The organism is Streptomyces sp. NPDC091272 (assembly GCF_044757485.1).
In the GTDB taxonomy this organism is placed as follows: Bacteria; Actinomycetota; Actinomycetes; order Streptomycetales; family Streptomycetaceae; genus Streptomyces.
Genome location: NZ_JBIVVC010000004.1, coordinates 100,102 through 156,011 on the forward strand (window position 1 = coordinate 100,102; position 55,910 = coordinate 156,011).

Annotated in this window: 50 protein-coding genes, 2 tRNA genes and 1 riboswitch (1 of these 53 running past the window's edge); of the genes, 30 read left to right on the forward strand and 22 right to left on the reverse strand. The window is 71.7% G+C overall.

What is annotated here, in order from left to right:
- Positions 1-145: 145 nt before the first annotated feature.
- Positions 146-853 carry a DUF461 domain-containing protein gene (locus tag ACIQM4_RS13570; protein ID WP_401590444.1) on the reverse strand — a complete coding sequence of 236 codons (708 nt, stop codon included), beginning with the start codon at positions 851-853 and terminating at the stop codon, positions 146-148.
- Between the two features lie 689 nt (positions 854-1,542).
- Here ACIQM4_RS13570 and ACIQM4_RS13575 point away from each other — a divergent pair.
- The 11 genes from ACIQM4_RS13575 (at position 1,543) to ACIQM4_RS13625 (ending at position 13,966) form a co-directional block, all read left to right on the forward strand.
- Positions 1,543-2,025, forward strand: coding sequence for a CarD family transcriptional regulator (locus tag ACIQM4_RS13575; RefSeq protein WP_003953493.1), 483 nt, complete (start codon positions 1,543-1,545; stop codon positions 2,023-2,025).
- Between the two features lie 277 nt (positions 2,026-2,302).
- Positions 2,303-3,073, forward strand: coding sequence for a 2-C-methyl-D-erythritol 4-phosphate cytidylyltransferase (gene ispD / locus ACIQM4_RS13580; RefSeq protein WP_401590446.1), 771 nt, complete (start codon positions 2,303-2,305; stop codon positions 3,071-3,073).
- Positions 3,063-3,566 carry a 2-C-methyl-D-erythritol 2,4-cyclodiphosphate synthase gene (ispF, locus tag ACIQM4_RS13585; protein ID WP_401590449.1) on the forward strand — a complete coding sequence of 168 codons (504 nt, stop codon included), beginning with the start codon at positions 3,063-3,065 and terminating at the stop codon, positions 3,564-3,566. The genes ispD and ispF overlap by 11 nt, the downstream gene beginning before the upstream one ends.
- Positions 3,567-3,754: 188 nt before the next feature.
- On the forward strand, positions 3,755-4,360 hold the full coding sequence (locus tag ACIQM4_RS13590) for a GNAT family N-acetyltransferase (RefSeq protein WP_401590452.1): 606 nt from the start codon (positions 3,755-3,757) through the stop codon (positions 4,358-4,360).
- A 26-nt stretch (positions 4,361-4,386) separates the two neighbouring features.
- Positions 4,387-5,937 (forward strand): ABC transporter substrate-binding protein, encoded by a 1,551-nt coding sequence (locus tag ACIQM4_RS13595; protein ID WP_401590454.1) that lies wholly within the window; start codon positions 4,387-4,389, stop codon positions 5,935-5,937.
- 2 nt (positions 5,938-5,939) lie between these two features.
- The gene (locus ACIQM4_RS13600) at positions 5,940-7,754 is read left to right on the forward strand and encodes an ABC transporter permease subunit (RefSeq protein WP_401591394.1); all 1,815 of its coding nucleotides are present in this window, start codon (positions 5,940-5,942) and stop codon (positions 7,752-7,754) included.
- Positions 7,751-9,082 (forward strand): MDR family MFS transporter, encoded by a 1,332-nt coding sequence (locus ACIQM4_RS13605; protein ID WP_401590457.1) that lies wholly within the window; start codon positions 7,751-7,753, stop codon positions 9,080-9,082. The genes ACIQM4_RS13600 and ACIQM4_RS13605 overlap by 4 nt, the downstream gene beginning before the upstream one ends.
- A gap of 45 nt (positions 9,083-9,127) precedes the next feature.
- Complete coding sequence (locus ACIQM4_RS13610) at positions 9,128-9,532, forward strand: PPOX class F420-dependent oxidoreductase (RefSeq protein WP_401590460.1); 405 nt, start codon at positions 9,128-9,130, stop codon at positions 9,530-9,532.
- 78 nt (positions 9,533-9,610) lie between these two features.
- A complete protein-coding gene (gene cysS, locus ACIQM4_RS13615) occupies positions 9,611-11,011 on the forward strand; it encodes a cysteine--tRNA ligase (protein ID WP_401590463.1) in 1,401 nt (466 codons plus the stop codon).
- 134 nt (positions 11,012-11,145) lie between these two features.
- A complete protein-coding gene (gene rlmB / locus ACIQM4_RS13620) occupies positions 11,146-12,102 on the forward strand; it encodes a 23S rRNA (guanosine(2251)-2'-O)-methyltransferase RlmB (protein WP_401590466.1) in 957 nt (318 codons plus the stop codon).
- Between the two features lie 178 nt (positions 12,103-12,280).
- On the forward strand, positions 12,281-13,966 hold the full coding sequence (locus ACIQM4_RS13625; protein WP_401590469.1) for a DoxX family membrane protein: 1,686 nt from the start codon (positions 12,281-12,283) through the stop codon (positions 13,964-13,966).
- 118 nt (positions 13,967-14,084) lie between these two features.
- On the opposite strand, the gene ACIQM4_RS13630 is transcribed toward ACIQM4_RS13625, so the two are convergent.
- From ACIQM4_RS13630 to ACIQM4_RS13640, 3 genes are all read right to left on the reverse strand, one after another.
- Positions 14,085-14,813 carry an NDP-sugar synthase gene (locus tag ACIQM4_RS13630; protein WP_401590472.1) on the reverse strand — a complete coding sequence of 243 codons (729 nt, stop codon included), beginning with the start codon at positions 14,811-14,813 and terminating at the stop codon, positions 14,085-14,087.
- A 101-nt stretch (positions 14,814-14,914) separates the two neighbouring features.
- Positions 14,915-15,331, reverse strand: a complete 417-nt coding sequence (locus ACIQM4_RS13635; protein ID WP_401590475.1) for a hypothetical protein — start codon at positions 15,329-15,331, stop codon at positions 14,915-14,917.
- A gap of 276 nt (positions 15,332-15,607) precedes the next feature.
- Complete coding sequence (locus ACIQM4_RS13640; RefSeq protein ID WP_401590478.1) at positions 15,608-16,747, reverse strand: ABC transporter ATP-binding protein; 1,140 nt, start codon at positions 16,745-16,747, stop codon at positions 15,608-15,610.
- A gap of 183 nt (positions 16,748-16,930) precedes the next feature.
- Here ACIQM4_RS13640 and ACIQM4_RS13645 point away from each other — a divergent pair.
- Positions 16,931-17,004, forward strand: a tRNA-Thr gene (locus ACIQM4_RS13645).
- 134 nt (positions 17,005-17,138) lie between these two features.
- The gene (locus ACIQM4_RS13650; RefSeq protein ID WP_401590481.1) at positions 17,139-18,836 is read left to right on the forward strand and encodes an FG-GAP repeat domain-containing protein; all 1,698 of its coding nucleotides are present in this window, start codon (positions 17,139-17,141) and stop codon (positions 18,834-18,836) included.
- Positions 18,837-18,972: 136 nt separating this feature from the next.
- Here ACIQM4_RS13650 and ACIQM4_RS13655 read toward each other — a convergent pair whose 3' ends face one another.
- The gene (locus ACIQM4_RS13655) at positions 18,973-20,379 is read right to left on the reverse strand and encodes an NAD(P)/FAD-dependent oxidoreductase (protein ID WP_401590484.1); all 1,407 of its coding nucleotides are present in this window, start codon (positions 20,377-20,379) and stop codon (positions 18,973-18,975) included.
- A gap of 336 nt (positions 20,380-20,715) precedes the next feature.
- Positions 20,716-21,987, reverse strand: coding sequence for an NAD(P)-binding protein (locus ACIQM4_RS13660; protein ID WP_401590487.1), 1,272 nt, complete (start codon positions 21,985-21,987; stop codon positions 20,716-20,718).
- Between the two features lie 144 nt (positions 21,988-22,131).
- Between ACIQM4_RS13660 and ACIQM4_RS13665 the strand changes: the two genes are divergently transcribed.
- Complete coding sequence (locus ACIQM4_RS13665) at positions 22,132-22,809, forward strand: pentapeptide repeat-containing protein (RefSeq protein ID WP_401590490.1); 678 nt, start codon at positions 22,132-22,134, stop codon at positions 22,807-22,809.
- 204 nt (positions 22,810-23,013) lie between these two features.
- On the opposite strand, the gene ACIQM4_RS13670 is transcribed toward ACIQM4_RS13665, so the two are convergent.
- Positions 23,014-23,517 (reverse strand): hypothetical protein, encoded by a 504-nt coding sequence (locus tag ACIQM4_RS13670; RefSeq protein WP_401590492.1) that lies wholly within the window; start codon positions 23,515-23,517, stop codon positions 23,014-23,016.
- A 238-nt stretch (positions 23,518-23,755) separates the two neighbouring features.
- On the opposite strand from ACIQM4_RS13670, the gene ACIQM4_RS13675 reads away from it, so the two are divergent.
- Positions 23,756-24,316, forward strand: coding sequence for a Uma2 family endonuclease (locus ACIQM4_RS13675; protein ID WP_401591396.1), 561 nt, complete (start codon positions 23,756-23,758; stop codon positions 24,314-24,316).
- A gap of 169 nt (positions 24,317-24,485) precedes the next feature.
- Here ACIQM4_RS13675 and ACIQM4_RS13680 read toward each other — a convergent pair whose 3' ends face one another.
- Complete coding sequence (locus ACIQM4_RS13680) at positions 24,486-25,124, reverse strand: response regulator (RefSeq protein ID WP_401590495.1); 639 nt, start codon at positions 25,122-25,124, stop codon at positions 24,486-24,488.
- Positions 25,121-26,464: a histidine kinase gene (locus ACIQM4_RS13685; protein ID WP_401590496.1), complete on the reverse strand. Its 1,344-nt coding sequence runs from the start codon at positions 26,462-26,464 to the stop codon at positions 25,121-25,123. The genes ACIQM4_RS13680 and ACIQM4_RS13685 overlap by 4 nt, the downstream gene beginning before the upstream one ends.
- A gap of 828 nt (positions 26,465-27,292) precedes the next feature.
- On the opposite strand from ACIQM4_RS13685, the gene ACIQM4_RS13690 reads away from it, so the two are divergent.
- The 4 genes from ACIQM4_RS13690 (at position 27,293) to ACIQM4_RS13705 (ending at position 31,482) form a co-directional block, all read left to right on the forward strand.
- Positions 27,293-27,850: a heme-binding protein gene (locus ACIQM4_RS13690; RefSeq protein WP_401591398.1), complete on the forward strand. Its 558-nt coding sequence runs from the start codon at positions 27,293-27,295 to the stop codon at positions 27,848-27,850.
- Between the two features lie 229 nt (positions 27,851-28,079).
- Positions 28,080-28,700 carry an ankyrin repeat domain-containing protein gene (locus ACIQM4_RS13695; RefSeq protein ID WP_401590497.1) on the forward strand — a complete coding sequence of 207 codons (621 nt, stop codon included), beginning with the start codon at positions 28,080-28,082 and terminating at the stop codon, positions 28,698-28,700.
- Entirely contained in the window at positions 28,697-29,851 is a 1,155-nt protein-coding gene (locus ACIQM4_RS13700; protein WP_401590500.1) for a YncE family protein, read from the forward strand. Before ACIQM4_RS13695 ends, ACIQM4_RS13700 begins: the two co-directional genes overlap by 4 nt.
- A gap of 125 nt (positions 29,852-29,976) precedes the next feature.
- On the forward strand, positions 29,977-31,482 hold the full coding sequence (locus ACIQM4_RS13705) for a M1 family metallopeptidase (protein WP_401590502.1): 1,506 nt from the start codon (positions 29,977-29,979) through the stop codon (positions 31,480-31,482).
- A 100-nt stretch (positions 31,483-31,582) separates the two neighbouring features.
- On the opposite strand, the gene ACIQM4_RS13710 is transcribed toward ACIQM4_RS13705, so the two are convergent.
- Together ACIQM4_RS13710 and ACIQM4_RS13715 are read right to left on the reverse strand one after the other, a co-directional pair.
- A complete protein-coding gene (locus ACIQM4_RS13710; RefSeq protein WP_401590504.1) occupies positions 31,583-33,181 on the reverse strand; it encodes a M4 family metallopeptidase in 1,599 nt (532 codons plus the stop codon).
- A gap of 347 nt (positions 33,182-33,528) precedes the next feature.
- Entirely contained in the window at positions 33,529-34,104 is a 576-nt protein-coding gene (locus ACIQM4_RS13715) for a TerD family protein (RefSeq protein WP_401590507.1), read from the reverse strand.
- A gap of 210 nt (positions 34,105-34,314) precedes the next feature.
- Between ACIQM4_RS13715 and arfB the strand changes: the two genes are divergently transcribed.
- Positions 34,315-34,743: an alternative ribosome rescue aminoacyl-tRNA hydrolase ArfB gene (gene arfB, locus ACIQM4_RS13720; protein WP_401590510.1), complete on the forward strand. Its 429-nt coding sequence runs from the start codon at positions 34,315-34,317 to the stop codon at positions 34,741-34,743.
- Positions 34,744-34,993: 250 nt separating this feature from the next.
- Here the strand turns inward: arfB and ACIQM4_RS13725 are convergent, their stop codons facing one another.
- Positions 34,994-35,596, reverse strand: a complete 603-nt coding sequence (locus tag ACIQM4_RS13725) for a flavin reductase family protein (RefSeq protein ID WP_401590513.1) — start codon at positions 35,594-35,596, stop codon at positions 34,994-34,996.
- A 335-nt stretch (positions 35,597-35,931) separates the two neighbouring features.
- On the opposite strand from ACIQM4_RS13725, the gene cdgB reads away from it, so the two are divergent.
- Positions 35,932-37,590, forward strand: a complete 1,659-nt coding sequence (gene cdgB / locus ACIQM4_RS13730) for a diguanylate cyclase CdgB (protein WP_401590515.1) — start codon at positions 35,932-35,934, stop codon at positions 37,588-37,590.
- A gap of 107 nt (positions 37,591-37,697) precedes the next feature.
- Positions 37,698-38,720: a carbohydrate-binding protein gene (locus ACIQM4_RS13735; RefSeq protein ID WP_401590517.1), complete on the forward strand. Its 1,023-nt coding sequence runs from the start codon at positions 37,698-37,700 to the stop codon at positions 38,718-38,720.
- An 88-nt stretch (positions 38,721-38,808) separates the two neighbouring features.
- Here ACIQM4_RS13735 and ACIQM4_RS13740 read toward each other — a convergent pair whose 3' ends face one another.
- The 5 genes from ACIQM4_RS13740 to ACIQM4_RS13760 form a co-directional block, all read right to left on the reverse strand.
- On the reverse strand, positions 38,809-39,657 hold the full coding sequence (locus ACIQM4_RS13740) for a ketose-bisphosphate aldolase (protein WP_401590520.1): 849 nt from the start codon (positions 39,655-39,657) through the stop codon (positions 38,809-38,811).
- Positions 39,658-39,784: 127 nt separating this feature from the next.
- A complete protein-coding gene (locus ACIQM4_RS13745) occupies positions 39,785-40,726 on the reverse strand; it encodes a 1-phosphofructokinase family hexose kinase (protein WP_401590523.1) in 942 nt (313 codons plus the stop codon).
- 143 nt (positions 40,727-40,869) lie between these two features.
- Positions 40,870-42,030 carry an N-acetylglucosamine-6-phosphate deacetylase gene (gene nagA / locus ACIQM4_RS13750; RefSeq protein WP_401590525.1) on the reverse strand — a complete coding sequence of 387 codons (1,161 nt, stop codon included), beginning with the start codon at positions 42,028-42,030 and terminating at the stop codon, positions 40,870-40,872.
- On the reverse strand, positions 42,030-43,061 hold the full coding sequence (locus ACIQM4_RS13755) for an ROK family protein (RefSeq protein ID WP_401590527.1): 1,032 nt from the start codon (positions 43,059-43,061) through the stop codon (positions 42,030-42,032). Before ACIQM4_RS13755 ends, nagA begins: the two co-directional genes overlap by 1 nt.
- A gap of 268 nt (positions 43,062-43,329) precedes the next feature.
- Positions 43,330-44,235, reverse strand: a complete 906-nt coding sequence (locus tag ACIQM4_RS13760; RefSeq protein ID WP_401590530.1) for an SIS domain-containing protein — start codon at positions 44,233-44,235, stop codon at positions 43,330-43,332.
- 258 nt (positions 44,236-44,493) lie between these two features.
- On the opposite strand from ACIQM4_RS13760, the gene ACIQM4_RS13765 reads away from it, so the two are divergent.
- The 4 genes from ACIQM4_RS13765 (at position 44,494) to ACIQM4_RS13780 (ending at position 47,678) form a co-directional block, all read left to right on the forward strand.
- The gene (locus tag ACIQM4_RS13765; RefSeq protein WP_401590533.1) at positions 44,494-45,780 is read left to right on the forward strand and encodes an ABC transporter substrate-binding protein; all 1,287 of its coding nucleotides are present in this window, start codon (positions 44,494-44,496) and stop codon (positions 45,778-45,780) included.
- A 35-nt stretch (positions 45,781-45,815) separates the two neighbouring features.
- Positions 45,816-46,100 carry a DUF3263 domain-containing protein gene (locus ACIQM4_RS13770; protein WP_401591400.1) on the forward strand — a complete coding sequence of 95 codons (285 nt, stop codon included), beginning with the start codon at positions 45,816-45,818 and terminating at the stop codon, positions 46,098-46,100.
- A 589-nt stretch (positions 46,101-46,689) separates the two neighbouring features.
- A complete protein-coding gene (gene otsB, locus ACIQM4_RS13775) occupies positions 46,690-47,520 on the forward strand; it encodes a trehalose-phosphatase (protein WP_401590535.1) in 831 nt (276 codons plus the stop codon).
- Positions 47,521-47,604: 84 nt separating this feature from the next.
- Positions 47,605-47,678, forward strand: a tRNA-Met gene (locus tag ACIQM4_RS13780).
- Positions 47,679-47,756: 78 nt separating this feature from the next.
- On the opposite strand, the gene ACIQM4_RS13785 is transcribed toward ACIQM4_RS13780, so the two are convergent.
- The 4 genes from ACIQM4_RS13785 to ACIQM4_RS13800 form a co-directional block, all read right to left on the reverse strand.
- A complete protein-coding gene (locus ACIQM4_RS13785; protein WP_401590538.1) occupies positions 47,757-48,146 on the reverse strand; it encodes a hypothetical protein in 390 nt (129 codons plus the stop codon).
- A gap of 106 nt (positions 48,147-48,252) precedes the next feature.
- Entirely contained in the window at positions 48,253-49,635 is a 1,383-nt protein-coding gene (locus ACIQM4_RS13790) for a trehalose-6-phosphate synthase (RefSeq protein ID WP_401590541.1), read from the reverse strand.
- Positions 49,636-49,700: 65 nt separating this feature from the next.
- On the reverse strand, positions 49,701-49,895 hold the full coding sequence (locus ACIQM4_RS13795; RefSeq protein WP_401590543.1) for a hypothetical protein: 195 nt from the start codon (positions 49,893-49,895) through the stop codon (positions 49,701-49,703).
- Positions 49,892-50,881 carry a glucosyl-3-phosphoglycerate synthase gene (locus ACIQM4_RS13800; protein WP_401590546.1) on the reverse strand — a complete coding sequence of 330 codons (990 nt, stop codon included), beginning with the start codon at positions 50,879-50,881 and terminating at the stop codon, positions 49,892-49,894. Before ACIQM4_RS13800 ends, ACIQM4_RS13795 begins: the two co-directional genes overlap by 4 nt.
- A 159-nt stretch (positions 50,882-51,040) precedes the next feature.
- Positions 51,041-51,168, forward strand: a riboswitch (SAM riboswitch).
- A gap of 14 nt (positions 51,169-51,182) precedes the next feature.
- Between ACIQM4_RS13800 and thrC the strand changes: the two genes are divergently transcribed.
- The 4 genes from thrC to groL all read left to right on the forward strand — a co-directional run bounded on the left by thrC (position 51,183) and on the right by groL (position 55,411).
- Positions 51,183-52,472, forward strand: coding sequence for a threonine synthase (gene thrC / locus ACIQM4_RS13805; RefSeq protein ID WP_401590548.1), 1,290 nt, complete (start codon positions 51,183-51,185; stop codon positions 52,470-52,472).
- A gap of 32 nt (positions 52,473-52,504) precedes the next feature.
- Positions 52,505-52,780, forward strand: a complete 276-nt coding sequence (locus tag ACIQM4_RS13810) for a MoaD/ThiS family protein (RefSeq protein ID WP_401590551.1) — start codon at positions 52,505-52,507, stop codon at positions 52,778-52,780.
- 413 nt (positions 52,781-53,193) lie between these two features.
- Entirely contained in the window at positions 53,194-53,397 is a 204-nt protein-coding gene (locus tag ACIQM4_RS13815) for a cold-shock protein (protein ID WP_005315736.1), read from the forward strand.
- A gap of 391 nt (positions 53,398-53,788) precedes the next feature.
- Positions 53,789-55,411, forward strand: a complete 1,623-nt coding sequence (gene groL, locus ACIQM4_RS13820) for a chaperonin GroEL (protein ID WP_401590554.1) — start codon at positions 53,789-53,791, stop codon at positions 55,409-55,411.
- Between the two features lie 174 nt (positions 55,412-55,585).
- Here groL and ACIQM4_RS13825 read toward each other — a convergent pair whose 3' ends face one another.
- Positions 55,586-55,910: the 3' portion of a nuclear transport factor 2 family protein gene (locus tag ACIQM4_RS13825; protein ID WP_401590556.1), read on the reverse strand. The gene runs 50 nt beyond the window's last position; only the last 325 of its 375 coding nucleotides appear in the window; its start codon lies beyond the right edge, outside the window; its stop codon occupies positions 55,586-55,588.

Below are 55,910 nucleotides of genomic sequence, written 5' to 3' on the forward strand. Positions count from 1 at the left end.
CAGCGCGCCCCGCCCCGGGGCCCCCCCCGCTCCGGGGCCGGGGGGCGGGCCGGGGGCCACATGTGCCCCCCTAACCCCCCCCCCCCCCCCCCCGGGGGGGCCCCCCGCGGTTTGCGGGGGGGGCCCCACTCGTGCGTCCGGTGTCTCAGTGGCCCGTCTGCGCGGTCGTGCCCGGCGACGCGCCGCCGAGCGGGGTACCGGGGGTGCCCGAGGGGGCCGGGCCGGTGGGGGTGCCCGTCGGCGTGCCGGTCGGGCTGCCCGTCGCGGAGGCGGACGGCGCGCCCGACGGGGTGGTCGGGACCTTCTCCGGGCCGAAGCCCTCGAAGTGCCCGGTGGCCGGGACGACGAACGCGCGCAGCGTCACGTTGCCGGTCTGGCTGAAGCTGAAGGTGACCGGCTGGGCGTTGCCGTTCTGCGCCGCCTCGCGGCCGTTCTCGACGACCGCGGACGCGTTGTCCTTGCCGCCGATGACGACGGAGCCGCCGGCCGGCACGGTGATCTTGCCCGCCGCGCCGCCGGTCGCACCCTTGGCCGGGGTGAGCTTCACCTGGGCGCTGCTGCCGCCCAGCTTGATGGCGTCGATGGTCTGCGGCTTGCCACCGTTGTTGAAGACCGTCGCGGCGACGACCGCGGGACCGGTGCCCACCGCGTTGCCCTTGGCCTTCTCCCGCGGCTGGGTGATCACCGTCGCGTTCTGGATCTTGATCTCGCCGTTGTCGACGGAGATCGCAGCGTTGTCGGGCTTGACTTCCAGCGTCTGGGCGTCGTTGCCTGCACCACAGGCGGCGAGCGAGACGATCGAGAACGCGAGGGCGGAAGCGGCGAGAGCGCCGCGTCGAAGGCTGCGGCTCACGGCGGCGGCAACTCCTAGGACGTTACGGACGGGCGGACTGCACGGCGTGCACGTTCTGCATGCTTAATGCGCGCTTAGGTTACCGAGCCGCCGACCGGCGTCCGCACCCGACCCGCCCCCGCTCACGCCCCGCTCGTGGACGGCGAGGGCGTGGGGCGCGTACGAAGGCGTGATTTCGTACAGCGTTCAATGGCGCGAAACGTTCGGCCCGGCGCGGCCCGTGGATATCGCCCGGGGAATGCGGGGCGCACCGCGGAATTGATCAAGCGGCCCCGGTCGCCGTCCCCGGTGGGTGAAGTCGCCGCCCCCGCCGTGGGTGAAGTCGCCCCCCCGCCGTGGGTGAAGTCGGCGCCCCCCGTCGGGTGAACCGGTGATCAATTCGGGGATTGCCGCGATTGCCGCCGTACGGGTGAGCGATCGCCGAACGGAGTAGACGAAGTTCACCTCATGGAACCCGACAAATCGGTACTTCTCGCCCTCGCGAGGGGCTCTTTGGTGCGTGTACCGTACGCGTTTCTCTTCGCCCGCAGAGCCGCTCCCACCTGCGAATACCGCCTTCCGCAAGGCTGCCGCAGCACGTTCCTGTTGTAGTTGTCAAGCCCCGAGATATGCCCTGACCTGCGGAAACGCCATTCAGAACAAGCAGTTTCCGTGTTACTCTGGATAGCCACGGAAGGGGTACCTGTCACATGACGTTCAAGGTTGGCGACACCGTGGTCTATCCCCATCACGGGGCCGCGCTGATCGAGGCCATTGAGACTCGCCAGATCAAAGGCGTGGACAAGACCTACTTGGTGCTCAAGGTCGCCCAGGGCGACTTGACGGTTCGTGTCCCGGCGGACAATGCGGAGTTCGTCGGCGTACGCGATGTGGTCGGGCAGGACGGTCTGGACCGGGTCTTCGAGGTGCTGCGGGCACCGTATGCAGAAGAGCCGACGAACTGGTCCCGTCGCTACAAGGCAAATCTGGAGAAGCTCGCCTCTGGCGATGTCATCAAGGTCGCTGAAGTTGTGCGTGACCTGTGGCGTCGTGAGCGCGAGCGCGGTCTCTCCGCCGGCGAGAAGCGCATGCTCGCGAAGGCGCGCCAGATTCTGGTGAGCGAGCTGGCTCTCGCGGAGAACACCAACGAGGACAAGGCCGAGGCCCTGCTGGACGAGGTACTCGCGTCGTAACTCCACATGCCGGTCACCCGGCGTGTGCGCTGATTTGTTTTTCTGGATGCCGCGGTGTCCGTCGGCTGACTGTGTCCGCAGTCGGCCGGCGGAGACCGCGGCATCTTTTTAACTTCGAAGATCATCCCCGCGTGCGGTGGGCCTTGCCGCTGCCCTGCCCCCGGTACCGATGCGCCACCCCGGCCGACTGTCACGGAAGGGTCCGGTCAGGGCGTCGCGTCCGGCTAGCTGAGGCCATACCCATGTCGGGCGAGTCGACAAACCTCCGGAGAGGCCGATGGCAGCCGAAGAGATCCACGCACCCCACGGAGCCGCCGGCCGTACCGCCGCGGTGATCCCCGCCGCGGGCCGCGGCATACGGCTCGGGCCGGGCGCCCCCAAGGCGCTGCGGTCCCTCAACGGGACCCCGATGCTGATCCACGCCGTCCTCGCGATGGCCGCCTCACGAGCCGTCTCGCTGGTGGTCGTGGTGGCCCCGGCGGACGGCGCGGGCGAGGTCAAGGCGTTGCTCGACGAGTACGAGCACGCACTGCCCGAGCGCACCGCCTGCCTGGTCGTGCCCGGCGGCGAGACCCGTCAGGAGTCCGTGAGGCTCGGGCTCGAAGCGCTGCCGGACGACATCACGGTCGTACTGGTGCACGACGCGGCACGTCCGCTCGTCCCGGTGGACACCGTGGACGCGGTGGTCGAAGCGGTACGGGCCGGAGCGCCCGCCGTGGTGCCCGCGCTGCCGCTCGCCGACACCGTCAAGCAGGTCACGCCGCAGCCGGGCGGACGGCCGGAGCCGGTCGTGGCGACGCCCGAGCGCGCACTGCTGCGGGCCGTGCAGACCCCGCAGGGCTTCGACCGGGCCACCCTGGTGCGCGCGCACCGCGCCGCACCCGCTGCGGGCGAGGGGGCCACGGACTGCGCCGGCATGGTCGAGCGGCTGGGCGAGCCGGTCGTGGTCGTGCCGGGGCACGAGGAGGCGTTCAAGGTGACCCGGCCGCTGGACCTGGTCCTGGCCGAGGCGGTACTCGCACGCAGGAGGGCCAACGATGGCTTCTGAGGACAACAGCGGCAGGCCGCTCGTTCCGCTGGTCGGGATCGGGACGGACATCCACGCCTTCGAGCGCGGGCGGGAACTGTGGTGCGCCGGGCTGCACTGGGAGAACGAGGAGTTCGGGCTCGCCGGGCACTCCGACGCGGACGTGGTGGCCCATGCGGCGTGCGACGCGCTGTTCTCGGCGGCCGGGGTCGGCGACCTGGGCGCGCACTTCGGCACCGGACGTCCCGAGTGGGCCGGGGCCTCGGGGGTGACGCTGCTGACCGAGGCGGCCCGGATCGTACGGGCCGCGGGGTTCGAGATCGGGAACGTGGCGGTGCAGGTGGTCGGTGTACGCCCCAAGGTCGGCAAGCGGCGCGAGGAGGCGCAGAAGGTGCTCGGCGCGGCCGTCGGGGCGCCGGTCTCGGTGTCCGGGACGACCAGTGACGGACTCGGTCTCACCGGCAGGGCCGAGGGACTGGCGGCGATCGCGACGGCGCTGGTCTACCGGGTCTGAAGCAGCCCCGAGCCGTGGGGCCGGTGTTCCGGGGGCCTAAACCCTCGTTCCGTGAAGCTGGTCTTCGAGGGCTTCAGCCCCCGTGGCGCGGGCCCGCCTGGGCGGAAGCACCCGTTCCGTTGTTGCGCACCGGTCGCACGTACGCTTGAGTCGCACGGATGTGGCGCAAGTGGAGGTAAGCGGTGACGGTGACCACTGAGGTTCGTACTCCTGGTCGGCAGTCCGGCCGCCTCCTCGGCCCGGGTTACGTACTGCGGGCCGCGACCGCCGAGGACGTCGGCGGGGCGCGGGCCGTCATGCTGGACACCGTCTACCGCGACCTGAGGTCCGGTTACGTGCCCCGCTGGCACGCGGACATCATCGACCTCGACGGAACGTATCTGCGCCCGGAGCGGCGCAGCCTCCTCGTCGTCGAGAAGGACGGCGAGATCGTCGCCACCGGCGCCGTCCGTGACCAGGGCCCGCAGTCGCCGCCCAACCCCGGGTGGATCGCCGAGCGGTTCCCCTCCGGGAGCACCGCCCAGCTCTGCCGGATCTATGTGCGCCCGGAGCACCGGCGGCACGGACTTGCCCGCGCGCTGGTGCGCGAACTGTGCGACTTTGTCGTCACGGCCGGCGGGTACGAGTCGGTCTACCTCCACACCGATCCGTCCGTGCCGGGTGCCGAGCCGTTCTGGCGGTCACTCGCGACCGAGGTCTGCGACGAGCGGGAGCTGCCCGGCGGGGGCCAGGGCATCGTCCACTTCGAGCTGCCGGTGGGCGCGGGGCCCGCCGCCGGCCCGGTCGCTAGGTGACAATCGTTTTCAGGTAGGGTCGATCCATGTCCTCCAGCCGTCCCATGTCCGCCGGTCGAGCCGGCTCCTCCCGGCGGCGTCGCGCGCTGCCCCTCGCCGCAACGGCCGCCGCGCTGGCCCTGACCGCGACCGCCTGCGCGGGCGGCGGTTCCGGCAGCGCGTCGGGCGCGGGCGAGGGCGGCCGGCTGCGGGTCGCACTCGCCTTCCCGCCCGCGCAGGCCATGTCCCCGTACGGCGACGACGCGGTGACCCTCAGCCGGCTCGCGGTCGTCGAGGGCCTGACCTCCCTCGGCAAGAACGGCGAGGCCCTTCCCTCGCTCGCCACCGAGTGGAAGCCCGACGGCGAGAAGAACTGGACCTTCACCCTCCGCAAGGCCGTCTTCCAGGACGGCAAGCCCGTCGATGCCGCGTCCGTCGTCCGCGCGCTGAGCGCCGCTGAGAAGGCGTCGCCCAAGCCGCGCGTCCTCAGCGACACCGACATCGAGGCCACGGCGACCGGCGCGCAGACCGTACGGATCACCACGAAGACGGCCGACCCACTGCTGCCCCAGCGGCTCGCGAACCCCTCGCTCGCCATCCTCTCGGCGGGCGCCTACACGGGCGGCAAGGTGAACCCCGCCGGGCACGCCACCGGCCCGTACACCCTCTCCAAGCTCACCGGCGCGGTCAGCGCCACCCTCAGCAGAAACGATTCCTACTGGGGTACGAAGGCCAAGGCGCCCGGCGTCGACGTCAAGTTCGTCGCCGACGGCAAGGCGCGGGCGAACGCGCTGCGCGCCGGACAGACCGACATCGCCGAGTACGTACCGGTCTCCCAGGCCTCCCTCCTCGCCAAGGACCAGGTCCGTGAGGTGCCCACCGCGCGGACCAACAGCCTGTACCTGAACACCAGGAAGGGCGCCTTCGCGGACGCATCGACGCGTGCCGCCGCACGGGCGGCCATCGACAGCAAGGCGCTGGTCGAGGGTGTCTACGAGGGCCGCGCCGACCCCGCGCAGGGCCTCTTCGGGCCCGGGGTCGCCTGGGCCGCCGGACAGCGGGTGCCGGTCGAGGGCAGGGCGGCCGCCGCGCCCAGGGACAAGGTCGCGCGGGCCGGGGAGATCGTCCTGGCCACCTACACCAACCGGCCCGAGCTGCCCGAGGTCGCCACCGCGGTCCAGCAGCAGCTGGAGAAGGCCGGGTTCAAGGTCCGTCAGGTCGTACGGGACTACGCGCAGATGGAGGCGGACGCGCTGGGCGGCAGGTTCGACGCGTTCATCCTGCCGCGCAACACCCTGCTCGACACCGGGGACCCCTCCTCCTACCTGGCCAGCGACTTCACCTGCTCGGGTTCCTTCAACATCTCGCAGCTCTGCGACAAGAAGGTCGACGCGGCGGTCGCCAAGAGCGTCGCCGCCGTCGACACCGCCACCCGGCAGGCGGCCGAGATGAAGGCCGAGGCGGCCGTGCTGGGCACGGACGCGGTGGTTCCACTGGTGCACGAGCGGTTCGTGCAGGGGGTCGGCAAGGGCGTCGAAGGCGTCTCGCTCGACCCGATGGAGCGGACGCTGGTCACCGCCGACACCCGTATCGGATGAGGCTGCGAGGGTTCGCCGGGAGGGCCGCGGCGCTGCTCGCCGTGGTCCTGGTCGTCGGGCTGCTGCCCTGGCTGACCAGGAACGACCCGGCCCTGACGATCCTCCACGCGCGGTACGCCGACCGGCCGCCGACGCCCGCGACGCTCGCCGCGATCCGCGCCGAGACCGGTCTCGACGGCGGGCCCCTGCACGTACTGGGCGGCTGGCTCGCCGGGCTGCCCCGCGGCGACCTCGGCACGTCGTGGGTGTCGGGTGCGCCCGTCGCCGACGTGAGCGCCGCACTCGGCGTCTCGCTGACCCTGATGGGCTGCTCGCTGCTGGTGGCCGTGGTGCTGGCGGCACTGCTCTGCCTGCGGACCCTGCGGCTCGGGGCGCGGCGGAGCATCGTACGGACGCGCGCGGGCGTGCCGGGTGCCGCGCTCGCCGCACTGCCCGAATTCCTGGTCGCGGCGATGCTCGCCACGGTGTTCGCCGTCCAGCTGAGATGGTTCCCGGCCGTCGGGTGGGGGACCTTCCCGGCCGTCGTGCTGCCCGCCGTGGCGATGGGGGTGCCGGCCGGGGCGCTGCTCGGGCGGCTGGTCGACGACGCGCTCCCCGCGGCCTTCGCCGAACCCTGGGCCAAGGCCGCCGTCGCGGGCGGGATACCGGGGCGCCGGGTGGCGCTGCACGCCCTGCGGCGGACCCTGCCCGCGGTGCTCCCGCAGTTCGGCTTCGTGGTGGTCGGGCTGACCGGTGGCGCGGTCGCGGTCGAGACCCTGTTCGCCGTCCCGGGCCTCGGCGGCACCGCCCTGGCCGCCGCCCTCGCCCAGGACCTGCCGGTGCTGCAGGCCTCGACGCTGGTGCTGCTGGTGCTGGGCATGCTGGCGGGGCTCGCGGTGCGGGGGGCCGGGCGGTTGCTGACGGGCCCGGCGCTGCGCGACGGCGCACTGCCCGCGCTGGTCAGGCCGCGTCTGGGCGCCGGGCGGGCGGTGCGGTGGACGGCCGTGCTGCTGACGGTGGTCTTCGTCGCGGTGGTGGTGGCGGGTCTGCTGCGGGACCCGTACGCGATCGACGTCACGGCCAGACTGGCGGGCCCCTCGGGCACGCATCCGCTGGGCACCGACTCGCTGGGCCGCGACACGCTGGCCAGACTCGGGCACGGCGCGGGCCGGACGGTACTGACGGCGCTCGCGGTGACGGCGGTGACGCTGGTGGTGGGCGTGCTGGCGGGACTGGTCTCGGGCCGGGCCGGCACGCGCGGCGGCGGCTTCACCGAGATGGTCAACGCGCTGCCGGCGATCGTCGCGGGACTGCTCGTCGCGGGGGTCGCGGGTCCCGGCGCGGGAGCCGCGGCGCTGGCCGTCGCGATGGTCGCCTGGGCCCCGCTCGCCGCGCACACCCAGGCGCTGTACGTCCAGGAGCGCGCGGCCCCGCACGTCGCGGCGGCCGAGTCGCTGGGCGCGGGAGGCCGCTGGATCCTGCGCAGACACGTGGCCCCCGGCGTGCTCCCGCCGGTACTGCGGCACGCGGTGCTGCGCATCCCCGCCGTCGCACTCGCCCTGGCCTCCCTCGGCTTCCTCGGCCTGGGCGCGGCCCCGCCGGCCCCCGAGTGGGGCCGGATGCTCGCGGAGAACATGCCGTACGCGGAACGGGCCCCCTGGTCGGTACTGGCACCCGCGGGAGCCCTGGTGGTACTGGGCGTGCTGGCCGTGCTGTGGGGAACGGTCGCGGGCGCACGAACCCCGGGCCGTCGGCGGAGCGACGGGACATCCACACCTGTGGACCGACCGGCGCCCATCCCGGCACCGCACGAGGAGCCGGCAGAGGTACGGGCATGAGTGGCGCACCACAACCCGGCACGCCTCCCTCCCGCCAGGACCGTCCCGAGGTGGACCCGACGGTTCCTCAGTGCCGCCCCCACAAGGCGGATGTCGGTACCTCCCGCCTCCGTGCCGTCGCCGAGATCCGGGGTCTGCCGTCGTACCTCCGGCTGCTCATCGGCACCCAGCTCGCCTTCAACGTCGGCTTCTTCGCCGTGCTGCCGTATCTGGCGCAGCACCTCGGCGGTGCTCTCGGGATGGCCGGCTGGGTGGTCGGGCTGGTGCTGGGGTTGCGGACGTTCAGCCAGCAGGGGCTGTTCGTGGTGGGTGGTGCGCTCACCGACCGGTTCGGGCCCAGGCCCGTGGTGCTGGCGGGCTGTGTGCTGCGGATCGGGGGGTTCGGGTGGCTGGCGTTCGCGGAGTCCGCGGGCGCCGTCGTCGGCGCCGTGCTGCTGATCGGGTTCGCCGCCGCGCTCTTCTCGCCCGCCGTCGAGTCGGAGACCGCGCGCGAGGCCGTGCGGTTCGAGGCGGCGAGCGGGACGCCCCGGGCGCAGGTGCTCGCGGTGTTCTCGGCGGCCGGGCAGGCGGGGGCGTTCGTCGGACCGCTCCTCGGGTCGCTGCTGCTGTTCAGCGGGTTCAGGGCCGCCTGCCTCGCGGGGGCGGTGGTGTTCGTGGCGGTACTGGCCGGGCACTGGCGGCTGATGCCCGCCCGCGCGGCCCCGCACAGCCGTGAGCACCGGCGCGGCGGGGTGCGGGCGCTGCTGCGCAGCCCGGGGTTCGTGGTGGTGTGTCTGGCGTACAGCTGCTACCTCGTCTCGTACAACCAGCTGTACCTCTCGCTGCCCGCCGAGGTGGAGCGGGCCACCGGCTCGCAGGCCGCGCTCGGCTGGCTGTTCGCGCTGTCCTCGCTGCTCGTGGTGTGCGTGCAGCTGCCCGTCACCCGGTGGGCCGGCCGTCGGCTGGGGCTGCGGACCGCGCTCGTCGCGGGGTTGCTGGTGGTGGCGCTGGGCTTCGTGGGGGTCGCGGTGTCGGTGCCGGTGCGGCCGGAGGGGATCGCCGGGCTGCTGCCGGGGGCGTTCCTCGTCGTCGCGATCACCCTCGGGCAGATGCTGCTGGTGCCCGCCGCCCGCGCCCTGGTGCCCGACCTCGTCGACGACCGGCACCTGGGCCTCGCGATGGGCGCGCTGTCGTCCGTCTCGGGGCTGGTGGTGCTCGTCGGAAGCTCCGCGACCGGCACGCTGCTCGCCTCCGGGGGCGTACTCCTGTGGGGTGTTCTGGCGGCCGTTCCGCTCGCCGGCGCACTTCTCGCGCGTTGCCTGCGCCTTGGCGGGCGGGAGGCGGGGTAGACGTAGTAACCACCATCCGCTCGTACCCCCGGAAGGACCGGCCCCGTGACCGCCGCACTCAGCGACCAGCTCAAGGCACTCCTCGACACCCCCGTCTTCATCAACGTGGCCACGATCCAGCCCGACGGCAGCCCCCAGGTGTCCCCGGTCTGGGTCAAGCACGACGGCGACGACGTGCTGTTCTCCACGACGGTCGGCAGGCGCAAGGAGAAGAACCTGCGCCGTGACCCCCGCGTCACCGTCCTCGTGCAGCCCTTCGACGACCCCTACTCGTACGCCGAGATCCGCGGCACCGCCGAGCTGACGCAGGAGGGCGGCCAGGAGCTCATCGACGAGCTGGCCGTCAAGTACACCGGCAAGAAGTACGCCGAGTTCAACCCGTCCTCCGTGAACGACGGACCCCGCGTTGTCGTCCGGGTCAGGGCCCGGAAGGTCGTCGGCAGCATCTGAGCGCGACCCGCACCGGGACGCCCCGTCCCGGTGCGGGGTACGGCCCGTACCACAGGAATTACTCGATACCCTTGAGAGGTGACTATTCGCCTGTACGACACCAGCGCCCGGCAGACGCGTGACTTCACCCCGCTCGTCCCGGGCTGTGTCTCGATCTACCTGTGTGGCGCTACCGTCCAGGCGGCCCCGCACATCGGGCACATCAGGTCGGGCCTCAACTTCGACATCATGCAGCGGTGGTTCACCCACCGCGGCTACGACGTGACCTTCATCCGCAACGTCACCGACATCGACGACAAGATCATCGTGAAGTCCGCCGAACAGGGCCGCCCGTGGTGGGCCATCGGGTACGAGAACGAGCGGATCTTCAACGACGGCTACACCGCCCTCGGTTGCCTGCCGCCCACCTACGAGCCCCGCGCCACCGGCCACATCACCGAGATGGTCGAGATGATGCAGGGCCTCATCGAGCGCGGTCACGCGTACGAGGCCGACGGCAGCGTCTACTTCGACGTGCGCTCCTACGACGGCTACCTCCAGCTCTCCAACCAGGAGCTGGACGGCCTGCGCCAGCCCGCCGAGGAAGGCATCACCGGCAAGCGCGACCCCCGCGACTTCGCCATGTGGAAGGCCGTCAAGCCCGGCGAGCCCAGCTGGGAGTCGCCGTGGGGCCGCGGCCGGCCCGGCTGGCACCTGGAGTGCTCGGCGATGGCGCACAAGTACCTCGGCGAGGCCTTCGACATCCACGGCGGCGGGATCGACCTGATCTTCCCGCACCACGAGAACGAGATCGCGCAGGCCAAGGCCTTCGGTGACGACTTCGCCAGCTTCTGGGTGCACAACCACTGGGTGACGATGGCCGGCGAGAAGATGGCCAAGTCCCTCGGGAACTCGGTCCTGGTCAGCGAGATGCTCAAGACCTGGCGCCCGATCGTGCTGCGCTACTACCTCGGCACCCCGCACTACCGCTCCGCCATCGAGTACAGCGAGGAGGCCCTGCGCGAGGCGGAGTCCGCCTTCGCGCGCATCGAGGGCTTCGTCCAGCGGGTGGTCGAGAAGGCCGGGGGCGTCGTCGAGCCCGCCGCCGAGGTGCCGCCCGCGTTCGCCGACGCCATGGACGACGACCTCGGGGTGCCGCAGGCCCTCGCGATCATCCACACCACGGTGCGGCAGGGGAACTCGGCGCTCGCCGCCGACGACAAGGAAGCCGCGATTGCCCGCCTCGCCGAGGTCCGTGCGATGCTCGGGGTACTGGGTCTCGACCCGCTGGACCCGCACTGGGCCGGTGAGTCCGACCGCGGTGAGGACCTGCACGGGGTCGTCGACACGCTCGTACGGCTCGTACTCGACCAGCGTCAGTCCGCGCGCGAGCGCAAGGACTGGGCGGCGGCCGACGCCATCCGTGACCAGCTCCAGCAGTCCGGTCTCGTCATCGAGGACAGCCCGTCCGGACCGAGGTGGACGCTCGGGCCCCGGTAGGGGCTTGCCGGACCGGGCCGAGGCAGGCCTCCCGATGTGCCGCCCGGAGCCCCGGGCGGCACACTTCATTTACGTCACGACAGTCGATCTGCATCACCATGTGGATCGCCGGATCCACAAGGAAACAGGTAGTCATGGCCGGCAACAGCCAACGCAGGAACCGACGCACGTCCAACAAGAAGGGCATGCAGGTCGGCAGCGGCGGCCAGCGGCGCAAGGGTCTGGAGGGCAGGGGCCCGACCCCGCCCGCCGCCGAGCGCAAGAAGCACAAGGCGAACCGCCTCGCCACCGCCAAGGCCAAGCACGCCCAGACGCGCCGCCCCGCGCCGCGCCGCGGCGGCGTCAAGGGCACCTCCGAGATGGTCGTCGGCCGCAACCCGGTCTACGAGGCCCTGCGCGACGGCGTCCCCGCCATCACCCTCTACGTGCAGCAGTTCATCGACAACGACGAGAGGGTCCGCGAGATCCTCCAGCTCGCCGGTGAGCGCGGCAAGATCAACCTGATGGAGGCCCCGCGCCCCGAGCTGGACCGGCTGACCGGCGGCCTGAACCACCAGGGCGTCGTCCTCCAGGTCCCGCCGTACGAGTACGCGCACCCGGAGGACCTGCTCAGCGCCGCGTACGACAACCACGAGACGCCGATGATCGTCGCGCTCGACGGTGTGACCGACCCGCGCAACCTGGGCGCCATCATCCGCTCGGTGAACGCGTTCGGCGGCCACGGCGTGGTCGTGCCCGAGCGGCGCGCGGCCGGCATGACCGCCGGTGCGTGGAAGTCCTCGGCGGGTACGGCGGCCCGCACGCCTGTCTCGCGCGTCACCAACCTGACGCGCGCGCTGGAGGAGTACAAGAAGGCCGGTGTCACGGTCGTCGGTCTGGCCGCCGACGGCGAGCACAAGGTCGAGGACCTGGAGCAGCTCGGCGGGCCCGTCGTCATCGTCATCGGCGGCGAGGGCAAGGGTCTGGGCCGCCTGGTCGGCGAGACCTGCGACTACCGGGTCCGTATCTCGATGCCCGGTGGCGCGGAGTCGCTGAACGCGGGCGTCGCCGCCGGAATCGTCCTCTACGAGACGGCGCGTCGTCGGAAGTAGTGACGTTTCTGCGCGACGGGCCCCGGATTCCTCCGGGGCCCGTTCGCGTCCACCTGCGTTGACCTGCGACGTCCGGTGCGACGACCGCCGCCCCGGCCCCCGGTACGTCCGGATTTGACGGGTCTCGGACAGATCGGCACCGTCAAGGCAGTGTCCTAAACACACATCACTCGGTTAGATGAGTGTGGACACCAGAACACCCGGGTTCGACGATCAGCCCGCACTGAGCATGGTCAAGGTGCCCTGCGACCCGGCGCAGGTCATCGTCAACCACGCCAGCTTCCGCGTGCAGCTCGCCCCGAGTAAGAGCGCGCGCCCCGCCGCGGTGCGGGGTGCCCTGGACCGGACGGCGATGATTCCGGCTCTGAGCGGGGCGGGGGCGGTGGCAGGAGCGGCGGCCGGAGCCGCCGCCGGACGCCGCAGGGCGCCCGTCGTGTGGTCGGGGAAGTCCGCGCCGGGCGATCCCGGTGCCGGCGGACTCCTGCAGGCCGTACGCAACTCGACCGCCACCGCACCCCGCCTCGACGGAATCGACGCGGGGGCGACGCAGCTCATCCCGCGGGTCGGGAGCACGGGGCCCGCCCCCGACGACACCGTGCAGAACCCGGTGGTCGGCGACGGGCAGGACGGCGGACCGCACACCCGGATGCTGCCCAGGATGCGGCAGGCCGAGGGCGCGTACGACACGTACGAGACGGATGAACAGCATTACGACGACGAGGAACTGACGGAGGAGCAGGAGACCGGGCGGGGGAGGGCCGACGGTCGTGGCCGGCAGACCTTCTACCCCGACCGGCGGATGAACCTCGGAGTGGTGCTGCTGCCGCTCCGGGTGTTCCTCGGCTTCATCTCCATCTACGCGGGCATGGGCAAGCTCTGCGACCCCGTCTTCTTCGACGGCGGCGAACGCGGCTCCATGGTCAAGTGGCTCAACTCGCTGCACCCGTGGGGGCTGGCCGAGCCGCTGCGGGACTTCGGGCTCGCGCACCCGGTCGGTGCCGGGCTCAGTGTGGCCTTCCTCCAGGTCATCGTCGGTGTGCTGACGGTCCTGGGGCTGTGGCAGCGGGTCGCGGGCGTCCTCGGGACGCTGCTGTCGGCGGCGCTGCTGCTGACCGTCAGCTGGAAGAGCGTGCCCGCGTACGACGCGCCGGACATCATCTATCTGGCCGCCTGGTCACCGCTGATCATCGCGGGCGCCCCTGTCTACTCGATGGACTCCCGGCTGGCCGGCGAGGCCTGGCGCACGCTGGGTCCGCGCAGCGAGGTGTGGGAACTGCGGCGGCGGGTGCTGCGGCGCGGTTTCCTGATGGTCACCCTGGTCGTCGGGTTGACGCTGCTGGTCGGTTCGGTGCTCGGCGGGGCGGTGCGCTCGGCCGAGGTCGTCGTGCCGGGACCCGACGACGACCCGGTCAACCACCTGCCGGGCCAGCCGCTGCCCAGGGAGACCGGCACCAAGCGGGCCACGCAGGACCCCGAGCGCCGGGCGCCGAGGCCCTCGGCAAGCGGCTCCACGGCTCCTTCGGTGCAGCCCAGGCCCTCCGGCAGCCCACGCTCCACGGCCACCTCCAACGCCACCACGGGCCCCAGCCGGCCCCGGGGCACCACCGGCCGCACCCCCACCAGGGAGACCGGCCCCGCCGAGACCGGGGCGGGCCCGACGGCCACCGCGGGACCGACCTCGACCGGCGGCGCGATCGGCGGCAACGGCACGAGCAGCACCGGCGGTTCGGAACCGGGCCCCGGTCCCGGCCCGGGCTCCGGGTCCGGCGGCTCCAGCTCCGGTTCGGGCGGCGGCGGCGACTCGGGCGGCGCCGCCAGCTCCGGCGGCGGCAGCGAACGGGTCATCGGCGGACTGCTCGGCTAGCACGAGGGAAGCTGCTCGGCCACGGCGAGGGGACCTGCGAGAGGACCCGCGAGAGGACCCGCGAGGGGAACCTGGAGGGCCCGGCACCGTGTCATCGGTGCCGGGCCCTTCCGGCGTCTCAACGCCCCTGTGCGGCGAGTTCCTTGGCGGCCTCGGTGAGGTCCTTGGCGGTGTCGATGGCCCGCCAGTACGCGCCCTGCGGAAGGGGGTAGCCGGCCAGGCTGCGGGAGCGGGCGAGGCGGGGGAAGGTGGTGCGCTCGTGGTCGCCCAGATCGGGCAGCAGCGCCGTGAAGGCGGCGGAGAAGACGTACACGCCCGCGTTGATGAGGTACGGGGACGGCGGGGACTCGATGAAGTCGGTGACGTTGCCGAAGGTGTCCGTCTCGACGGCGCCCCACGGGATGCGGGGGCGGGCCAGCGCGAGGGTGGCGGTCGCGTCGCGTTCGGCGTGGAAGGCGGCCATCTCGCGCAGCGAGAACCGGGTCCAGATGTCGCCGTTGGTGGCGTACCAGGGCTGTTCGGGGTGCGGCAGGTGCTGGGCGGCGAACTTGAGGCCGCCGCCGCGGCCCAGTGGCTCCGTCTCGACCACGGTCGTGACGCGCAGGGGCAGTTCGGTGGCGTGCAGCCAGTCCTGGAGCACCTCGGCGAGGTGGCCGCAGGAGACGACCGCGTCAGTGACGCCCTCGGCGGCCAGCCAGGACAGCTGATGGCCGATGATCGGGGTCCCGGTTCCGGGAATCTCGACCATCGGCTTGGGTCGGTCGTCGGTGTAGGGACGCAGTCGCGAGCCCTGGCCGCCGGCCAGGACGACGGCCTGCGTGGGAGCGGCTGTCGGAGTGGAGGTCATGCGGGGGACGATATGCGGCGCGGGGCGCGCCGCCGGTGAGGGGCAGGGCTGTCAGCGCTGTCTGGCGTTGCTCGGTCGTGTCCGTCGCGCGCTCGGGGCGCTCAGTCGTGGAAGTGCGCGACGCCGGACGCGAACGACGTGTCGCAGACGGGCCGCGAGTACGACTGCGCACGCGTGGGGCCGTAGTGCGTGACGGCCGCGCGGCCGAGCGCCCGCGCGATCTGCATGCAGTGCTTGGCGAGTGACGGACGGCGCTCGACCTCACGCTGGAGGTGGGTGAGGGCCGTTCCGGGGTCCTTTGCCTGAAGTTCGTCCAGCAGCCGGTCGCGCAGAATATCCTGGGGAGCACGGGACTTGGCCTTGGAGGAGACGTCCTCGGCGGACGCGGTCAGGATCTGGGACTCCGGAGTGCCGGCCACCCACGGGACGCGGGTGACGGCGAGGGTCCCGGAGAGCACCAGGACGACGGGCAGTACGAGGGCGAGAGTTCGGCCGATGCGGCGGGCTGTGTGAGTCACGCGAGTGAGCGTAGCGGCCGGTGACGATTTGGCGACATTCAGTCACCCTCATGGGGGACGGTTCGATGCTCCTTTTCGAATGAGGGGTTGACGTACGGGTATCGAAATGCCCAGTGTGCCGGGGTATTTGTCGACAGTCGTACCTAAACATGAAAGGGCCCCGCACCGAAGTGCGGGGCCCTTTCAGCAGGTTGTCAGGCAACCAGCCTTTCAGCGGGTTGTCAGGCAACCACAGCGGCCACGGCAGCCTCAAGGGCCGCGGTAGCCGCGGTGGCCTCAGTCGCTGAGACGCTCGCCCGTCTTCGTGGAGAAGACGTGCATCTCGCCCGGACGCGGGACGACGTGCAGCTCGGTGCCCTTGTCCGGCACGGCGCGGCCGTTGACGCGGACCACCAGGTCCTTGTGCTCGCCGCCGACCTCGGCGCTGCCGTAGACGTAACCGTCGGCGCCGAGCTCCTCGACGACGTTGACGGAGACGGCCAGACCGGCCGGGGCGTCGCTGGTGTCCTTCGACAGGGACCTGGCGGCGTCGCCGCCGCCGAGCTCGACGATGTCGAAGTGCTCGGGGCGGACGCCGACGGTGACGGTGGTGTCGCCCTTGTCGGCGGCGGCGGACAGGGCCTCCCGGCTGACCGGGACGACGCTGTTGCCGAACTTCACGCCGCCGTCGGTGATCGGCACCTCGACCAGGTTCATGGCGGGGGAGCCGATGAAGCCGGCGACGAAGAGGTTGGCGGGGCGGTCGTACATGTTGCGGGGGCTGTCCACCTGCTGGAGCAGACCGTCCTTGAGGACCGCGACCCGGTCGCCCATGGTCATGGCCTCGACCTGGTCGTGGGTGACGTAGACCGTGGTGATGCCCAGGCGGCGCTGGAGCGAGGCGATCTGCGTACGGGTCGACACACGGAGCTTGGCGTCGAGGTTCGACAGCGGCTCGTCCATGAGGAAGACCTGCGGCTCACGCACGATCGCGCGGCCCATCGCGACACGCTGGCGCTGACCGCCGGAGAGCGCCTTGGGCTTGCGGTCCAGGTACTCGGTGAGGTCGAGGATCTTCGCGGCCTCCTCGACCTTCTTGCGGATCTCCGCCTTGTTCACGCCGGCGATCTTCAGGGCGAAGCCCATGTTGTCGGCGACGGACATGTGCGGGTAGAGCGCGTAGTTCTGGAACACCATGGCGATGTCCCGGTCCTTCGGCGGCAGGTGCGTGACGTCGCGGTCACCGATGCGGATCGCGCCGCCGTTGACGTCCTCAAGACCCGCGAGCATGCGCAGGGAGGTCGACTTGCCGCAACCGGAGGGACCGACGAGGACGAGGAACTCGCCGTCCTCTATGCCGATCTCCAGCTGGTCGACGGCGGGCTTGGTGGAGCCCGGGTAGATCCGGGTCGCCTTGTCGAACGTGACTGTAGCCATGGTGATCTTGCCCTTCTACCGGCAGGAACGTGCCGGACGATCCGAGTGGAAGGAAGAATGGTCTGGTCCAGTGGGCGGACTGTTCCGTGACGCTACCCGGGGATCACGGTTCTGTCAGTAGTCCCGCAACGCGAATTGCGCTGGCGGTGGGGGCGGGCGGTCCGGTTAGACTCTTCGACGCACGCCTCCTTAGCTCAGCTGGCCAGAGCAACGCACTTGTAATGCGTAGGTCATCGGTTCGAATCCGATAGGGGGCTCTTCGAGCGAGTGGGCGCAGGGCCCCGGGTGAGCTGCCCGGGGCCCTGTGCTGTACGTTCCGCTCACGCCATGGGGGGACACCTGGCGTTGCCGCGGCAGCACGATGCCGCCCACTCACCACCAGGAACAACGCATGCGAAGACTTGTCGCTGTCGGGGGGACGGTGGCGCTGCTCGCCACCGCGGGGATGTCGCTGGCCGGGCCTGCGGCTGCCGCCGAGGAGTACTCGTTCGACTTCTTCCGGCCGGAGATCAACGTGCAGCCGGGGGACGGCTGGGCGGAGCTCGGGATCGGGTCCAGCCAGGGAATTCCGGACGGGACGTTCGTCTACGCCCTGAGCAGCAAGCCGCTCGACGACCCGGCCTGGGCGGGGGGCGGCCTCCCGGCCGGGCTCACGGCCGAGGTCGACGAGGAGTGCGACGCCTCCGGCACGCTCAAGGGCGTCTACCTCTGTCCGGTCGACGGCGACCACGGCAACCCGTACCCGCGCGTGCACGCCGCGCAGAACGCCGCGCACGACACCAAGCTGCACTACAGCCTGGTGTACGTGCCGCGCGGGGCGAGCGTCGAGGCCGGGATCAAGGACGCCCAGGTCGCGGCGACCAAGCCGGTCGACGGCACGCACGCCGTGCGCACGGTGACGGTGAAGTCGGCGGAGCACGTCGGGCAGAACACCATGAGGTTCACCGCCCCGGACCTGCCGTCCGGCGGCACCGTCACCCAGACCCTCGCCCTGCACGCGGTGGACAGGGCGCCGCTGAGCATCCAGTTCCAGGCCGCGGGCGGGCAGCGGCCCTGGGACTGGGAGGAGCCGGCGCCGGAGATCACCTCCACCGCGGTCACCGCGGGAGCCACCTGTGACCACAGCACCGGTTCGCTGGCCGACGGCGGTGGGATCACCTGCGAGGTCGACAAGCCGGGCGACTACACGCTCACGTACACCCTCAAGGCCCCCGCCGGGCTGGCCGCCTGGAAGATCGAGGCCCTCGCCACGTACGAGGTCTACAACTTCGGCAGGGGGAACCCGGAGACGATCGGGCAGTTCGCCGTGCAGAGCGAGCGCCCCGTCCGGAGCCGCTACAACCTGCTCGCCCGGGAGGCCGACGGCACCATGCGGGTCTACCGGGGCTCGGGCAAGGCGCCGCAGGTGTTCAAGGCCGACCCGTGGCAGGTCGGCGGCTGGCAGGGTTACACCGCGCTCGCCAAGCTGGGCCCGCTCAGCACCGAGGACAAGGGCAACGGCATCGTCGCCCGCGACGCCGCCGGAACCCTGTGGTCGTACGGCACCGAGATCGTCAGGGACGACATCGGCGAGCGGATGAAGGTCGGCGGCGGCTGGAACGAGTACTCCGCGCTCGCCGGCATCGGTGACGGGACCGGGGACGGCAACTACGACCTGGTGGCCCGCACCGCGGCCGGGATGCTCTATTTCTACGAGGGCACGCGCAACCAGGCGGCCCCGTTCAGGCCCCGCGTGCAGATCGGCAAGGGCTGGCAGGAGTACGACGCCCTGACCGGGCTCGGGGACGCCACGGGCGACGGCAAGGGCGACCTGGTGGCGCGGACCGCGGCCGGGATGCTCTATTTCTACGAGGGCACCGGCAAGGCGGGCGCCCCGTTCAAGCCGCGGGTCCAGATCGGCAAGGGCTGGCAGATGTTCTCCGCCCTGTCCGGGACCGGCGACCTGAACGACGACGGCCGGGCGGACCTGGTCGCACGGGACAAGGGCGGGGTGCTCTATTTCTACGAGGGCACCGGGAACCCCGCCGCGCCGTTCAGGCCGATGGTGAAGGTCGGCGCCGGCTGGAACGTGTTCAACGCGCTGCTGTGACGGGGTGACCGCGTGGTGGGCGGGGGTTGTTGGGGGCCGGGGGCCGGGGGCCGGGGCGTGTGACCGGGCCCCGGCCCTCGGCCCCGGCCCCCTCATCTGCTTGCTTGCTTACTCACTTACGTAACTACGTGCGGGCTCAGTGGCGGCCGGAGACTCGGTCGGCCAGGGTGGCGAGGCGGTGGGTGGCCGGGCTGTGGCCGGTGAGTTCGCGGCGGTCGGCCTCGCGGTAGGCGGCGTACATGGCCTGGACGCCGAGCCAGCGGAGCGGCTCCGGCTCCCACTTGCGGACCTTGTGGTTGACCCACGGCAGGGTGGTCAGGTCGCTCGCGCCGCCCTGGCCCGAGTCCTGCAGGAAGAGGTCGCGCAGGGTGCGGGCGGCGAGGTTGGTGGTGGCGACGCCCGAGCCGACGTAGCCGCCGGCCCAGCCGAGGCCGGTCGTACGGTCCAGGGTGACGGTGGCGCACCAGTCGCGGGGCACGCCGAGGACGCCCGACCAGGCGTGGGCGACGCGGGTCCCGGCGAGGGTCGGGAAGAAGCGGACCAGGATCTCGCGCAGGAGGTCCACCGTGGCGGCCTGGGTGCGGCCGTCGTTGTCGGTCCTGGAGCCGAAGCGGTAGGGGACGCCGCGGCCACCGATGGCGATGCGGTCGTCGGCGGTGCGCTGGGCGTACATGTACGCGTGTGCCATGTCGCCGAGGTTCTCGCGCCCCTCCCAGCCGATGGTCTCCCAGAGGGCGGCGGGGATCGGATCCGTCACGATCATGGACGAGTTCATCGGGAGCCAGGTGCGGCGCTGGGAGTCGAGGGAGGCGGTGAAGCCCTCGGTGCAGCGCAGCACGTACGGGGCGCGGACCGTGCCGTACGGGGTGCGGGCGTGCTTGGGCTCGATGGCGGTGACGGGGGTGGACTCGTGGATCGTGACGCCCAGCGCCTCCACGGTCTCCGCGAGCCCCTTGACCAGCTTCGCCGGGTGCAGGCGGGCGCCGTGCGGGGTCCAGCCGGCACCGACGACTCCGGCGACCCGGACGCGGGCCGCGGTGTCGCGGGCACCGAGCAGGACGCGGTCCTTCTCGCCGAAGGAGGCCTCGTGGGCGTGGAAGGCCTTCAGTCGCGCGAACTGGGCGGGTGTGTAGGCGACTTCGAGCACGCCGCCGCGGTGGATGTCGGCGTCGATGTGCTCCGCGGCAGCGATGTCGACGACCTCGGTGACCGTGTCGTTCATGGCGCGCTGGAGGCGGGTGGCGGCCTCCTGGCCGTGCAGCGCGGCGTAGCGGTCGCGGCCCGCGACGCCGTTGTAGAGCCAGCCGCCGTTGCGCCCGGAGGCGCCGTAGCCGCAGAACTTGGCTTCCAGGACGGTGATGTTGAGGAACGGAACCGCCTTCTTGAGGTAGTACGCCGTCCACAGACCGGTGTAACCACCGCCGACGATGCAGACGTCGGCGGTGGAGTCCCCGGGCAGGGGCTCGCGTGGGGTGGGTATGCCTTGCTCGGCGTACCAGAAGGAGATTCCTCCGTTGGCGGTGTCGGTCCTTGCCTTACGCATGATGACCTTCGTCCTGTCTGCACGCTTTGGCTGCTCAGGGGGGTGGTGGTGCGGGGACGCTAGCGGGCGGGGGGAGGGTGGGGCAAGGAGTGGCTTGCGGGGGGGTGTGTGTGCGGGTGTGCGCGTGGCTACGACGCGCGGGCACGGGCCGCACGCTTGCCGGGGGGCCGGGCTGCTCGTACGTGAGGTTCTCGGCGGGACCGAAGGCATGGAGGCGGACGGCGTGCATGGTCAACTCCTGGATGCGTGCGGAGGTATGACATCTGGGGGAGGCGCGCCTCTGGGCGCTGTGCGTGCTTCCCGGTGGTCAGCCTCCGGCCTCAAGCGTGGTCGAGGTCAACCGCGGGTCCGAGTGTCGCGCCGTGACGAGTTCGTGCCGTGGTGCCGTGGGGTGCGCAGGGCCAGGGACACCGCTTCCAGGGCGCTGTTGAAGGACACTTCGGCGAGCAGTCCCGGGGCAGCGACCTGGTCTCCCGCCAGGTAGACACCGTTGCCTCGGTCGATGGCAGGACGCTCTCGCCAGGTGCTGCCGGGCAGGTCGAGGGCGCCGGTGCGGCCGGCGGCGAGAGCCTCGCTGCGGTACGTGACGCGCTCCCGCCAGCCGGGCAGGCCGAGGTCCAGGAGGCGTTCGGCACGGACGATCCCGGCGTGCCTCGACTCGTCCGGCGCGAGCGGGAGTTGGGCCTGGATCAGTTGCTCGCCCGGCGGGGCCAGGGTCGCGTCCTGGGCGGTGAACCGCTCGACCCAGCCGGGTGCGTCCAGGTCGCAGACGATGAACGCGTCACCCCGCCGGGCGCGCAGACCGAGGTCGAGCAGCGCGGTCCGGCCGCTCTGCTGAACGAGGGTGTCGTCGGCGAGGAGACCGCGGGCGGCCGGTAGCGACGTGGCGACGATCACCGGGCCGAGCGCGGCGGCCGCGGAGAGTTCGGCGGTGCTCACGCGCGAGCCGGTGTCGATGCGTACGCCGAGCCGGACCGCGTGGGCGACCAGCCGGTCGACCACCGAACCCCAGCCGCCCACCGGGTACTTAGCCTCCGGCGGCATCGCGAGCACTCGGTGCAGGCGCTCCTGCACGAAGCGGGCGGAGAGGGTGCCGGGGTCGTGGTGGAAGACGGCCACCCCGATGGAGTGCGCGGCGTACCGGGCGTCGCGCTCGCCGATCAAGGAGGCCGCCCAGGTGTGGAAGTCGGCGTCCACGGGGGCTTCGTGCGCCGGGCGGCGGCCGAGGCGGAGCACGGCCATGGGAGGCAGGCGGCGGAGCTCCCCGGCGCGGTGGAAGCGGACGCCGAGCGAGGCGCGCACGGGGACCGCGGCGACGGGCCCGGTCAGGTCGCGCCGGCGGAGCCACGCCCAGAGGGGGCCGCGGGAGTAGAGGGCGTGCGGGCCTTCGTTGGTGCGGTACGGACCGTCGGCGGTACGGGCCCGGCCGCCGGCGGTGTGATGGGCCTCGCGCAGGTGCACCCGGGTGCGGCCGGACCTGACGGCGGCCGACTCGGCGGCGGAGACGGCGGCGACGAGACCGGCGAAACCGCCGCCGACGACGGTGAGGGTGGTGACGGGTGCCCCGGGCCCGGTGGAAATGTTGGCGGGGCGGGCTGCTGCGGACATGACGGGGGCCTCCCGGGCCGGAGCGGGTTCGGTGGTGCCTTCGGGAGTGATGACGGGTGGGGGACGGCGGGGTGTGACATCAACCCCCCACCCTCCTCAGCACCGCAAGCCGCCTTGTCAGTGGCGTGGTGCAGCATGGGGTGCATGGCTCGTGAGGCGAAGAAGAACCAGGTCCCGGCGGTACGACGTGCACAGGTGCGGCTTCCGGAGCTACTGCCCTTCGAGGACGGGGAGCTGGAGTCGGAAGGGGATTACGACGGCCTGGAGTTCCGGGACCTGGACCTTGTGGGGCAGGAGGGCCGCGGCGCCCGGTTCATGGACTGCGGGCTGTACGGGGTGGCGTTGGACGAGACGCGGCTCAGCAGGGTGCGGGTCATGGACTCGGTGCTGGAGGGCGTACGCGGCGTCGGGACGAACCTCGCGGAGGCGTCACTGCGCGACGTGGAGATCGTCGACGCGCGACTGGGCGGGACCCAGCTGCACGGGGCGGTGCTGGAGCGGGTGGTGGTCCGGGGCGGGAAGATCGACTACCTCAACCTGCGCAGGTCGAAGCTGACGGACGTGATTTTCGAGGGGTGCGTGCTGGTCGAGCCGGACTTCGGCGACGCGACGCTGAACCGGGTGGAGTTCCGCGACTGCGCGTTGCGGGGGGTGGATCTGAGCGGGGCCACGCTCAAGGACGTGGACCTGCGGACGGTCGCTTCGCTGGAGATCGCCCGCGGGGCGGAGAGGCTGCGCGGGGCGGTGATCGGGGTCTCGCAGATGCTGGACCTGGCGCCGGTCTTCGCGGGGGTGATGGGGGTGCGGGTGGAGGGGGCGTAGGGGAGGTGGGGGCGCGGGTGGTTCGGGGGTGCGGGTGGAGGGGGCGTAGGGGAGGTGGGGGCGCGGGTGGTTCGGGCGTGAGGGAGGCGGGGGCGTGAGGGAGGCGCGCCTGGTGTGCCCGGTGCCCCGCGTTCGTGCGGGCGCCGCTCCCACTCCCACTCCCGCCCCCGGCACGGCTGCTCGCGAGGTCCCGGGAGGGGCGGGTCAGGCTTCGAGGCGGGGGAACTTGGCCTGGAGCGTCCACAGGGCCGGGTTGTCGGCGAGGCCGTCGTGCATGTCGGTGAGGTCGGCGATCAGGTCGTGGAGGAAGTCGCGGGCCTCACGGCGCAGCAGCCGGTGGCCGAAGGTGAGGGGTGCCTCCTCGACCGGCATCCAATCCGCCTCGACGTCCACCCACCCGAAGCGCCGCTCGAAGAGCATGCGGTCCGAGGACTCGGTGAAGTCGATCTCGGCGTACTGCCGGTGCGCGGACCGGTTGCCGCGCGGGTCCTGGTCGAGCTGCTCGACGATGTCGCACAGCGCCCACGCGAAGTCGAGTACCGGAACCCATCCCCAGGCTGTGGATACTTCCCGGTCCGCCTTGGTGTCCGCGAGGTACACGTCACCGCAGAACAGGTCGTGCCGCAGCGACCGGACGTCCGCACGGCGGTAGTCCGTTTGCGGCGGGTCGGGGAAGCGGCGGGAGAGGGAGTAACCGATGTCGAGCACGTAGCTGATGGTCGCACGGCCGGAGGCGGGGCGAAGAAACGTATCCGCTCACACGTTCGAGTGAAGCGACACGGTTCCGGACGGTCCGGTCGGCCTACCCTGGGAGAGTCGCGCTGCGCGAAGGAGGTCCGCCATGGCACTGCCCGTACCCCAGTGGGACCCGTTCCAGGACGAGTCCGAGGTGTCCGAGGAGTTCGAGGGGAGCGGGGCCGGGCCGGTCGTGTCGGGCGGGCCGGTCATGCCGACCGGTCCGGTCGTACCGGCCGTACCGGTCGAGGAAGCCTTCGACGTGTTCAGCGCCGTCGCCCTGAAGGGCTGGCGCGTGGAATTGATCGAAGGGGAAATCCACGTGACGCCTCCCGCGAATGGCGAGCATGAAGAAATCGTGTCCGAGATCAGTGGGCAGGTGCGCGATCACCACCGGCAGCTCGGGCGTTACACCGGCGTCGGCCTCGACATCCCCGCCGCCTCCGCGACCGGCAAGGTCGTGCCGGACCTCGTCGTCGCGCCCAAGGGCAGTTTCGACGACGCGCTGGAGTTCCACGACCCGTCCCCGGTCCTCCTGGTCGCCGAGGTCACCTCGGCCTCGACCGGCGGCAGGGACCGGGTGCGCAAGCTCCGGGGCTATGCGCGCGCCGGCATCCCCGTCTACCTGCTCATCGACCGCGACGCGGGAAAGGTCATGCTGTGCACGGAACCGACCGGCGAGACGTACGCCAGCAGGGTCGCGTACGACATGCCGGGCAAGGTGCCGCTGCCCGAGCCGCTCGGCTTCGACCTGGACACGGGTGAGTTCTGACCCGTGCGGGCGTCCGACCGCACCGGGCTGTGACCGCACGCCGGCTGTGACCGCGCGACATGCCGTGACTGCACGCCGAGCTGTGACCGCACGCCAGACCGTGACCGCACGCCGGGCCGTGAGCACGCCAGGCCGTGAGCACGCCAGGCTGTGACCGTACGAAGGACCCTCACGGCAGCAGTCGCTGTTCCTTCGCCACCGACACCGCGCCCGCCCTCGTGTCCACCCCGAGCTTGGCGTAGATGCGCCCCAGGTGGGTCTTGACCGTTGCCTCGCTGATGAACAGGGCCCGCGCGATCTCCCGGTTGCCGAGCCCGTGCGCCAGCTGCGCCAGGATGTCCGACTCCCGGTCCGTGAGGGTGGGACGGCCCGTGCCGCGCATCTGCGCCATGACACGGCTCGCGACCGGCGGGGAGAGGGCGGTGCGGCCCTGCGCCGCGGAGTGGATCGCGGCGAAGAGTTCCTCGGGGCGTTCGGCCTTCAGGAGGTAGCCCGTCGCACCTGCCTCGATGGCGCGCGTGATGTCGGCGTCCGTGTCGTACGTGGTGAGGACGAGTACGTGCGGACCGGTCCCGGCGATGCGGCGGGTCGCTTCGACGCCGTCGATGCCGTCGCCCAGCTGGAGGTCCATCAGAACGACGTCGGGCGCGAGCTTGGCCGCCATCGCCACCGCCTCCTCGCCGTTGCCCGCCTCGCCGACGACCTCGATGTCCGGCTCGCTGGACAGGAGCGCGAGCAGACCGGCCCGTACGACCACGTGGTCGTCACAAAGCAGGATGCGTACGGGAGAAACGGTCGCGGGGGTCACGGGGTGGGCTCCAGGGGGATCGCGGCGGAGAGGACCGTGCCCTCGCCGGGGGCGGACTCGACGGCCAGGGTGCCGCCGAGCTGCTGGACCCGGGCGCGGATGGCGGGCAGGCCGTGCCCGCGCACCCCGGCGGCCGGCCGGGTACCGGGAACGAAGCCGCGGCCGTCGTCCGAGATGTCCAGGACCACTTGATCATCAAGGTACGTGAGGGTCAGCGCGACGGTCGACGCCTCGGCGTGTTCCCGAACGTTCGCCAGGGCCCCCTGGGCGATGCGGACCAGGGCCGACTGGACGCGGTCGGGGAGCGGGGCCGCGGGGGCGGCGCCGTCGACGCGGAAGCGGGCGTTCTCGCGGGCGGCGACCGCGCGCAGGGCCTCTTCGAGACCGCCGCCGGCCGCTGCGAGGTCGGCGGGGGCCAGGTCGTGGACGAAGCGCCGGGCCTCGGCGAGGTTGCGTTCCGCGATGGAGGTGGCGGTACGGACGTGGCGGCGCGCGGTCGACGGGTCCGCGTCCCAGGTGCGGTCGGCGGCCTGGAGCAGCATCTGCTGGCTGGAGAGCCCCTGGGCGAGGGAGTCGTGGATCTCCATGGAGAGACGCTGGCGTTCGGCGAGGGTGCCTTCGCGGCGCTCGGTGGCGGCGAGTTCGCGGCGGGTGCGGATCAGGTCGTCGATGAGCGTGCGCTGGCGGGCGGCCTGGCGCTGCATGTAGACGAACGTACCGGCGGCGACGGCTGCCACGGCGGGCGGTGCGAGCACCAGGTTGGGGTCGAACCCGTCGGTCGAGAGCTGGAGTTGGGCGGTGACGACGAAGACCGTGAGGAGGGCGACGAGGGCGAGGGCGATACGGGTGGGGAGGGTGCGCAGACCGGTGTAGAGCAGGGGGACGGCGCACCAGGCGAAGCTGGGGGCAAGGACGACGAGGACGGCCCAGAGGGTGACTTCGGCGGCGAGGGTGGGGTGGGCGGTGCTTTTGGGGTGGCCCGTGCTTTTGGGGTGGCCCGTGCTTTTGGGGTGGCCCGTGCTTTTGGGGTGGCCCGTGCTTTTTGGGTGGCCCGTGCTTTTGGGGTGGCCCGTGCTTTTGGGGTGGCCCGTGCTTTTGGGGTGGCCCGTGCTTTTGGGGTGGCCCGTGCTTTTTGGGTGGCCCGCGCTTCTTGAGTGGCTCGTGCCGGTGGGGTGGCTCGTGGCCCTGGGGCGGTTGCGGCCGGCTACGTGCAGCAGGACGTGCAGCAGCGCGAGCGCGATGCTCAGGCCGATGATCCACGGGGTGCGGGGTTCGCCCGGGTGGCGGAGGAGGAAGCGGGCCAGGGAGGCGCCGAGGAGGAGGAAGAAGGCGGCGTCCATGACGAGGGCGAGGCGGCGGGCGTCGGGGTCGGGTGGGGGGAGGGGGGCTTCGGTGGAGGGGTGAGGGGGGTGAGGGGGGTGGGGGTCCTGGGGGTCTTTGTCGCCGTGGGGCACGTGGCGCTCCGCTTTGGGGTTGTGGGGGGTGTTGTTGTGTGGGGGACTTGGGGTGAACTGGGGACTGGGGCTGGGGCTGGGGCTGGGTGAGTGGGTGCGGGTGTGGGGTCCGCTTCGCGGATTGTGCCCCTCCCCGCCCCTTCACCTGAACCGCTGGCCGCGGGGCTCGGAGGGGGAGCCGGGGCGGGTCACGGTCGGCGTGCGTTGGGCGGGGGTCCCAGGCTGCGCCCGGTGCACGGCTGCGCCGCGCGTCCTCAAACGCCGGACGGGCTGGAGGGTGCTCCCGCCCCGGCCGGTGGGGGCGGGGGTCCCGGGCTGCGCCCGGTGCACGGCTGCGCCGCGCGTCCTCAGACGCCGGACGGGCTGGAGGGTACTCCCGCCCCGGCCGGTGCCGGACCGTCTCCGCCCGGCAGTCCCGTCCCCGCCCCGGCCGCCGCCGGACCATCCCCGCCCGCCCGTCCGGCAGTCCCGTCCCCGCCCCGGACCGTGCTGCTCCCGTGCCGGCAGGGGGTTCGCGCACCCAGCCTGGGCCGGGTGGGGCATTCCCGCATCAGCCGATCGGACGACCCCCGGGTCGGCCGGGTGGGGCGGTGGGAGGAGCCGCTGCGTCGACCGTGGGCGGGCCTCGGTTCGCCCAGGCTGGAGAGCAGACGGAGAACGGCAGCCATGCCGGCTCCGGCCCGTCCCGCCCACCTCTCCTCCCTGGAGCACACCATGCGCAAGCTCTCCCTCCGCACCCGCGTCCTCACCGGTTCCGCCGCCGTCGCCGTTCTCGGGGCCGGTACCTTCGGCGCCGTGAGTGCCGGCGCCGCCACCCCGGCCGCCGAGTCCCGGGGTGTCGTCAAGGCCGACACCACGAACCGGAACCTCCAGCAGTCCACCCACCTCACCGTCTCCGCCGCCACCAAGGCCGCCGAGGCCGTCCTCGACGCCGCGAAGAAGGACAACCAGCGCGTTTCCGTCGCCGTCGTCGACCGCAACGGCAACACCATCGTCACCCTGCGCGGCGACGGCGCCGGCCCGCAGTCGCCCGAGTCGGCCGTGAAGAAGGGCTACACCGCCGTCTCCTGGAACGCCCCCACCTCCGAGCTCGTCAAGCGCCTCGACCAGGCCCCGAACCTGAAGGACATCCCCAACACCCTCTTCCTCGCGGGCGGCGCCCCGGTCCAGGCCAAGGGTGCTCCGATCGCGGGCATCGGTGTCGCGGGCGCGCCCAGCGGCGACCAGGACGAGAAGTTCGCACAGGCCGGCGTGGCCGCGCTGGCGAAGTAACCTCGCCGCCCGCCCACTCGGTACACGTACAGCGGTACGTATGTACGACCGCCCGGTGAACGCCCGCCAACCGTACGACCGTCAATCGTACGACCGTCAGCCGTACGCCCGGCAGGTGTATGCCCGACAGCTACGTAGGGTCCGTACCCTCGTGCGCCCGGTGCGCCCGGTGCGCCCGGTGCGCCCGGTGCGACCCGTACGTACGGACAGTGCACGGAAAGGCCTCCGCATGACCGCACCCGCTCCCGCCCCCTCGCCCGACGCCGACCGGCGTCTGCTCGCCGCCGCCAAGGGCGGGGACGCCGACGGTGTCCGGGACGCCCTCGGTGACGGGGCCCGGGTCACCGCCCGCGACGAGGAGCTGCGTACTCCGCTGCTGCTCGCCTCGCTCGGCAGTCATGTGGAGGCCGCCCGGCTGCTCGTCGGGGCCGGGGCCGATCCGAACGCGCAGGACGTGCGCGAGGACAGTGCCTGGCTGGTCACCGGTGTGACGGGCAGCGTCGCCATGATGCGCGTGCTGCTGCCCGCGCGGCCCGACCTGACCCTGACCAACCGGTTCGGCGGGGTGTCCGTCATCCCGGCGAGCGAGCGCGGCCACGTGGACTACGTACGGGCCGTGCTGGCCGAGACCGAGATGGATGTGAACCACGTCAACAGGCTCGGCTGGACAGCCCTGTTGGAGGCGGTGATCCTCGGTGACGGCGGGCGCCCGCACGAGCAGGTCGTGGAGATCCTGCTCGCCGCCGGGGCCGACCCCGACCTGCCGGACGGGGACGGCACGACCGCGCTGGAGCACGCGGTCCGGCGCGGCTTCGACGGCATCGCCGCCCTGCTCCGGGAGCCGCGATGAGTGCCGCGATGAGTGCCGCGTCGAGAGCCGGGTCCGGCCTGCGGCGGGTCGCGCTCGGAGTCGTGCTGTTCGGTGTGCTCGCCACCGGGTGCGCCGGTGCTGCCGAGAGCGCCCCCGACGGCCCGCGTGCCTCCACCGTCACCCCCACCGCGCCCACGCCCGCCTCCGCCGCCACCCCGGCGGGCACCCTGCTCGTCGCCGACTTCGACGCCGACACCGTCACCTTCGTCGACCCGGCGCGCGGGCCGGTCGGCTCCGTGCGGGTCGGCACCGCCCCGTACGGTCTCGTGGTCGGCAAGGACGGCCGGGCGTGGGTCGCCACCGCCGAGGGCGTCGCCCTCGTCGACACCCGGACCCGCACGAGCCTCGGCCGGATCCCGTACCGGACGAAGGCGGACGGGCCCGCCACCATGGGCGAGTACCGGGCCGGCGGCATGGGTATCGCCCTCGCCCCGGACGGCAGCCGGGTGTACGTCGGGGTCAACGTACCTGGTGGGAGAGGGGTGTTGGAGGTAATCGACGCCCGGGCGCGGAAGGTCGTGGACTCCGTCGCGGTCGGCCGCCGGCCCTTCGACGTGGACGTGTCCGCCGACGGCCGCGAGGTCTACGCGACCGGTCACGACTCCTACGACGTCACCGCCGTGCGTACGGACACCCTCCGCGCCCGGCGCATGGAGGTCGCTCCGTACGGTACGGAGGGCGGGCTCGGTTCCTGGCTCAAGCCGCACTACGCGGCGGTCCGCCCTTCCGACGGCAGGCTTCTGCTGCCCTTCGAGGGTGAACGCCTCGCGGTCCTCGATCCGCGCACCGGGCGGGTCACCGTCGAGCCGATGACCGCCAACACCCACCAGCACGGCACCGCGCTCACCCCCGACGGCACCCTTCTCGTCGTCGGTACGGGTCCGGTCACCGGCGACGACGACGAGGCCTCGCTCACCATTCGCACCCCCTCGGGTGCGGAGCGGGTCGTTCCGCTCGACGGGCCGCACGAGGACGTGACGGTCTCCCGGGACGGCCGCACGGCCTACGTCACCGGGGGCTTCACCCGCGAGGGCGGGTGGGACGGCATCACGGCCGTCGACCTGGACAGCGGCAGCACGCGGAAGCTGCCGGCCGGCGTACGGCCGCTGGGCGTGGCGGTGCTGGGCTGAGCGGGGCGGGTCCGCGGTACGGGCCGAGCAGTCCAGGACTGCGGTACGGGCTGAGCAGGCCGGGTCCGCGGTGCTGGGCTGAGCAGTCCTGGCCGGTGGTGCAAATCGCCGCATAGGATCATCGGATGCCCTCCCGCAGCCCCCGCCCAGCCCGCCCCCGCCCAGCCCGCTCCCGCCCAGCCCGCTCCCGCCCCGTCCGCGTCGCCCTGCCGGCCGCCACCGCCCTCCTCCTCGCCGTCGCCGCTTCCGGCTGTACGTCGGACGGAACCGGCGGCGTCGGGGGCACCCCCGGCGCACACGGCCTGCGGGACCCGCTCTTCCCCAGGGCGGGCAACGGCGGCTACGACGTCTCCCACTACGCCCTCGACCTGGACTACGACCCGGCCGCGCACCACCTCAAGGGCACGGCCGAGATCACCGCCAGGGCGACACAGGACCTGAGCGCGTTCAACCTCGACCTGGCGAAGCTGAGGGTCGAGAGCGCGACGGTCGAGGGGGCTGCGGCGGCCGTGAACCAGGCGGGCACGGAGCTCACGCTGCGGCCCGAGCGGGACCTGCGGAAGGGGGAGACCTTCAAGGCGGTGGTGCGGTACTCCGGGGCGCCGCCGAGGATCACGAGTGCCAACTCCGACAAGGAGGGCTGGCTGCGCTCCGATGACCGGAAGGTCTCGCTCGCCCTGGGCGAGCCCACCGGGTCCATGGCCTGGTTCCCCGGCAACAACCACCCTTCCGACAAGGCGACCTACGACATCAAGGTCACCGTCCCCGAGGGGCAGAAAGCCATCTCCAACGGTGAGTTGCGGACCCCGCCGCGCACGGAGGGCGGCCGTACGACCTTCGACTGGCAGATGCGCGAGCCGATGGCGAGCTATCTGGCGATGCTCGCCGTGGGCGAGTTCGAGGTGTGGGAGGGGCAGGCTCCCGCCGAACTCGGCGACGACGAGGAAGAGGTCGTGCGCACGGTGCCGGTGTACGCGGCGGCCGAGACGTCCGTGGCCGAGGAGAGCGAGCAACTGCGCCGCAGAATCCCCGAGTTGATGGAGTGGTGTGTCCTCAACTTCGGCCCGTACCCCTACTCGTCGGTCGGATCGGTGGTGGCCCGGGAGGGAGACGTCAGTTACGCGCTGGAGAGCCAGACCAAGCCGGTCTACGGGGGGACGGACAGCCTGGAGAGCGATCAGCTGCACGAGCTCGCCCACCAGTGGTTCGGCAACTCCGTCTCGCCGAAGACGTGGCGGGACATGTGGCTGAACGAGAGCTTCGCGACGTACGCGGAGTGGATGTGGGAGGAGGACGAGGGCGGCCCGAGCGCGCAGGAACAGTTCGAGGCGGCGTTCGCCGATGACGACAACTGGGAGTTCCCGCCCGCGACCCCGCCGGACGAGAGCCGGATCTCCGGTGACCCGGTCTACCAACGCGGGGCGATGGTCCTGCACAAGATCCGCCAAGCGGTCGGCAGCGAGAGCGCCTTCCTTGAGGTCGTCCAGGGCTGGGCCGCCACCCACCGGCACACGAACGCGTCGACCGCCGACTTCACCTCGTACGTCGAGAAGAAGACGCACAAGGATCTGTCGGCGGTCTGGGACGTCTGGCTGCACGGCGACGCCAAGCCGTCCGCGCACAGCGGCTGAGGGCTACTTGGCGAAACTCAGCTACTTGGCACAGGTGCTCGCTACTTGAGCCAGGTGCCGGCTACTTGACTTAGGTGCCGGCTACTTGACCAGGTGCCCGCTACTTGACGTTGACCCCGGCCCAGGCGGCGGCCACGGCCTTCGCCTCGGCGCCGTCCGCGCCGTACAGGTCGCCGGCCGCCTTCAGGGTCGCCTCGCGGGCGGCCTGGTAGTCGGTGGTCGACGTCATGTAGGTGGAGAGGGCCTTGTACCAGATCTTGTAGGCCTTCTGCTGGCCGATGCCGGTGACCTTCGAGCCGTCCTTGGTCGGCGAGTCGTACTGCACGCCGTTGATCTCCTTCGCGCCGCTGCCCTCGGCCAGCAGGTAGAAGAAGTGGTTGGCGATGCCGGACGAGTAGTGCACGTCGACGTCCCCGGCGCCGGCCTCCCAGTAGTCGAGCGACTGGCCGTCCTTGCTGGGCTTGTCCATGTAACGCAGCGGCGAGCCGTCGCCGTTGATGTCGATCTCCTCGCCGATGAGGTAGTCGCCGACGTCCTCACCGTTCTTCGCGAAGAACTCGACGGCGGTGCCGAAGATGTCGGAGGTCGCCTCGTTGAGGCCGCCGGACTCGCCCGCGTACTCCAGGTTGGCGGTCGCCGCCGTGAGGCCGTGGCTCATCTCGTGGCCCGCGACGTCGATGGCGGTCAGCGGGTGGGTGTTGCCGATGCCGTCGCCGTACGTCATGCAGAAGCAGCTGTCGTCCCAGAAGGCGTTGACGTACGCCTTGCCGTAGTGGACACGGGAGTAGGCGGCCTTGCCGTCGCCCGCGATGCCGTTGCGGCCCAGCTCGGCCTTGTAGAAGTCCCAGGTCATCGCCGCGCCGTAGGCGGCGTCCACGGCGGCGGTCTGCGGGTCGTCGGCCTTGCCGTTGCCCCACTTGTCGTCGGCGTCGGTGAACAGGGTGCCGGTGCCGCTCTGGCCGCCCTTCAGGTCGTACGTCTTGTGACCGCCGCGCTCGCCGTCGGTCAGGTCGAAGCCCGAGCCGCCCTTGGTGGTGCTCAGCGCGACCTCTCCGCTGTACATGCTGGCGCCGGAGCCGGTCTCGATCTCGTCGTACGTGTAGAGCTGCTTGCCGGTGGTGGCGTCGGTGACCGTGTGCAGACGGCTGGGCGTGCCGTCCTTCTTGGTGCCCGTCCGCACGGACTCGAAGGCGAGGACGGGCTTGCCGCTGACCGCGAAGATCACCTTCCGGGCGCCCGCGGTCGCCGCCTTGAGCTTGGGCGTCGTGGACGCCACGGCTATCTTCGCGTCGGTCGCACGGTCGACGCTGCGCAGTTCGCCGCTCTTGGCGACATGGGTGACGAGGTCGCCGCCGAGGACCGGGAGGCCGGCGTACGTACGCTCGTAACGGGTGTGGACAGTGCCGTCGGCGTCCTTGATGACGTCCCGCGCGACGAGCTTCTCGGCGCTGTCGAGGCCCAGCGTTCTGGCGGCCGAACCGGCGTTCACCTGGGCGGACTTGATGGCTCCGGCGCGCAGGGCGGCGGCCGACGCGGAGGCCGCGGGGGCGGCGGAGGCGGTGGGGGCCTGCGCCTTCTCCGGAGCGGCGGTGGCGGTACCGGCCTGCACTCCGACGACCACCATGGCGGCGGCCGCGGCGAGGGCGGCGGCCCGCTTGGTGTTGCTGGACGCGCGGACAGAGCTCTTGTGGGGGTTCATGCGCTCTCCATCACTCGTTCCGTGGGGGGTAAGAGGTTGAGCGATGTGAGAGTGACACCGAATGAACAGAGTTGACGGTGTGCCAACAATTGCCTCACAAGTATTTGACCTTCTCTTGCCCGGAGAGCGTCCGCTCAGGGTCCACTTGTGACGGAGTCTGCCCGATATTCGGTCAACGGGTGATCAATGAAGGGGAGTTGTGGGGGCGCGGTGGGGGGTGGGGCGGGGGGGCAGGGCGTGGGGTGCGGGTCAGGGGCGTGCGGCTTGGGGCGCGGCGAAGGCCCCGGCCGCCGCGGGGAGCAGGTGCGGTGGCCGGGGCCTTCGAAGGATCAGGCGGGGGGCGTCCGTCAGACGTTGACGCCGAAGTCCTGGGCGATACCGGTCAGACCCGAGGCGTACCCCTGGCCGACGGCGCGGAACTTCCACTCCGCGCCGTTGCGGTACAGCTCGCCGAAGACCATCGCGGTCTCGGTGGCGGCGTCCTCGCTCAGGTCGTAGCGGGCGATCTCGGCGCCGCCGGCCTGGTTCACGATGCGGATGAAGGCGTTGCGGACCTGGCCGAAGTTCTGCGAGCGGTTCTCCGCGTCGTAGATGGAGACCGGGAAGACGATCTTCTCGACGTCGGCGGGCAGGCCGGCCAGGTTGACGTTGATCTGCTCGTCGTCACCCTCGCCCTCACCGCTGCGGTTGTCACCGGTGTGCACGATGGTCTGGTCCGGCGTCGCCTTGTTGTTGAAGAAGACGAAGTGGCCGTCCGAGTAGACCTTGCCCGCGGGGTTCACCGCGATGGCGGACGCGTCGAGGTCGAACTCGGTGCCCGTGGTCGTGCGGACGTCCCAACCGAGGCCGACCGTGACGGCGGTCAGGCCCGGGGCCTCCTTGGAGAGCGAAACATTGCCACCCTTGCTGAGGCTTACTGCCATGGGATGTCCCTTTCCTCGTGGTGTGCGGGCTTCGGTTACGAGTGCCGAAGCTACCGTCACCCATCTAACGCGGCCAGGGCCCCAGGAAGTTCCAGCTTCGCGCGGTTCTCTTTACTTTCTTTGCCGAATAGGCAACCGAAAGGCCCACGGCGAGGCGAACCGTGGCGAAAACGGTGTGACGGGCGGGTGATGACCAGGGACTATGGACTCATGTCCGGGCCCTACATCATCCGTGGCTCCGTCTCCCTCCCGGAGGCCGAGCTCATGTGGCGTTTCTCCAGGTCGTCGGGTCCGGGTGGACAGCACGTCAACACCTCGGACACGCGGGTGGAACTGCGCTTCGACCTCGCGAGGACGGAAGCGCTGCCGGAGGTGTGGAAGGAACGGGCGCTGGAGCGGCTGGCCGGACGGCTGGCCGACGGCGTCGTCTCCGTCCACGCCTCCGAGCACAGGTCGCAGTGGCGCAACCGGGAGACGGCGGCGGTACGGCTCGCGTCGCTGCTCGCGGAGGCGAGCGCACCGCCGCCCAGGCCGCGCCGGGCGACGAAGGTCCCGCGCGGCATCAACGAGCGACGGCTGCGCGAGAAGAAGCAGCGCAGCCGGACGAAGGGCGGCAGGACGGGCCGCGACTGGCACTGACCGCTCGGGCGCGGGGCGGGGTGCGGATGGCGGCGGGCGGGGCGTGCGGGCCGGTGGCGAGTATGGCGGCGTGCGGGGCGTGCGGGCCCGTGGCGCGGATGGCGGCGGGCGGGGCGTGCGGGCCGGTGGCGAGTATGGCGGCGTGCGGGCCGTGGCGGCGTGTGTGTCTCCCCACTCGTGTGTCTCCGCGCTCGGGGCCGGGGTAGGCCCAGGTGACGGTACTCGGCCGTCTCCGCGTTCCGGACCGGGGTCAGCTCAGGTGGCGGTACTGGCCGCGGAAGTAGGTCAGCGGCGCGCCGTCCTGGTGGGGGAGTTCCACCGCGAGGACGCGGCCGATGACCAGGGTGTGGTCGCCCGCCTCCACCCGCTGCTCGGTCCGACACTCCACGGCCGCCAGCGCGCCGCCCACCAGCGGCGCCCCCGACACCTCGCCCCGCTTCCAGTCGATGTCCGCGAACAGCAGCCGGTCGCTGAGCCGGCCCTTCATCGAGAAACGGCCCGCGATCTGCCGCTGGCCCTCGGACAGGAGCGAGACCGCCCACAGCGGCTGCTCCGCCAGGAGGTCGTCCATCCGGGAACCGTTGCGCACGCTGACCATCACCAGCGGCGGCTCCAGCGACACCGACATGAAGGCCGTCGCCGTCATCCCGACGTCCTCGCCGCGCGGGCCGCCGTCCGCGTCGTGGGCCGTCACCAGGGTCACTCCCGCCGTGAGACGGGCCATCGCGGCACGGAACTCGTCATCGCTCACCCCCTCAGGATGGGGGATCACACCGGGGCCGGATGCCGGGAGGGGGCTTTGCGCGGTGGCTTCTGTCGTCTGGAACACATGATCAACGGTAGGCGGGACCATGCCTCCGGCACATCGGGCGCAGGGACCAGACGGGACCTAGGTCCCGGGCCGCCGTGCCCCCTTCGCGATCTTCCCCGAAGGCCCTCGTACACCTTCTGGCCGCCCTCCGTTCGCCGCCCGTTTTCGGCCACACGGGTGCTCCTGCCTGCACGGGAGCGCTCCCACCAGGGGAACATCAACTTCCGTTAGTCTCTTGTGACTTGAGTCACAGAGGGAAGTAATTGTTGACCCTGTGTACCGGGGGAGCAGCGCGCTGTGATTCAGTGGCGGAGGCAATCGGACGATGAGAAGCCTGGAGTTGCTGTCGTTGCTGTCGAGGTCTCGGGGAGCGGGCCATGGAGGCCGAGTCGGAGCCGTACGTCCGTCTTGCGACCCTGCGGCAACTGCACCGGGTGGTCGCTGACCTCAACACGGCACGCAGTCTGTCGGACACCGTGCAGGCCGTCGCCGACGGCATCGTCGCCGGCCTTGGGTACGAACTCGCCTGCGTGAACCTGGTCCGCCCGGACGGCGACCTCGTCGTCGCCGCCTTCGCGGGCAACACCGCGGCCGAGGCCCTCATCGCCGGCCGCGTCGGCTCACGCGCCTCCTGGGAACGCCGGCTGTCCATGGGCGAGCGCTGGGGCGACCTGCACTTCATTCCGCACACCGAGGGCTGGGTGCTGACGGAGGACGACGTCCCGCAGTGGCACACCGAGGGCCCCGAACCCCGCTTCGCCGACGAGTGGCACCCCAGCGACCGGCTGTACGCGCCCATGTACGCGTCCGGCGGCGACGGCGAGCTGATCGGCGTGATCTCGGTGGACCGGCCGCGCGGCGGGCGCCGCCCCGGCGCGTGGGGGCAGGAAGCCCTCACGATGTACGCCTCCCAGGCCTCCATCGCCGTCATCAACGCCCGGCTGCGCTCCAACATGCAGCGCGCCCTGGTCCGACTGGAGCGTGAGCAGCAGGCGCTGCGCGCCAGCGAGGAGTCCTTCCGGCAGGCCTTCGAGTACGCACCGAGCGGCATGGCCATCGCCGAGATGGGCGGCGAGCAGCACGGCCGGCTGCTGCGCACCAACGACGCGCTCTGCCGGCTGCTCGGCCGCCCGGCCTCCGCGATGCGCCGCTACTCCTTCGCCGACCTCGTCCACCACGAGGACGTGGGCACCCTGCTGCGCACCTCAGCGGAGGGCGGCCGGGCCGAGCTGCGCCTCCAGCGCCGCGACGGCAGCTTCGTCTGGGTCAATCTGCGCAACTCCGTCGTCGCCGACACCGCCGACGGCCCCCGTTTCCTGCTCACCCACGTCGAGGACATCGAGGAGCGCAAGCGGCACGAGCTGCACCTCGCGCACCGCGCCTCCCACGACTCCCTCACCGGCCTGCCCAACAGCGCCGAGCTCAGGGCCCGCCTCAGCGCCCGCCTCTGCCGCAGGCCGCACGCGGTCCGGGCGACGGCGGTCGAGGCGCTGGACGCGGCGTACGAGGGGGCGTACGACGACGGGGTGACGTACGACGACGGCTTCTTCGGGGACCCGACGGGCGAGGGCGACCCCGGCGTCTACGACCACCACGTGCACACCGTCGCGCCGCTGGAGGGCGTCGAGGACGACGGCATCAAGGGGCTCGCGGTCCTCTTCTGCGACCTGGACGGTTTCAAGTCCATCAACGACCGCTTCGGACACTCCGCAGGGGACGCGGTGCTGATCGAGGTCGCCCGGCGCCTGACCACGTGCGTCCGGGACGGCGACACCGTCGCGCGGCTCGGCGGTGACGAGTTCGTGGTGCTCGCGGACGGCCTCGGCAGCGCCGACGCGGCGGACCTCGCGGTCCGGCTCCGTAACGCGATCATCCCTCCCATCCGGGTCGACGGCCGCGCGGTCCGGGTGGGCGCCAGCTTCGGCATCGGCTGGGCCGAGTGCGGGATGACCGTGGACGAGGTGCTGCAATCCGCCGACCAGCGCATGTACATCGAGAAGCGCTCCCGCTCGAAGGTGCACCGACGGGCCGGGTAACCGGGCCCGCTTCCGTGCTGTGTTCCATGTCCCAGAAGGGCTCTGCCCGTACGGGGTAGGCTCGCCCGGTCGGCGAAGCTGGCGAACATGGTGAGGAGTGACCAGGGATGACGGCCGGGAACAACGGCACGAGCACGCCCGAGGACGACGATCCGTTCGGCTACCTCTATGAGGACGGCCGGGCGGCGGGCGCTCAGCCGCCGAGCTCGGGCGGCGGCTACGGCTACCCGGGCCCGACCTCGCAGCGCGGGGTCCCCAGGACGTCGTACAACCAGGTGCGTGCGGTCGGTGAGCGGCAGTACGGACAGCAGTCGCAGTACGGGCAGCAGGCGCAGGCGACGCAGCCCTTCCCGCAGCAGCAGGGGCAGGGTTCGCAGCCGGGGCAGGCGTACGGGCAGCCCAACGCGCACTACGCGGCGCCCGAGACGCAGCCCGGCGGCGTGCCGCCCAGGCCCGCCCCGCACCAGGGTGAGCAGGGTCATGGCGGTGGTGGCCGCGGTCGTGGGCCCAACACGCGGGGCCTGCTGATCGGCGCGCTCGCGGTGGTCGCGGCCGTCGTGGTCGGCATCGGTGCCGCGCTGTACTTCGGCGACGACGAGCCCAACGACCAGGCGGCGGGCAAGGACGGCGCGACGGCGGGGCAGGGCCAGGGCCAGTCCCAGCCGCCGAAGCCGACGGAGGAACCGACCAAGGGCGAGCAGCCGCAGGTCGAGCTGCCGAGGTCGGACGCCGGTGTGCTGCAGCTGTCGTCGGGTCTGAGCGCGATGAAGGACGTGCCGGGGGCGAAGTCGGAGAGCGGGACGTACGTGCCGCTGACCACCGCAGGAGCGTCCGCGACATGGACGGCGAAGGTGCCGTCGGCCGGGGAGTACACCCTGGTCGTCGACTACGGCATCCCGGGCAAGGACGCGAAGGCCGACCTCACGGTCAACGGCAAGCCGCACGGTTCGGGCGTCAACATGAAGAACTTCGGCAGCACGCCGGAGGGGGACTGGGAGAAGGGCTGGCAGAGCACCTACTCCTGGCTCCACCTCAAGGAGGGTGACAACACCTTCGTGATCTCGTGTCCGTCGGGCTGCCAGGCGAATCTCGCGCAGGTTTCGCTGGAGAAGGGCCGCAAGGACGGCTGAGCCGTGGCTGCGCGTGACGCGCAGGTGGGCGGAAGGCCTTCGCCGGGTGGTCCCGGCGGGGGCCTTCTCCCGTCTGCCGGGGTCCGCCTCAGCCGATCGTCGCCAGGAAGTGCGCCACCGTCGCCGCCATCGCGTCGCGGCCGGGGGCGAGGTACTTGCGGGGGTCGACGGTCGCGGGGTTGGCCTCCAGGTAGGCCCGTACAGCGCCGGTGAAGGCCGTGTTGAGGGCCGTGCCGACGTTGATCTTGACCATGCCGGCGGTGACGGCGCGGCGGATCTCCTCGTCCGGGACGCCCGACGAGCCGTGCAGGACCAGCGGGACCGGGACCGCTTCCCTGAGCCGGCCGATCAGGGCGTGGTCGAGGGCGGCGGTGCGTTCCGTCATGGCGTGCGAGGAGCCGACCGCGACGGCGAGGGCGTCGACCCCGGTGGCCGCGACGTAGGCGGCGGCCTCCTGGGGATCGGTCCTCACCCCGGGGGCGTGCGCGTCGAGCGGGGCCTCGCCGTCCTTGCCGCCGACCTTGCCGAGTTCGGCCTCGATCCAGATGCCGTGCCGGTGACCCCAGTGGACGGCTTCGGCGGTGGCCTTGACGTTGTCGGCGTAGGCGAGCTTCGAGGCGTCGAACATCACCGAGCTGAAGCCCGCCTCGTGCGCGGCGTGCAGCAGGCCGACGGAGACCACGTGGTCGAGGTGGAGGGAGAGCGGCGCGCTGGAGGCGCGGGCCACGGCGGCGGCTGCCGCGGTGACGGCCAGGACGTTGCCGCCGTGGAACTTCACCGCGTTCTCGGAGATCTGGAGGACGGCGGGGGCGCCCGCCTGCTCCGCGCCCGCCGCCACGGCCTCGGCGTGTTCGAGGGTGATGACGTTGAAGGCGGCGAGGCCACGGCCCGCCGAGGCGGCCGCGGCGACGAGCTCACCGGTGCTGACGAGTGGCATGGGTCTCTCCCTGTCCTGTCCCCGGGCGGGGCGGGGTGGTCGTGTGGTCGTGCGGGGGACGGCGCGGGTCACCCCGTGGCGGTGGTGGGGTGTGGTGGTGCGGGGGCATCCGGTTAGCGGCTCGCGGTCACCCCGTAGCGGTGGTGTCGTCCTGTCGGACGACCTTGACCTGGGGCAGCAGTGCCTCGTACGTCGCCCGGTCGAACTCGCCCGCTGCCGGGGCGGCCACCGTCGCCGCCGACAGGGCGACGGCCCGTGCCAGCCGGTCCGGCCAGGGGAGCCCGGTGACCAGGCCGGAGAGCAGGCCTGCCACCGCGGAGTCTCCCGCGCCCGTGGGGTTTCCCCGTACGAGGGAGGGCGGGGTGGCCTGCCAGCCGCCCTCGTCGGTCGTGGCGAGGATGCCGTCGGGGCCCAGTGAGGCGACGACCGCGTGCGCGCCCTTGCGGCGGGCGTCCTGGGAGGCGGTCGCGGGGTCCCGGGCGCCGGTGAGCTGGAAGAGTTCGTCGGCGTTGGGCTTGACCAGGTCGGGGCGGGCGGCGATGCCCCGGAGCAGGGGCTCGCCGCTGGTGTCCAGGAGGACGGGGACGCCCGCGGTACGGGCGCGCCGGACCAGGTCCGCGTACGCGCCCACGTGGATGCCCGGGGGCAGGCTCCCGCAGAGCGCCACCGCCTGGGCGCCGCCCAGCAGTTCCCCGTACGAGGCGAGGAAGGCCTCCCACTCGGCGGGGGTGACGTGCGGGCCCGGCTCGTTGAGCTGGGTGGTGTCGCCCGTCGACGCGTCGACGACGGCCAGCGTGCGGCGGGTGTTGCCCGCGATGGGGACCAGGGCGTCGAGCGGTGCCTCCGCGGCGAGGAGGGTGCGCAGGACGTCGCCCGTCGCGCCGCCCGCGAAGCCGGTGACGATCGTCTCGTGGCCGAGCGCGGCCAGCACGCGCGCCACGTTGAGCCCCTTGCCTCCCGGCCGCTCCGCGACGTCGGTCACGCGGTGCGAGGCGTGCGGGACGAGCCGTGGGACGTGGTGGGTGAGGTCGAGTGCGGTGTTCAGCGTGACGGTCAGGATCGTGGGCACGGTCCTCGGTCACCCCCGTAACGAGCTTGTGTGCAAGCGCTTTCCGGACAGTCTGCCGACAGTCCTCCGATGGGGATCATGCCAAAGGAAGAGTGGCCGGCCCAGGGGGCCGGGCCATTCGTCTCGGACAAACCGGTGAGAAGTCAGCCCACTTGGGGCGCGATCACCCAATCGCCCTTGCGCATGACGCCCACGACCGCGAAGTCCGCGTCCAGCACGACCAGGTCGGCGTCCTTGCCGGGTTCGAGGGAGCCGACCCGGTCGTCCACGCCCAGGAGGCGGGCCGGGTTGGCCGACAGGGACTGCACCGCGTCGTCGACGGAGAGCCCGTCGACGGTCACCGAGCGGCGGAAGGCCGTGTCGAGCGTGAGGGTCGAGCCGGCGATCGAGCCGCCCTCGACCAGACGGGCGACGCCGTCGCGCACCTCGACGGCGAGCGGGCCCAGCTGGTACTGCCCGTCGCCGAAGCCCGCCGCGTCCATCGCGTCCGTGATCATCGCGACGCGCGCCGCGCCCGCGTGGTGGTAGGCGAGCTGGAAGGCGCCGGGGTGCAGGTGCGTACCGTCGTTGATCAGCTCGATCGTGACCCGCTCGTCCTCCAGCAGGGCGACGATCGGGCCGGGCGTGCGGTGCCCGATGGCGGGCATGGCGTTGTAGAGGTGCGTCGCGACACTCGCACCGGCGTCGATGGCCTCGACGGTCTGCTCGTAGGTGGCGTCGGTGTGGCCGACGGCGGCGATCACGCCGTTCTCGGCCAGCAGGCGTACGGAGTCGATGCCGCCGGGCATCTCGGTGGCCAGCGTGAACATCTTCGCCGTGCCGTGCGCCGCGTCCATCAGCTTGCGTACGTCCGCGGGGTCCGGGTCCCGCAGCAGGGCCTCGCTGTGCGCGCCCTTGCGGCAGGGGGAGATGAACGGTCCCTCGAAGTGGATGCCGGCGAGGTCGCCCTGCTGGACGATCTCCGCGAGGAGGGCAGCGCGGGAGGCCAGTACGTCCATCTCGTCGGTGACGGTGGAGGCGACCATGGTGGTCGTGCCGTGCTCGCGGTGGGTGCGGACGGCCCGCAGCACCTCTTCGGGGGTGCCGGAGGTGAAGGACCCGCCGCCTCCGCCGTGCACATGCATGTCGACGAAGCCGGGGACGATCCAGTGGCCGGTCAGGTCGAGGTGGGGGGTACCGGTCGCGGGGCCGGGGAGCGCTCCCGCGATCCTCGTGCCGTCGACGATGACCCGGCCGCCCTCGACGGTGCCGGTGGGGAGCACCACCTTGGCGCCGGACAGGACCTGGACCTTGTTGCTGGCCATCAGTCGGTTACCTCCGTGGGGGCCATGGCGTCGGTGGACATGGCGTGGGGGGTGGTGGGGGTGGGGCCGGGTGTTTCGGTGCGGTGGGTGTCCTCGCGGCCGGTGTCCTCGTACGCGGCGACCAGGTCCCAGGCGAGGAGGCCGGCGCCCAGGCAGCCGGCCGTGTCGCCGAGGGCGGCCGGCACGATCGTCGGCAGCTTCTGGAAGGTGACGCGTTCGGCGACCGCGGCACGCAGCGGTACGAACAAGGTTTCCCCGGCCTCGGCGAGACCGCCACCCACGATGAAGGTGCGGGGGTCGAGCAGGGTGAGCGCGGTGACCAGGCCGTCCGCCAGGGCGTCGATCGCGGTGTGCCAGACGGCGAGGGCGCGCGGGTCGCCGCTCTCGACGGCCTTGGCGCAGTCGGCGGCGTCGGCGGTGGGGTCGCCGGCCGCCTGCGCCCAGGCGAGGGAGACCGCGGAGGCGGACGCGTACCGCTCCAGGCAGCCGCGCTGGCCGCAGCCGCAGTCGACGCCTCCGGGGCGTACGACGATGTGGCCGATCTCGCCCGCGTAGCCGTGCGCGCCGGCCTCGATGGCGCCGTCGATGCCGATGGCGCCCGCGATGCCGGTGCCCAGGGGGAGGAAGAGGAAGCGGTCGGTGCCGTTGCCCGCGCCGATCCGGCCCTCGGCGAGGCCGCCGGTGCGGACGTCGTGGCCGAGGGCCACCGGGATGCCGCCGAGCCGTTCGCTGAGGAGGGCGCGCATGGGTACGTCACGCCAGCCGAGGTTGGCGGCGTAGCGGGCGATCCCGTTCTCGGCGTCGACGATGCCGGGCACCGCGACGCCGGCGGCGGACGCGCTCTCACCGAGGTGGGCCTCGCCGTGGGCGTGCAGGTCGGCGGCGAAGCCGAGGATCGACTCCACGACCGCTTCGGGGCCGCGGTCCCTGCCGGTGGGGCGGCGGGCCTCGTACAGGAGGGTGCCGTCGGTCCCGACCAGGGCGGCCTTCATTCCGGTGCCGCCCACATCGAGGGCGATGACGTGTTTCACCGGATCAGTGTCGCGCGTCGACCCCGGACAGGTCTAGTCCACTGACCCGTGTTCCGCCGACTGGGCTCGTGAGGGGGGGAGGGCCGCGCTGCTTTTCGGCCGCCGTCGCGGTCGCGGTCGCGTTCTCGGCCGCGGCCGGGCTGATCGTCGCGCGGGCCGGTTACGGCCGGCTCGGTGCGGCCGGGCCCTCGCGAAGGGCGGGCCGGCCGGAGAGTGCCTGGGTCCGCGAAGGCCGGGCGGGCCGGGGTGGCCCGCCCGGACCGGGGGCTCAGCCCAGGATCACGCTGCGCGTCAGGTTGCGCGGGTGGTCCGGGTCGTAGCCCTTCGACTCCGCCAGGACCACCGCGAGGCGCTGGGCGCGGATCAGGTCGGCCATCGGGTCGGCGGTGGCGTGCGCGACCACCGTGCCGCCGACGCGCGCGACGTCCCCCGCCAGGCCCTCCGGCAGCGTGCCGAACATCCAGGCCACCCGGTTGGGGCCGGTGATCGAGATCGGGCCGTGCCGGTACTCCATCGCGGGGTACGACTCCGTCCATGCCCCGGCCGCCTCGCGCATCTTCAGGCCGGCCTCCTGCGCCAGCCCGTACGTCCAGCCCCGGCCGAGGAACGTCCACTGCTCCGCGGACGTGACCGCCTCGGGCAGCGGCTCGGTGATGGCGAGCTCCGCGTCCACCGCGGCGGCGGTGACCGTCCGCACGCCCTCGGGAAGCGGCCCCGTGCGCTCAAGTCCCGCGCGCAGGAAGGCGAGTGCGGTGGTCGCGAAGCGGGTCTGGACGACGGACTCCTCGTCGGCCCAGTCCAGGACGGCGATCGTGTCCGCCGCGTCCATGACCGGAGTCTTCGGGTCGCCGGTGAGGGCCAGCGTGGGCACCTTGCCGCGGACCTCGCCGAGCAGGGCCAGGACCTCGCTCGTCGTGCCGGAGCGCGTGATTGCCACCACACGGTCGTACGAGCGGCCCGCCGGGAACTCGGAGGACGCGAAGGCGTCCGTCTCGCCCTGCCCCGACGCCTCGCGCAGCGCCGCGTACGCCATCGCCATGAACCACGACGTGCCGCAGCCGGTGACCGCAACGCGCTCACCAGGCAGGGGAAGCCCATCGAAGTCGGCCGCGTACGAGGCGGCGCGCCGCCAACAGGCAGGCTGGGTGGCGATCTCAACTGCGGTGCGGGACATGCGCTACGGCTCCTCGAAGAGACGGAAGGGGTGGACGGCCAGGCTGCCGCCCTGCTTAGCAGGCCTTACGTGATTTGCGGAAGGCGTTGCGGAAGAGATACCCAAGTGGTGTAGACCTCGCGATCGGGCATGAGAGAAAATCACAACTCATCGCACTTCTTCGCAACTCATGCGGGGAAGGGTGTTGATGGGACCGGGACAGCCTCACCAAGGCACCGCACGCATCAACGCAAACCATCACCAAAACGGGCAAAAAAGGTGGAACGGGCTGTGCAGCGGCGCTACTTGGGTCTGACCGCGGCGATAGCCGCACTCGGTATGGCGGCTACGGTCGCGGGCTGCGGCACGTTCGGCATCGGCGGCTCCGACGAGGTGACCCTGAAGTTCGTCGCCGCGGACTACAACCTCGACGGCGGCGACGGCACCAAGCAGTACTGGAACAAGCTCGCCCGCGCCTTCGAGGCGAAGAACCCCGGCATCAAGGTCGACGTCACGATCTACTCGTGGGACGACGTGGACCGCAAGGTCGCCGAGATGGTCAAGGGCGGCCAGGACCCCGACGTCGCCCAGATCGGCGCGTACGCCGACTACGCGGCGGACGGCAAGCTCTACCCGGTCGACGACATGGTCTCGATCCCGACCCAGGCCAACTTCCTGGAGTCGCTCGCCCGCGCGGGTGAGGTGAACCGCAGGCAGTACGGCATGCCGTTCGTCGGCAGCACGCGGCTGATGTTCTACAACAAGAGCCTCTTCGAGAAGGCCGGCATCACCTCCGCCCCCAAGACCTGGGACGACCTCGCCGACGACGCGAAGGCGCTCAGGGCGGCCGGTGTGAAGGTCCCCTTCGCCCTGCCGCTCGGGCCCGAGGAGGCCCAGGCCGAGACCATGAACTGGATGCTGTCGGCCGGCTCCGGCTACACCGACGACATCGGTACGTACACGATCAACTCGGCCAACAACATCGGTGCCTTCGAGTTCCTCAAGGAAGACCTGGTCAAGCCCGGTCTGACCGGCCCCGTCGCGCCCGGCAAGCTCAACCGCAAGGCGGCCTTCGAGTCCTTCGCGAAGGGCGAGGTCGGCATGCTCAACGGCCACCCTTCGCTGATGAAGCAGGCGGAGAAGAACGGCGTCGACTACGAGATGGCGCCGTTGCCGTCCGAGAACGGCAAGCCGCAGCCGGCGATGGGTGTCGCCGACTGGATGATGGCCTTCAAGAAGAACGGTCACCGCAAGGAGATCGGCAAGTTCCTCGACTTCGCGTACAGCGACGAGAACGTGATGACCTTCGCCGACGAGTTCGACCTGCTGCCGACGACGGTCACGGCGACCGACAAGATGTCCACGGACGGCAAGCACACCAAGGTCCGCAAGTTCCTGGACGCGATGTCGAACGCGCAGCTCTACCCGGTCGACAAGACGTCGTGGGCGACGGTGAGCGAGAGCGTCAAGAAGGAGATCGGCAAGTCGGTCGAGCCGCCGAACACTCCGGCGGGCGTCCTGGGCGTCCTCTCCCGCGAGGCAGCGGCGACGGACAACGCACGGTAGACGGCCGGGGGCCTACGCTGGACCGCATGGACCGCATGGAGCTGCCGCGCGAGGACGAGCACGGCCCGGTCGGTGACCCGGCCAGTGACCCGGGACCCGGGCTGAGCGAGCGGGAGCTGGCCGTGCTGGCCGTGGAGCGGCAGGGCTGGGCCGCCCCCGGAGCCAAGGAACGGGCCGTCCGCGAGCAGCTGGGAGTCTCGCCGACGCGCTACTACCAGCTGCTGAACGCGCTCCTGGACGACGAGAGGGCGCTGGCGCACGATCCGGTGACGGTCAACCGGCTACGGAGGGTACGGGAGGCACTGCGCACCCGCCGATAAACCTCCCCCTCCCCGGGACGTGCCCTCGACTCGGGCCCCGGGCCCGCTCGCCCTCCTTGGGCGGCGGGGCCGCCCTTTCCCTCCCCACCCTCAGCGGCCTTGGGCGGCGGGGCCGCCCCCTTCCCCCCAGCCCTCTTGGGCAGCGGGGCCGCCCCCTTTCCCCCCCAGCCCTCTTGGGCAGCGGGGCCGCCCCCTTTCCCCACCCCCCAGCCCTCTTGGGCAGCGGGGCCGCCCCCCGGGGGCGGGACGGGTGGGCAAGGGGGCGGCCCCTCGCGCGGAGCGCACCCTTCTCGCGTGCCCCCTCTCGCGACGTTCCTTCGTGCGGGCGCGTCGTGGCTGATCGCGCAGTTCCCCGCGCCCCTGAAGGGGCCGTCTCACTTCGCGCGGGCGCGTTGTGGCTGGTCGCGCAGTTCCCCGCGCCCCTGAAGGGGCCGTCTCACTTCGCGCGCGTGCGTTGTGGCTGGGCGCGCAGTTCCCCGCGCCCCTGACGGGGCGCCCCCTGGGCGTGGGTGCGGGACGTGCGGGTGCGTTGGAGCTGGGGCGCGCAGTTCCCCGCGTCCCGGCCAGGGGCCCCGGTAAGGTCTGTCGTATGGGCACTCTTGTTGAACCGTCCACCCCCGCCGGCCGCGACGCCCTCGACGTGATGACGGCCGCGCCCCAACGTGCCCTCGTCGCACTCGACTTCGACGGCACGCTGGCCGACATCGTCGCGGATCCCGAGCAGGCCCGTGCGCACCGCGGTGCCGTTCCCGCCCTGTCCGCGCTCGCGCCGCACGTCGCCTCTGTGGCCATCGTGACCGGACGGCCGGCCGGGGTCGCCGTGCGGTACGGCGGCTTCGCCGGGGTTCCGGGCCTGGAGCACCTCGTCGTGCTCGGCCATTACGGCGCCGAACGCTGGGAAGCCCGTACCGGCACCGTCCGCGCCCCCGCCCCCCACCCCGGCCTCGCCGCCGTCCGCGCCGAGCTGCCCGGCGTGCTCGACGCGCACGGCGCCTGGCGCGGTACCTGGATCGAGGAGAAGGGGCAGGCCCTCGCCGTTCACACCCGCCGGGCCAGCGACCCCGAAGCCGCCTTCGACGCCCTGCGCACCCCTCTGGCCGAGCTCGCGGCCCGGCACGGCCTGATGCTCGAACCAGGGCGCCTGGTACTGGAGTTGAGGCCGCCGGGCATGGACAAGGGCGTCGCCCTGGCCGAGTACGTGCACGAGGTCGGCGCGACCTCCGTCCTCTACGCGGGGGACGACCTCGGCGATCTCCCGGCCTTCGCCGCCGTCCACAAGCTCCGCTCCGAAGGCATTCCCGGACTGCTGCTGTGCAGCGGTTCCGCGATCCCCGAACTCGCCGAGCAGGCCGATGTGTTGCTGCCGGGTCCCGCCGAGGTGACCGCTTTCCTGGCGGCCCTCGCGCAGCGCCTCTCGTAGGAGTGTGCGCAGGAGTGTGCGTAAGAGTGTGCGCGGAACCGATTTCCCACCGGGGGCGAAAGCACGTAGTGTCGTGTTCACCGACGCGGGGTGGAGCAGCTCGGTAGCTCGCTGGGCTCATAACCCAGAGGTCGCAGGTTCAAATCCTGTCCCCGCTACTGACGAAGTAGTGCGGGAGCCCGGGACTCGGAAGAGTTCCGGGCTCCTGTGTTTTCGGCCCGTGGCGCCGACCGCGGTCATCCCTCTTCGCGTGGCTCCGTGCGGTGGTCGAAGTACGCCCATGCGAAGATCCCCAGCACCGCCACCGCGCCCACCGACAGGACCTGGACCGGCGTCGGCGCGCCCTGGGTGAGGAACGCGGTCAGTCCCGTCACCAGCGCGCCGCCCAGCATCACCATCCGGCTGAGGAAGTACTGGCCCGGGTCGCGTCCCTCGCGTTCCGAGAACAGTCCCTCCATCGCGGCCCTCGCCGGCCGGGCGGCGCCCTTGCGTCTCTTCGCGCGGTACTCCAGTGCGTACCCGATGGCCAGGTAGAGCACGAGGACCCCGGCGATCCAGGCCCAGTCGGAGGCGTCGTCCGAGTCGCCCCCGCGCGCCAGCAGCAGTTCCGAAGTGACGAGTCCCATTGAGGGCCCCCTTTCCCTACCGGGCGGGTGCCCTCACCGGGGGGCCGTACTCGTCACGACTCGCGAACACCAGACACAACTGCCGTACCGCGCCGAGGTGTTCGGCTCAGGTGCGCAGTGCCTCCAGCTGGTCCAGGAACCACTGCTTGGGGGGCAGCGCCGTCGCGGCGGCAGCCAGGCGCTTCGTGCGTTCCGCGCGCTGCTCCGGCTCCATCGTCAGCGCCTCGTGGAGCGCGTCGGCCGTGCCCGTCACGTCGTACGGGTTGACCACGATCGCGTCGTCGCCCAGTTCCTCGTACGCCCCCGCCTCCCGGGACAGGACCAGTGCGCAGCCCTTGTCGGAGACCACCGGAATCTCCTTGGCGACCAGGTTCATGCCGTCGCGGATCGGGTTGACCAGTGCGACGTCGGCCAGCCGGTACGCGGCGAGCGAGCGGGCGAAGTCGTCCTTGACGTGCAGGACCACCGGGGTCCAGGTGGGTGTTCCGTACTTGGCGTTGATGCCGTCGGCGATCCGCTGCACCGAGGCCGTGTAGTCCCGGTAGACCGCCAGGTCCTGCCGGGAGGGGTAGGCGAAGGCGATGTGGACCACCCGTTCGCGCCACTCGGGGCGGGTCTCCAGGAGGTGTTCGTAGGCGAGGAGGCCGCGCACGATGTTTTTCGAGAGTTCGGTGCGGTCGACGCGGACGATGGTGCGGCGGTCCTCGCCGCCGATCTGCTCGCGGAGCGAGACCAGCCGGTCCTCGACGTCGTCGCGGTGCGCGCGCTCGCGCAGGAAGTCCGCGTCCGCGCCGAGGCCGTGCACGCCGATCCGCTTGCCGTCGAGTGCCTCCTCGCCCAGGAGCTCCAGCGCGCACGCGGTGAAGGCGTCCGCCCAGCGGCGGGTGAGGAAGGCCGCCCGGTCCGCGCCGAGGATGCCGTTCAGCAGTTGCTTCGCGATGTCGTCGGGGAGCAGCCGGAAGTAGTCGACCGGGGCCCACGGGGTGTGCGAGAAGTGGCCGATGCTCAGGTCGGGGCGCAGCGCCCGGAGCATGCCGGGGGCGAGACAGAGGTGGTAGTCCTGGATGAGCACGGTGGCGTCCGGGGCGGCGGCCGCGGCCAGGGCCTCGGCGAAGGCCCGGTTGTACCGCTCGTAGGCGTCCCACTGCTGCCGGAACTCCGCGTCGAAGGCCGGTTCCAGCGGGGTCTGGTAGAGCAGGTGGTGGACGAACCACAGGACCGAGTTCGCGATGCCGTTGTACGCGGCGGTGTGCGTGTCCGCGTCGATGTCGAGCATTTGCACACCTGGCTCGGACACCCCCCGGCGCACCGCCTCGCGGTCTCCTTCGCCGAGGGCCGAGCAGACCCACAGGGAGTCTTCGGAACCGATTGCGCTGAGGCCGGAGACGAGACCGCCGCCGCCGCGCCGGGCGTCGAGCGAACCGGTCTCGTCGTTGATCGTGTACGAAACCGGTCCGCGATTGGACGCAACAAGGATCTGGGCTGCCATATGGCGAAACCTAGCCCGTCCGGGATTCCCTCAAACGTGCGGCCGTGCCGTCCGTGTGTGCGGGGTCAGCCGCGACGCCGACGGGCCACGGTGCGGGCGAGCACTCCGAGCGAGGCCAGACCGAGCGCGATCCCGCCGACGAGCGGCAGCCGGTCGTCGCGCCCACCGGTCTCGGCCAGCCTGCCGTCGGGTCCGCCCAGGGGCTCGCCGGGGCCGTCCGTCATCGGCTTCTTCGGGGCGGCGGGTCCGGCCGGGGTCATGCCGCGTGGCGTGCCGCGTACTCCTCGATCTCACGCATAGGCGGGCGCTCCTCCGTGTCCACGGGGTGGGTGCGGGGTACGAAGGCACCGTCGAGGCGTTCGAACTGGGTGAGGGAGGGGCGAACCAAGTGCCCCCGCGAGAGCCTGAGTTGGGCCGTACGGTAGATCGCGGCGGCCATCCGGCCCAGGGCCTGGCCGTCCTGGTGGCGGTGCTTGCGCACCCCCACGTCCACCTGGCCGAGCGCGTCGAGGCCGACCGTGTGCAGCGAGTCGATCAGGAGCCCGAGCTCGACTCCGTAACCGACCGGGAAGGGCAGCCGCTCCAGCAGGCTCCGGCGGGCCGCGTACTCACCGCCCAACGGCTGTACGAAACCGGCCAGTTGCGGCCAGTGCAGGTTGAGCAGCGGGCGGGCCATCAGCTCCGTGACCCGGCCGCCCTGCCCGGCGGCCCGGTCGGCGCCGGGCCCGTCGCACTCGCTGCCCAGCGGGCGGTCGTACGTCGCCTTGACGAACTGCACGTCCGGTTCGGTCAGCAGCGGGCCCACGATCCCCGACACGAACGAGGGGTCGAACTCCCGCAGGTCCGCGTCCACGAAGCAGATCACGTCACCCCGGGTCACCAGCAGCGAGCGCCACAGCACCTCGCCCTTGCCGCGCAGCGCCGGTACGCGGGGCAGGATGTCGTCCCGGTGCACCACCCGCGCCCCGGCCGCCGCCGCGGCCCGTGCCGTGCCGTCCTTGGAACCCGAGTCGACCACCACCAGCTCGTCCACCAGGGGCACGCCCCGGCCGCCCGCCTCCGGGCCCATCAGGTCCGTGCGGATCGCGGCCACGATCGCCCCGACCGTCGCCTCCTCGTCGAGCGCGGGCAGGACGACGCTGACGGTGGTGCCCCTGGCCGCCTTCGCGGCGAGCAGCCGCTCCAGCGGCCGGTCGGCAGCGGTCCAGGACCGCGTGCCCAGCCAGCGCTCCACCTCTTCCAGCACGCCCGTCACTCCCGACTCTGTGATCTATCTCGCGGTCCGGACGTCTGGCACACCCGTCCGGGGGTTCGGTTACAGTCTTGAACAACGCGGACGACCGGCGCATGTCGGGGTCTGTCCGCACACAAACACCCGGGCCGTCCACGGCACCCGGAGTCATAGCGCTCATCCAGAGGGACAGAGGGAAACGGCCCGTTGAAGTCCCGGCAACCCCCCGGCCGACCGCGAGGTCAGGTCAGGAAGGTGCCAATTCCGTCTCGTGGCGAAAGCCGTCGCGGGGAAGATGAGGAAGGACCTCGCCATCATGGCTGTGCAGACCACAGAAACCGCAACGACCTCCACCGTCGACCTGGGCCCCGCCGCCGCCCTCTCCTGCCGCGAGTGCGGCGAGCGCTTCGAGCTCGGCCCGATCTTCGCCTGCCAGCTGTGTTTCGGACCGCTGGAAGTGGCGTACGACCTTCCCACCGCCGGCGCCGAGGAGCTCAAGAAGCGCATCGCGGCCGGCCCGGAGAACATCTGGCGCTACGCGCCCCTGCTGCCCGTCCCCGCCGACGTGGCCACCAAGCCCAGCCTGAACCCCGGCTTCACCAAGCTGGTCAAGGCGGACAACCTGGCCCGCGAGCTGGGTGTCACCGGCGGCCTGTACGTCAAGGACGACTCCGGCAACCCGACGCACTCCTTCAAGGACCGCGTCGTCGCGATCGCCGTCGAGGCCGCCCGCGCCTTCGGCTTCACCACCCTCTCCTGCTCCTCCACGGGCAACCTGGCGGGCGCGGTGGGCGCCGCCGCGGCCCGCGCCGGGTTCCGCTCCTGCGTCTTCATCCCGCACGACCTGGAGCAGGGCAAGGTCGTCATGGCCGCCGTGTACGGGGGCGAGCTGGTCGGCATCGAGGGCAACTACGACGACGTGAACCGGTTCTGCTCCGAGCTCATCGGCGACCCGCTCGGCGAGGGCTGGGGCTTCGTCAACGTCAACCTGCGTCCGTACTACGGCGAGGGTTCCAAGACCCTCGCGTACGAGATCTGCGAGCAGCTCGGCTGGCGGCTGCCCGACCAGCTGGTCATCCCGATCGCCTCCGGGTCCCAGCTCACGAAGATCGACAAGGGGCTCCAGGAGCTGATCAAGCTCGGCCTGGTCGAGGACAAGCCGTACAAGATCTTCGGCGCCCAGGCGGAGGGCTGCTCGCCGGTCTCCACCGCGTACAAGGCCGGTCACGACGTCGTGCGCCCGCAGAAGCCGAACACCATCGCCAAGTCCCTGGCCATCGGCAACCCGGCGGACGGCCCGTACGTCCTGGACATCGCCCGTCGCACCGGTGGCGCCGTCGAGGACGTGAACGACGAGCAGGTCGTCGACGCGATCAAGCTGCTGGCCCGTACGGAGGGCATCTTCGCGGAGACCGCGGGCGGTGTGACCGTCGGCGTCACGAAGAAGCTCATCGAGGCGGGGCTGCTGGACCCGGCGCTGACCACCGTCGTGCTCAACACCGGTGACGGCCTCAAGACGCTGGACGCGGTGGCCCCGACCACCGGCCCCTCCGCGACCATCCGCCCGAGCCTGGACGCGTTCCGCGGCGCCGGCCTGGCACGCTGAACCCCTCACGTACGCAAGGAAGGCTGAACACCATGAGCGTCAAGGTCCGCATCCCCACCATCCTCCGCACGTACACCGGCGGTGAGTCCGAGGTGGCCGCCGAGGGTGCGACCCTCGCCGAGGTCATCGCCGACCTGGAGAAGAACCACACCGGCATCGCCGCCCGCGTCCTGGACGACACGGGCAAGCTGCGCCGGTTCGTGAACGTGTACGTGAACGACGACGACGTGCGCTTCGAGAGCGGCCTGGAGACGGCCACGCCGGACGGCGCGGGCGTCTCGATCATCCCGGCCGTCGCCGGCGGCTGAGCCCCGAAAGCTCCCCGCGCCAACGGAAGTTGCCCCCTTCGCTCACAAGCGGAGGGGGCAATTCCGTAGGGTTGAAAGGAGTAGAGTAGGGGAAGCCCCGCTCTCCGCCTTTGCCTCGCGCATATGAGAACGCGAGAAGATGCGTGCCGCGTGTTCGAGCCTTTTGCCGCCGAAGCGCACGCTATGTCCGGCCCGACTTGACCTGGAATTGCGTCAGTTGACCGTTCCGTGCGTTCAGGCCTACCCAGAATTCTCGTCCGATTGACCTGTTGCAGAGGGCAGTTGGGCGGATACATTCAGCCGCGGTCGACGCGCTTCGGCGCACACCAGCCGCGTTCCTTCTCGCGGGTGGGGTCTGACCCGGGGTCGCGAAGTGCGGCACCGCGTAAGGGCCAGTAATAGGGGAGTTAGGCATGGCTCAGGGCACCGTCAAGTGGTTCAACGCGGAGAAGGGGTACGGCTTCATCGCGGTCGACGGTGGTGCGGATGTATTCGTCCACTACAGCGCGATCCAGATGGACGGCTACCGCACCCTTGAAGAGGGTCAGCGAGTCGAATTCGAGATCTCGCAGGGCCAGAAGGGTCCGCAGGCGGACATGGTCAAGCTCGCCGTCTGATCCCGGCGCGATCGGCCACCGACGCACTCACCAGCACTCACGCACGCAGGGCCCGTACCCCGTCACCGGGGTACGGGCCCTCCGTGCTTGGCTGCGGCGGCGCGCGGGCGGCGCCCACCCGGACGGGCCTCTGCGTGCGCGCGCCCTCACCATCTGTGGTATCCGCTTGCACTCGCATGGGTCGAGTGCTAATCATTGGCGTTAGCACTCTCCCAGTGAGAGTGACAGAACTTGGACCAGGTTCGGTGAGGCCGAGTGGTGTCGGGGTAAGGGATCCCGGGCATCGCGAGGCCGTCCGTCGCGGGCGCCGAATCGTACGGTCCGGAGCAATCCTCCCCCAAGCTCTTGAGGAGCAGGGGGTGCCCCCGACGTCCTGGGAGGACCACTTCACATGGCCAAGATCATCGCGTTCGACGAGGAGGCCCGGCGCGGCCTCGAGCGTGGCATGAACCAGCTCGCCGACGCTGTCAAGGTCACCCTTGGCCCCAAGGGCCGCAACGTCGTCCTTGAGAAGAAGTGGGGCGCCCCCACGATCACCAACGACGGCGTCTCCATCGCCAAGGAGATCGAGCTCGAGGACCCGTACGAGAAGATCGGCGCCGAGCTCGTCAAGGAGGTCGCGAAGAAGACGGACGACGTCGCCGGTGACGGCACGACGACCGCGACCGTCCTCGCGCAGGCGCTGGTCCGTGAGGGCCTTCGTAACGTCGCCGCGGGTGCCAACCCGATGGCCCTGAAGCGTGGCATCGAGAAGGCCGTCGAGGCCGTCTCCGGCGCCCTTCTGGAGCAGGCGAAGGAGGTCGAGACCAAGGAGCAGATCGCCTCGACCGCCTCCATCTCCGCCGCCGACACCCAGATCGGCGAGCTCATCGCCGAGGCCATGGACAAGGTCGGCAAGGAAGGCGTCATCACGGTCGAGGAGTCGCAGACCTTCGGCCTGGAGCTTGAGCTCACCGAGGGCATGCGCTTCGACAAGGGCTACATCTCGGCGTACTTCGCGACCGACATGGAGCGCATGGAGTCGGCGCTCGAGGACCCGTACATCCTCATCGTCAACTCGAAGATCGGCAACGTGAAGGACCTCCTTCCGCTGCTGGAGAAGGTCATGCAGTCCGGCAAGCCGCTGCTGATCATCGCCGAGGACGTCGAGGGCGAGGCGCTCTCCACCCTGGTCGTGAACAAGATCCGTGGCACGTTCAAGTCCGTCGCCGTCAAGGCCCCGGGCTTCGGCGACCGCCGCAAGGCCATGCTGAACGACATCGCCATCCTCACCGGCGGCACGGTCATCTCCGAGGAGGTCGGCCTCAAGCTGGAGAACGCCGGTCTCGACCTGCTCGGCCGCGCCCGCAAGGTCGTCATCACCAAGGACGAGACGACCATCGTCGACGGTGCCGGTGACAGCGAGCAGGTCCAGGGCCGCGTCAACCAGATCCGCGCCGAGATCGAGAACAGCGACTCGGACTACGACCGCGAGAAGCTCCAGGAGCGCCTGGCGAAGCTGGCCGGCGGCGTGGCCGTCATCAAGGCCGGTGCCGCCACCGAGGTCGAGCTCAAGGAGCGCAAGCACCGCATCGAGGACGCCGTCCGCAACGCGAAGGCGGCCGTCGAAGAGGGCATCGTCGCCGGTGGTGGCGTCGCCCTCCTCCAGGCCTCGGCCGTCTTCGAGAAGCTGGAGCTCACGGGCGACGAGGCGACCGGCGCCAACGCCGTGAAGCTCGCGCTGGAGGCCCCGCTCAAGCAGATCGCCGTCAACGGTGGTCTTGAGGGTGGCGTCGTCGTGGAGAAGGTCCGCAACCTGCCCATCGGTCACGGCCTGAACGCCGCCACCGGTGAGTACGTCGACATGATCGCCGAGGGCATCCTGGACCCGGCGAAGGTCACGCGCTCCGCCCTCCAGAACGCCGCGTCGATCGCCGCGCTGTTCCTCACCACCGAGGCCGTCATCGCCGACAAGCCCGAGAAGGCCGGCGCTGCCGCCCCGGGTGGCATGCCGGGCGGAGACATGGACTTCTAGTCCGCGTCTTACTCCCGCCGGCCTCGCCGGCAGCAGTACGTACGGCCCACCGGGGCGGTACCCCTTCGGGGGTGCCGCCCCGGTGGCGTACCCGGGACCGCAGTCCCGGGTGCCGTGCTGTCAGGCCGCCCGGGGCGTTCCGTCGGACCGTGCCGGGCCCGCGCGCCCACGGCGCTACCGCCTCGCCGTGGCCTGGTGGGCCAGCAGCCGCCACTGCCCGTGGACCCGGACCCACACGCCCAGCGTCCGGTTGGCCAGCTCCCTGGGCGTCCCGCCCGCCGTCATGTCCACGGACGCGGCGCCGGTCACCACGGCGGTGTCACCGACCACGGTGACGCTGTCCGTGCGGTGCTCGATGCGGTGGTAGACGAAGAAGGCGCTCTCGCACTTCGCGAGGAACGAGTCGAGCGTGTCCACGTTCCCGCTCGAATGCGTGTAGGTGAGCCCGGGATGCGCGAGTTCCCTGAACCCGGCCAGGTCGCCCGACACGATCGCCCGG

Excerpts from the sequence above, each read along its gene's own strand:
- rlmB (WP_401590466.1), top strand. The coding sequence starts at position 11,146 with ATGGCCGGCAACAGCCAACGCAGGAACCGACGCACGTCCAACAAGAAG.
- ACIQM4_RS13695 (WP_401590497.1), top strand. The coding sequence starts at position 28,080 with ATGACCGCACCCGCTCCCGCCCCCTCGCCCGACGCCGACCGGCGTCTG.
- ACIQM4_RS13810 (WP_401590551.1), top strand. The coding sequence starts at position 52,505 with ATGAGCGTCAAGGTCCGCATCCCCACCATCCTCCGCACGTACACCGGC.
- ACIQM4_RS13740 (WP_401590520.1), bottom strand. The coding sequence starts at position 39,657 with ATGCCACTCGTCAGCACCGGTGAGCTCGTCGCCGCGGCCGCCTCGGCG.
- ACIQM4_RS13575 (WP_003953493.1), top strand. The coding sequence starts at position 1,543 with ATGACGTTCAAGGTTGGCGACACCGTGGTCTATCCCCATCACGGGGCC.
- ACIQM4_RS13700 (WP_401590500.1), top strand. The coding sequence starts at position 28,697 with ATGAGTGCCGCGATGAGTGCCGCGTCGAGAGCCGGGTCCGGCCTGCGG.
- ACIQM4_RS13630 (WP_401590472.1), bottom strand. The coding sequence starts at position 14,813 with ATGACCTCCACTCCGACAGCCGCTCCCACGCAGGCCGTCGTCCTGGCC.
- ACIQM4_RS13605 (WP_401590457.1), top strand. The coding sequence starts at position 7,751 with ATGAGTGGCGCACCACAACCCGGCACGCCTCCCTCCCGCCAGGACCGT.
- thrC (WP_401590548.1), top strand. The coding sequence starts at position 51,183 with ATGGCTGTGCAGACCACAGAAACCGCAACGACCTCCACCGTCGACCTG.
- ACIQM4_RS13790 (WP_401590541.1), bottom strand. The coding sequence starts at position 49,635 with ATGGCAGCCCAGATCCTTGTTGCGTCCAATCGCGGACCGGTTTCGTAC.
- ACIQM4_RS13760 (WP_401590530.1), bottom strand. The coding sequence starts at position 44,235 with ATGTCCCGCACCGCAGTTGAGATCGCCACCCAGCCTGCCTGTTGGCGG.
- ACIQM4_RS13770 (WP_401591400.1), top strand. The coding sequence starts at position 45,816 with ATGGAGCTGCCGCGCGAGGACGAGCACGGCCCGGTCGGTGACCCGGCC.
- ispD (WP_401590446.1), top strand. The coding sequence starts at position 2,303 with ATGGCAGCCGAAGAGATCCACGCACCCCACGGAGCCGCCGGCCGTACC.
- ACIQM4_RS13785 (WP_401590538.1), bottom strand. The coding sequence starts at position 48,146 with ATGGGACTCGTCACTTCGGAACTGCTGCTGGCGCGCGGGGGCGACTCG.
- ACIQM4_RS13685 (WP_401590496.1), bottom strand. The coding sequence starts at position 26,464 with ATGGACGCCGCCTTCTTCCTCCTCCTCGGCGCCTCCCTGGCCCGCTTC.
- ACIQM4_RS13815 (WP_005315736.1), top strand. The coding sequence starts at position 53,194 with ATGGCTCAGGGCACCGTCAAGTGGTTCAACGCGGAGAAGGGGTACGGC.
- ACIQM4_RS13735 (WP_401590517.1), top strand. The coding sequence starts at position 37,698 with ATGACGGCCGGGAACAACGGCACGAGCACGCCCGAGGACGACGATCCG.
- ACIQM4_RS13675 (WP_401591396.1), top strand. The coding sequence starts at position 23,756 with ATGCCGACCGGTCCGGTCGTACCGGCCGTACCGGTCGAGGAAGCCTTC.
- ACIQM4_RS13725 (WP_401590513.1), bottom strand. The coding sequence starts at position 35,596 with ATGGTCCCGCCTACCGTTGATCATGTGTTCCAGACGACAGAAGCCACC.
- ACIQM4_RS13690 (WP_401591398.1), top strand. The coding sequence starts at position 27,293 with ATGCGCAAGCTCTCCCTCCGCACCCGCGTCCTCACCGGTTCCGCCGCC.
- ACIQM4_RS13665 (WP_401590490.1), top strand. The coding sequence starts at position 22,132 with ATGGCTCGTGAGGCGAAGAAGAACCAGGTCCCGGCGGTACGACGTGCA.
- nagA (WP_401590525.1), bottom strand. The coding sequence starts at position 42,030 with ATGGCCAGCAACAAGGTCCAGGTCCTGTCCGGCGCCAAGGTGGTGCTC.
- ACIQM4_RS13625 (WP_401590469.1), top strand. The coding sequence starts at position 12,281 with ATGAGTGTGGACACCAGAACACCCGGGTTCGACGATCAGCCCGCACTG.
- ACIQM4_RS13640 (WP_401590478.1), bottom strand. The coding sequence starts at position 16,747 with ATGGCTACAGTCACGTTCGACAAGGCGACCCGGATCTACCCGGGCTCC.
- groL (WP_401590554.1), top strand. The coding sequence starts at position 53,789 with ATGGCCAAGATCATCGCGTTCGACGAGGAGGCCCGGCGCGGCCTCGAG.
- ACIQM4_RS13655 (WP_401590484.1), bottom strand. The coding sequence starts at position 20,379 with ATGCGTAAGGCAAGGACCGACACCGCCAACGGAGGAATCTCCTTCTGG.
- ACIQM4_RS13705 (WP_401590502.1), top strand. The coding sequence starts at position 29,977 with ATGCCCTCCCGCAGCCCCCGCCCAGCCCGCCCCCGCCCAGCCCGCTCC.
- otsB (WP_401590535.1), top strand. The coding sequence starts at position 46,690 with ATGGGCACTCTTGTTGAACCGTCCACCCCCGCCGGCCGCGACGCCCTC.
- ACIQM4_RS13650 (WP_401590481.1), top strand. The coding sequence starts at position 17,139 with ATGCGAAGACTTGTCGCTGTCGGGGGGACGGTGGCGCTGCTCGCCACC.
- ACIQM4_RS13710 (WP_401590504.1), bottom strand. The coding sequence starts at position 33,181 with ATGAACCCCCACAAGAGCTCTGTCCGCGCGTCCAGCAACACCAAGCGG.
- ACIQM4_RS13795 (WP_401590543.1), bottom strand. The coding sequence starts at position 49,895 with ATGACCCCGGCCGGACCCGCCGCCCCGAAGAAGCCGATGACGGACGGC.
- cdgB (WP_401590515.1), top strand. The coding sequence starts at position 35,932 with ATGGAGGCCGAGTCGGAGCCGTACGTCCGTCTTGCGACCCTGCGGCAA.
- arfB (WP_401590510.1), top strand. The coding sequence starts at position 34,315 with ATGTCCGGGCCCTACATCATCCGTGGCTCCGTCTCCCTCCCGGAGGCC.
- ACIQM4_RS13715 (WP_401590507.1), bottom strand. The coding sequence starts at position 34,104 with ATGGCAGTAAGCCTCAGCAAGGGTGGCAATGTTTCGCTCTCCAAGGAG.
- ACIQM4_RS13595 (WP_401590454.1), top strand. The coding sequence starts at position 4,387 with ATGTCCTCCAGCCGTCCCATGTCCGCCGGTCGAGCCGGCTCCTCCCGG.
- ACIQM4_RS13660 (WP_401590487.1), bottom strand. The coding sequence starts at position 21,987 with ATGTCCGCAGCAGCCCGCCCCGCCAACATTTCCACCGGGCCCGGGGCA.
- ispF (WP_401590449.1), top strand. The coding sequence starts at position 3,063 with ATGGCTTCTGAGGACAACAGCGGCAGGCCGCTCGTTCCGCTGGTCGGG.